At 35.3% G+C, this 57,671-nt stretch carries 56 protein-coding genes and 1 other RNA gene (1 of these 57 running past the window's edge); 28 read left to right on the top strand and 29 right to left on the bottom strand.

Annotation, left to right across the window (positions count from 1 at the left end; genetic code table 11):
• Positions 1-506 precede the first annotated feature (506 nt).
• From tnpC to GOQ16_RS04560, 9 genes are all read left to right on the top strand, one after another.
• Complete coding sequence (gene tnpC, locus GOQ16_RS04520) at positions 507-1,937, top strand: IS66 family transposase (protein WP_160068225.1); 1,431 nt, start codon at positions 507-509, stop codon at positions 1,935-1,937.
• A gap of 252 nt (positions 1,938-2,189) precedes the next feature.
• Positions 2,190-2,561, top strand: a complete 372-nt coding sequence (locus tag GOQ16_RS04525; RefSeq protein WP_160068226.1) for a hypothetical protein — start codon at positions 2,190-2,192, stop codon at positions 2,559-2,561.
• A gap of 61 nt (positions 2,562-2,622) precedes the next feature.
• Positions 2,623-5,265, top strand: a complete 2,643-nt coding sequence (locus tag GOQ16_RS04530; RefSeq protein ID WP_160068227.1) for a hypothetical protein — start codon at positions 2,623-2,625, stop codon at positions 5,263-5,265.
• An 89-nt stretch (positions 5,266-5,354) separates the two neighbouring features.
• On the top strand, positions 5,355-6,986 hold the full coding sequence (locus GOQ16_RS04535) for a glycoside hydrolase family 43 protein (protein WP_160068228.1): 1,632 nt from the start codon (positions 5,355-5,357) through the stop codon (positions 6,984-6,986).
• A 195-nt stretch (positions 6,987-7,181) separates the two neighbouring features.
• Positions 7,182-7,460: a pyrimidine/purine nucleoside phosphorylase gene (gene ppnP, locus GOQ16_RS04540; protein ID WP_160068229.1), complete on the top strand. Its 279-nt coding sequence runs from the start codon at positions 7,182-7,184 to the stop codon at positions 7,458-7,460.
• A gap of 127 nt (positions 7,461-7,587) precedes the next feature.
• Positions 7,588-8,283 carry a hypothetical protein gene (locus GOQ16_RS04545; protein ID WP_160068230.1) on the top strand — a complete coding sequence of 232 codons (696 nt, stop codon included), beginning with the start codon at positions 7,588-7,590 and terminating at the stop codon, positions 8,281-8,283.
• A gap of 118 nt (positions 8,284-8,401) precedes the next feature.
• The gene (locus GOQ16_RS04550; protein WP_160068231.1) at positions 8,402-8,584 is read left to right on the top strand and encodes a hypothetical protein; all 183 of its coding nucleotides are present in this window, start codon (positions 8,402-8,404) and stop codon (positions 8,582-8,584) included.
• Positions 8,585-8,912: 328 nt separating this feature from the next.
• Positions 8,913-9,131 (top strand): VF530 family protein, encoded by a 219-nt coding sequence (locus GOQ16_RS04555; RefSeq protein ID WP_160068232.1) that lies wholly within the window; start codon positions 8,913-8,915, stop codon positions 9,129-9,131.
• A 100-nt stretch (positions 9,132-9,231) separates the two neighbouring features.
• Entirely contained in the window at positions 9,232-10,662 is a 1,431-nt protein-coding gene (locus GOQ16_RS04560; protein ID WP_160068233.1) for an FAD-dependent oxidoreductase, read from the top strand.
• 6 nt (positions 10,663-10,668) lie between these two features.
• On the opposite strand, the gene GOQ16_RS04565 is transcribed toward GOQ16_RS04560, so the two are convergent.
• The 7 genes from GOQ16_RS04565 to GOQ16_RS04595 all read right to left on the bottom strand — a co-directional run bounded on the left by GOQ16_RS04565 (position 10,669) and on the right by GOQ16_RS04595 (position 15,152).
• Positions 10,669-10,941, bottom strand: a complete 273-nt coding sequence (locus GOQ16_RS04565) for a hypothetical protein (RefSeq protein ID WP_160068234.1) — start codon at positions 10,939-10,941, stop codon at positions 10,669-10,671.
• Positions 10,942-11,021: 80 nt separating this feature from the next.
• Complete coding sequence (locus tag GOQ16_RS04570) at positions 11,022-11,375, bottom strand: Rieske (2Fe-2S) protein (RefSeq protein WP_149914614.1); 354 nt, start codon at positions 11,373-11,375, stop codon at positions 11,022-11,024.
• A 101-nt stretch (positions 11,376-11,476) separates the two neighbouring features.
• Positions 11,477-11,844, bottom strand: a transfer-messenger RNA (tmRNA) gene (ssrA, locus tag GOQ16_RS04575).
• A 55-nt stretch (positions 11,845-11,899) separates the two neighbouring features.
• Positions 11,900-12,637 (bottom strand): class I SAM-dependent methyltransferase, encoded by a 738-nt coding sequence (locus tag GOQ16_RS04580; RefSeq protein ID WP_160068235.1) that lies wholly within the window; start codon positions 12,635-12,637, stop codon positions 11,900-11,902.
• 36 nt (positions 12,638-12,673) lie between these two features.
• Entirely contained in the window at positions 12,674-13,225 is a 552-nt protein-coding gene (locus GOQ16_RS04585) for a hypothetical protein (RefSeq protein ID WP_160068236.1), read from the bottom strand.
• A 118-nt stretch (positions 13,226-13,343) separates the two neighbouring features.
• The gene (gene ygiD, locus GOQ16_RS04590) at positions 13,344-14,228 is read right to left on the bottom strand and encodes a 4,5-DOPA-extradiol-dioxygenase (protein WP_160068237.1); all 885 of its coding nucleotides are present in this window, start codon (positions 14,226-14,228) and stop codon (positions 13,344-13,346) included.
• 93 nt (positions 14,229-14,321) lie between these two features.
• On the bottom strand, positions 14,322-15,152 hold the full coding sequence (locus GOQ16_RS04595) for a helix-turn-helix transcriptional regulator (protein ID WP_160068238.1): 831 nt from the start codon (positions 15,150-15,152) through the stop codon (positions 14,322-14,324).
• 234 nt (positions 15,153-15,386) lie between these two features.
• Between GOQ16_RS04595 and GOQ16_RS04600 the strand changes: the two genes are divergently transcribed.
• Positions 15,387-16,706, top strand: coding sequence for an ammonium transporter (locus tag GOQ16_RS04600; protein ID WP_149914609.1), 1,320 nt, complete (start codon positions 15,387-15,389; stop codon positions 16,704-16,706).
• Positions 16,707-16,880: 174 nt separating this feature from the next.
• Positions 16,881-18,791, top strand: a complete 1,911-nt coding sequence (locus GOQ16_RS04605; protein ID WP_160068239.1) for an amidophosphoribosyltransferase — start codon at positions 16,881-16,883, stop codon at positions 18,789-18,791.
• Between the two features lie 294 nt (positions 18,792-19,085).
• On the opposite strand, the gene GOQ16_RS04610 is transcribed toward GOQ16_RS04605, so the two are convergent.
• Positions 19,086-19,472, bottom strand: coding sequence for a YchJ family protein (locus tag GOQ16_RS04610; RefSeq protein ID WP_160068240.1), 387 nt, complete (start codon positions 19,470-19,472; stop codon positions 19,086-19,088).
• A gap of 129 nt (positions 19,473-19,601) precedes the next feature.
• On the opposite strand from GOQ16_RS04610, the gene GOQ16_RS04615 reads away from it, so the two are divergent.
• On the top strand, positions 19,602-20,096 hold the full coding sequence (locus tag GOQ16_RS04615) for a lipocalin-like domain-containing protein (RefSeq protein ID WP_149914676.1): 495 nt from the start codon (positions 19,602-19,604) through the stop codon (positions 20,094-20,096).
• Between the two features lie 39 nt (positions 20,097-20,135).
• On the opposite strand, the gene lysS is transcribed toward GOQ16_RS04615, so the two are convergent.
• The gene (gene lysS, locus GOQ16_RS04620; protein ID WP_204987422.1) at positions 20,136-21,842 is read right to left on the bottom strand and encodes a lysine--tRNA ligase; all 1,707 of its coding nucleotides are present in this window, start codon (positions 21,840-21,842) and stop codon (positions 20,136-20,138) included.
• A 225-nt stretch (positions 21,843-22,067) separates the two neighbouring features.
• Here lysS and GOQ16_RS04625 point away from each other — a divergent pair, with 225 nt between their 5' ends.
• The 6 genes from GOQ16_RS04625 (at position 22,068) to GOQ16_RS04650 (ending at position 27,005) form a co-directional block, all read left to right on the top strand.
• The gene (locus tag GOQ16_RS04625) at positions 22,068-22,316 is read left to right on the top strand and encodes a type B 50S ribosomal protein L31 (RefSeq protein WP_149914675.1); all 249 of its coding nucleotides are present in this window, start codon (positions 22,068-22,070) and stop codon (positions 22,314-22,316) included.
• A gap of 68 nt (positions 22,317-22,384) precedes the next feature.
• Positions 22,385-23,587: a putative sugar nucleotidyl transferase gene (locus GOQ16_RS04630; RefSeq protein ID WP_160068241.1), complete on the top strand. Its 1,203-nt coding sequence runs from the start codon at positions 22,385-22,387 to the stop codon at positions 23,585-23,587.
• A 21-nt stretch (positions 23,588-23,608) separates the two neighbouring features.
• Positions 23,609-24,376, top strand: coding sequence for a triose-phosphate isomerase (gene tpiA, locus GOQ16_RS04635; RefSeq protein WP_160068242.1), 768 nt, complete (start codon positions 23,609-23,611; stop codon positions 24,374-24,376).
• An 8-nt stretch (positions 24,377-24,384) separates the two neighbouring features.
• Positions 24,385-25,224, top strand: coding sequence for a 50S ribosomal protein L11 methyltransferase (prmA, locus tag GOQ16_RS04640; protein WP_160068243.1), 840 nt, complete (start codon positions 24,385-24,387; stop codon positions 25,222-25,224).
• A 3-nt stretch (positions 25,225-25,227) separates the two neighbouring features.
• A complete protein-coding gene (locus GOQ16_RS04645) occupies positions 25,228-26,613 on the top strand; it encodes a Mur ligase domain-containing protein (RefSeq protein ID WP_160068244.1) in 1,386 nt (461 codons plus the stop codon).
• A 62-nt stretch (positions 26,614-26,675) separates the two neighbouring features.
• Positions 26,676-27,005, top strand: a complete 330-nt coding sequence (locus GOQ16_RS04650; RefSeq protein WP_149914670.1) for a helix-turn-helix domain-containing protein — start codon at positions 26,676-26,678, stop codon at positions 27,003-27,005.
• 75 nt (positions 27,006-27,080) lie between these two features.
• On the opposite strand, the gene GOQ16_RS04655 is transcribed toward GOQ16_RS04650, so the two are convergent.
• The 6 genes from GOQ16_RS04655 to GOQ16_RS04680 form a co-directional block, all read right to left on the bottom strand.
• A complete protein-coding gene (locus GOQ16_RS04655) occupies positions 27,081-27,242 on the bottom strand; it encodes a hypothetical protein (protein WP_160068245.1) in 162 nt (53 codons plus the stop codon).
• Between the two features lie 133 nt (positions 27,243-27,375).
• Positions 27,376-27,936 carry an SMC-Scp complex subunit ScpB gene (gene scpB, locus GOQ16_RS04660; protein WP_149914669.1) on the bottom strand — a complete coding sequence of 187 codons (561 nt, stop codon included), beginning with the start codon at positions 27,934-27,936 and terminating at the stop codon, positions 27,376-27,378.
• Complete coding sequence (gene mqnC / locus GOQ16_RS04665) at positions 27,937-29,061, bottom strand: cyclic dehypoxanthinyl futalosine synthase (protein ID WP_160068246.1); 1,125 nt, start codon at positions 29,059-29,061, stop codon at positions 27,937-27,939. It lies immediately after the preceding gene.
• 379 nt (positions 29,062-29,440) lie between these two features.
• The gene (locus tag GOQ16_RS04670) at positions 29,441-30,640 is read right to left on the bottom strand and encodes a pyridoxal phosphate-dependent aminotransferase (RefSeq protein WP_160068247.1); all 1,200 of its coding nucleotides are present in this window, start codon (positions 30,638-30,640) and stop codon (positions 29,441-29,443) included.
• A 97-nt stretch (positions 30,641-30,737) separates the two neighbouring features.
• A complete protein-coding gene (locus tag GOQ16_RS04675; RefSeq protein ID WP_149914666.1) occupies positions 30,738-31,109 on the bottom strand; it encodes a DUF1573 domain-containing protein in 372 nt (123 codons plus the stop codon).
• Positions 31,110-31,246: 137 nt separating this feature from the next.
• The gene (locus tag GOQ16_RS04680; protein WP_160068248.1) at positions 31,247-32,212 is read right to left on the bottom strand and encodes a KpsF/GutQ family sugar-phosphate isomerase; all 966 of its coding nucleotides are present in this window, start codon (positions 32,210-32,212) and stop codon (positions 31,247-31,249) included.
• A gap of 95 nt (positions 32,213-32,307) precedes the next feature.
• Between GOQ16_RS04680 and recQ the strand changes: the two genes are divergently transcribed.
• The 4 genes from recQ (at position 32,308) to GOQ16_RS04700 (ending at position 38,551) form a co-directional block, all read left to right on the top strand.
• Positions 32,308-34,497, top strand: a complete 2,190-nt coding sequence (gene recQ, locus GOQ16_RS04685) for a DNA helicase RecQ (RefSeq protein WP_160068249.1) — start codon at positions 32,308-32,310, stop codon at positions 34,495-34,497.
• A gap of 6 nt (positions 34,498-34,503) precedes the next feature.
• A complete protein-coding gene (gene kdsA, locus GOQ16_RS04690) occupies positions 34,504-35,319 on the top strand; it encodes a 3-deoxy-8-phosphooctulonate synthase (RefSeq protein ID WP_160068250.1) in 816 nt (271 codons plus the stop codon).
• A 188-nt stretch (positions 35,320-35,507) separates the two neighbouring features.
• On the top strand, positions 35,508-36,992 hold the full coding sequence (locus GOQ16_RS04695) for an alanine/glycine:cation symporter family protein (protein ID WP_160068251.1): 1,485 nt from the start codon (positions 35,508-35,510) through the stop codon (positions 36,990-36,992).
• Positions 36,993-37,234: 242 nt separating this feature from the next.
• A complete protein-coding gene (locus GOQ16_RS04700) occupies positions 37,235-38,551 on the top strand; it encodes a Na+/H+ antiporter NhaC family protein (protein ID WP_160068252.1) in 1,317 nt (438 codons plus the stop codon).
• Between the two features lie 144 nt (positions 38,552-38,695).
• Here GOQ16_RS04700 and GOQ16_RS17565 read toward each other — a convergent pair whose 3' ends face one another.
• From GOQ16_RS17565 to GOQ16_RS04710, 3 genes are all read right to left on the bottom strand, one after another.
• Entirely contained in the window at positions 38,696-38,983 is a 288-nt protein-coding gene (locus GOQ16_RS17565; RefSeq protein ID WP_204987423.1) for a hypothetical protein, read from the bottom strand.
• A 33-nt stretch (positions 38,984-39,016) separates the two neighbouring features.
• Positions 39,017-39,802, bottom strand: coding sequence for a Gfo/Idh/MocA family protein (locus GOQ16_RS04705; protein WP_204987424.1), 786 nt, complete (start codon positions 39,800-39,802; stop codon positions 39,017-39,019).
• A gap of 98 nt (positions 39,803-39,900) precedes the next feature.
• On the bottom strand, positions 39,901-40,833 hold the full coding sequence (locus GOQ16_RS04710; RefSeq protein ID WP_160068253.1) for a DUF389 domain-containing protein: 933 nt from the start codon (positions 40,831-40,833) through the stop codon (positions 39,901-39,903).
• Between the two features lie 88 nt (positions 40,834-40,921).
• On the opposite strand from GOQ16_RS04710, the gene GOQ16_RS04715 reads away from it, so the two are divergent.
• On the top strand, positions 40,922-41,161 hold the full coding sequence (locus GOQ16_RS04715; protein WP_160068254.1) for a hypothetical protein: 240 nt from the start codon (positions 40,922-40,924) through the stop codon (positions 41,159-41,161).
• Between the two features lie 618 nt (positions 41,162-41,779).
• On the opposite strand, the gene GOQ16_RS04720 is transcribed toward GOQ16_RS04715, so the two are convergent.
• From GOQ16_RS04720 to GOQ16_RS04750, 7 genes are all read right to left on the bottom strand, one after another.
• The gene (locus GOQ16_RS04720; RefSeq protein WP_160068255.1) at positions 41,780-42,748 is read right to left on the bottom strand and encodes a hypothetical protein; all 969 of its coding nucleotides are present in this window, start codon (positions 42,746-42,748) and stop codon (positions 41,780-41,782) included.
• A gap of 118 nt (positions 42,749-42,866) precedes the next feature.
• Complete coding sequence (purH, locus tag GOQ16_RS04725; RefSeq protein WP_160068256.1) at positions 42,867-44,393, bottom strand: bifunctional phosphoribosylaminoimidazolecarboxamide formyltransferase/IMP cyclohydrolase; 1,527 nt, start codon at positions 44,391-44,393, stop codon at positions 42,867-42,869.
• Positions 44,394-44,957: 564 nt separating this feature from the next.
• Positions 44,958-45,533, bottom strand: coding sequence for a phosphoribosylglycinamide formyltransferase (purN, locus tag GOQ16_RS04730; protein WP_160068257.1), 576 nt, complete (start codon positions 45,531-45,533; stop codon positions 44,958-44,960).
• A gap of 79 nt (positions 45,534-45,612) precedes the next feature.
• Entirely contained in the window at positions 45,613-47,046 is a 1,434-nt protein-coding gene (locus tag GOQ16_RS04735) for a serine hydrolase domain-containing protein (protein WP_160068258.1), read from the bottom strand.
• A 24-nt stretch (positions 47,047-47,070) separates the two neighbouring features.
• Positions 47,071-47,808, bottom strand: a complete 738-nt coding sequence (locus tag GOQ16_RS04740) for a LytR/AlgR family response regulator transcription factor (RefSeq protein WP_149913736.1) — start codon at positions 47,806-47,808, stop codon at positions 47,071-47,073.
• Complete coding sequence (locus tag GOQ16_RS04745; protein ID WP_160068259.1) at positions 47,801-48,847, bottom strand: sensor histidine kinase; 1,047 nt, start codon at positions 48,845-48,847, stop codon at positions 47,801-47,803. The genes GOQ16_RS04740 and GOQ16_RS04745 overlap by 8 nt, the downstream gene beginning before the upstream one ends.
• Positions 48,848-48,852: 5 nt before the next feature.
• On the bottom strand, positions 48,853-49,716 hold the full coding sequence (locus GOQ16_RS04750) for a LiaF transmembrane domain-containing protein (protein ID WP_160068260.1): 864 nt from the start codon (positions 49,714-49,716) through the stop codon (positions 48,853-48,855).
• Positions 49,717-49,963: 247 nt separating this feature from the next.
• Between GOQ16_RS04750 and GOQ16_RS04755 the strand changes: the two genes are divergently transcribed.
• The 5 genes from GOQ16_RS04755 to rseP all read left to right on the top strand — a co-directional run bounded on the left by GOQ16_RS04755 (position 49,964) and on the right by rseP (position 56,030).
• Positions 49,964-50,302: a DUF3276 family protein gene (locus tag GOQ16_RS04755; protein ID WP_149913733.1), complete on the top strand. Its 339-nt coding sequence runs from the start codon at positions 49,964-49,966 to the stop codon at positions 50,300-50,302.
• A 128-nt stretch (positions 50,303-50,430) separates the two neighbouring features.
• Complete coding sequence (locus GOQ16_RS04760) at positions 50,431-52,575, top strand: S9 family peptidase (protein ID WP_160068261.1); 2,145 nt, start codon at positions 50,431-50,433, stop codon at positions 52,573-52,575.
• A 162-nt stretch (positions 52,576-52,737) separates the two neighbouring features.
• The gene (locus tag GOQ16_RS04765; protein ID WP_160068262.1) at positions 52,738-53,529 is read left to right on the top strand and encodes a hypothetical protein; all 792 of its coding nucleotides are present in this window, start codon (positions 52,738-52,740) and stop codon (positions 53,527-53,529) included.
• A 16-nt stretch (positions 53,530-53,545) separates the two neighbouring features.
• Complete coding sequence (locus GOQ16_RS04770; protein WP_160068263.1) at positions 53,546-54,715, top strand: 1-deoxy-D-xylulose-5-phosphate reductoisomerase; 1,170 nt, start codon at positions 53,546-53,548, stop codon at positions 54,713-54,715.
• A 10-nt stretch (positions 54,716-54,725) separates the two neighbouring features.
• Complete coding sequence (gene rseP, locus GOQ16_RS04775) at positions 54,726-56,030, top strand: RIP metalloprotease RseP (RefSeq protein ID WP_160068264.1); 1,305 nt, start codon at positions 54,726-54,728, stop codon at positions 56,028-56,030.
• 55 nt (positions 56,031-56,085) lie between these two features.
• On the opposite strand, the gene GOQ16_RS04780 is transcribed toward rseP, so the two are convergent.
• The 4 genes in view from GOQ16_RS04780 to GOQ16_RS04795 are tightly spaced (at most 59 nt apart) and all read right to left on the bottom strand, a layout consistent with a single transcriptional unit that may run on beyond the window.
• On the bottom strand, positions 56,086-56,433 hold the full coding sequence (locus GOQ16_RS04780; RefSeq protein WP_160068265.1) for a DUF4180 domain-containing protein: 348 nt from the start codon (positions 56,431-56,433) through the stop codon (positions 56,086-56,088).
• 18 nt (positions 56,434-56,451) lie between these two features.
• The gene (locus GOQ16_RS04785; protein ID WP_160068266.1) at positions 56,452-56,958 is read right to left on the bottom strand and encodes an SRPBCC family protein; all 507 of its coding nucleotides are present in this window, start codon (positions 56,956-56,958) and stop codon (positions 56,452-56,454) included.
• A 59-nt stretch (positions 56,959-57,017) separates the two neighbouring features.
• Entirely contained in the window at positions 57,018-57,566 is a 549-nt protein-coding gene (locus GOQ16_RS04790; RefSeq protein WP_160068267.1) for a dihydrofolate reductase family protein, read from the bottom strand.
• 1 nt (position 57,567) lies between these two features.
• Positions 57,568-57,671: the end of an MmcQ/YjbR family DNA-binding protein gene (locus GOQ16_RS04795; protein ID WP_160068268.1), read on the bottom strand. Its footprint extends 250 nt past the window's final position; only the last 104 of its 354 coding nucleotides appear in the window; its start codon lies beyond the right edge, outside the window; it ends in the stop codon at positions 57,568-57,570.

Below are 57,671 nucleotides of genomic sequence, written 5' to 3' on the forward strand. Positions count from 1 at the left end.
ATGGCGGTAGTTGAATTTTTGCAAATTAAATATAGCAATCCCTGCTATATAAATTACCGCCATTTTTTACCTTATTTGGGACGCTTCTGACTTGATTTAATTTATCGCCTTTCAAAATTCTATGTTTTTCACATTCGCGTTAGAAAGATATTTAACTTTCTATGATCTCGCGCAAGCCGCGAGAGGGTCATTCTTTTTTACATCAAAAAAGAATGCAAAAAAACTTGTCGCTAGAAACCTTCGCAACAATGTTTCTCCTTTCTACAGTTTTGCAAAAGTTTATCTGGTGACATTTTGATTAACTGTGAGGATATATTATAAGGAAATATTGTAACTACTCAGGTTCTTTTTTTTCTTTCTTGACTTGATCTCAAGGCGTATTTTTTTCATTTTTCATTTTCAGGAATTTAGGTCATTTTATCCACATTTCACTGTATAACTTTTACTCTTATTTTTAGGTTTTTAGGCTTTAAATGCGGTTTTTTGTAGTTATCAGAACGGCCATAATGGATAACAAGAACTTTACGAAATTAGTTGAATTGCTCGAACAGGAATCAGCGGCCCGTATCGCATCTGAAACATCCAGATTAGCCGAAAATGCAGCTTCTGAGCAAATCATTTCAGATCTGAATGCTACTATTAAACAACTTAATGAAACCATAGGTGGGCTTCTGGAAGAAATACGTTTGCTAAAGGGGCCTAAAAAAAATAGTAGAAACAGCTCTCTTCCTCCTTCAAAAGATGAAAACAGCCCTCCTCGAACCACTAGTTTACGAAAATCCAGCGGAAAGTCTTCCGGAGGTCAAAAGGGGCATGAAGGCAGTACTTTAAAGATGAGCGCTTGCCCTGAGGACATCGTAGAACACAGTCCGGGATTTTGTAACTGTTGTGGATTGGATCTGCAAGACTTTCAGGCAGAATTGACCAGTTGCCGGCAAATGGTTGATATTCCTCTCACCAAGCCTTTGTACACCGAACATCGCATCTTCAGCAAAACCTGTTTATGCGGACACCAGACTACAGCAAGTTTTCCTTCCGGGGTCAATGCTCCTATTAGTTATGGTCCAAAAACCACTGCTCTGATCGCTTATTTGCATACCCGGCAATATGTTCCTTTGGCAAGGATCAGCGAGTTCTTTAATTCGGTATATAGCATGCCTATCAGTCAGGGGACTGTTAGTGGTATTCTGGATCGCTTTGCCAAAAAATCACTACCCGCATTAGAGCTAATTAAGCAGACCATTTGTAAATCCACTGTGGTTGGGGCAGATGAAACAGGTATGAAACAAAATGGACAATTGAATTGGTTCTGGACGTGGCAAAACAAATTGGCTACCTATATTGCCTGTTCGGCAAACAGTGGGATAGCAACCATTAAAGAACATTTCCCAGCGGGATTTCCAAAGGCGATTCTTGTTCATGATTGCTGGCCTAGCCATCTTAATACCGAGGCTGCAGGTCATCAGATATGTACAGCACACTTGCTAAGAGAGCTGAAGTTCTTGGAACAGAAATATCAATCTAAATGGGCTACACAGTTTAGCCGGATGCTTATACTAGCCTTGGAATTGAAAAAGTCAATACCTCTTGACCAATATCTGGAACCGATGCGTGAAAGAGCTCAACTGGAAAACACGCTCCATAACTTAATCAACCACAAGATAGATCCACAGCAGATAGAAGTTATCACCTTCCAAAAAAGGATCACTAAATACAGAAAACACCTCTTTACATTTCTTTACAATAAGGATGTGCCCCCCGATAACAATACATCCGAGCAAGCAATTAGAAATATCAAGGTCAAACAGAAAGTATCTGGAATGTTCAAATCGAAAAATGGAGCACAAAACTATGCGACAATAAGATCTGTTGCCGACACTTGTATTAAGAACTCACAATCTGTCCTCGATGCTTTCTACAGCATTGCTATTCTATAGTACCTGAGTGGTTACGATTAATAAACAATTAAACTTTGTTTAAGTTTTGTTTTTGTTGTTTTAATTTAATTTATTAATCTCTATTTAGGATGTGAGTTCTTGTGATTTAATTTGCGTATAAGCCGCTTGTAAGATGTAAATGAATAATAACATGTTGGCGTCAGAAATCAAAAAAAATTAATATATTTAATTACAAAACCTTGATTAATAAAGGACGTAAGGTTTGTGTTAACCAATCTCAATATTCCAATTATGAATAAATTAATCCTTGTTGAAAGTATTGATGTGGGGAAGTTTACATTTCATGGTTATATTGTTGGAAGGGGGGACAATATTTTATCTTATTGTATATTCGTCAATGATATGGATGTTCCGTTGATAGAACTGCTTCCAGATTTAGAAAGAAATGTTAAAATTGCTGTTAATAAAGATATTTTAAACTTCATCAACAATAATAAAACTCCTGATAGAAAGTTGCGGATGGGTTATTTCAAGCAATTTTATAATTTTATTATTGCAAGTGAGAAGAAAGCTTCTTATATGGTATTCAAAAAGCAAAAGTTAAACTATATCAAAAATTCAACTGAAATTCTGCGTATTAAAAAAACTTATATCGATAGTTGATAAGCTTTTTATCTCCTTGACAACCTAACCCATTCTACCAACCAATACCTAAATAAATTTTATGAAATTCAGTTTAACATTTTTGATGTTTCTAATCTGTCTTAAAATTGTAATATGTCAAGAAATCAATTCGTTTATAAAATTATCTAATTCATACAATAACCTATATCCCAAGGAAAAAATCCACATACATACGGATAAATCAAGTTACTCTACTGGCGAAACTATTTGGTTTAAGGCCTATGTTAGCATTGGTGCGGAAAATTCCCTTTCTGCATTGAGCAAGATTTTACATGTAGATTTAATTGACATTCACGATAAGTTGATTGTACAGAAAAATGTTGTATTAGTAAATGGGCTCGGAGTAGCTGATATACAATTACAGGATTCTTTGCCCGAAGGGATATATAGATTACGAGCCTATACCCGTTGGATGCGTAATTTTGAAGATCAATACTTTTATGATCGACAAGTATTAATAGGAAATGTAAGAAATGATGCAATATTTTCAGAAACTAGTATTGATAAAAATCAAATTCGGGTAAATCTAAAATCTAGAGAAGGTTTTCCATTAAGGGAACGGAATATTATCAGTGAGTTGATTAGAAATGGCAAAGTTATTGAAAAATTACAAACAGTCTCAAATTCTTATGGTGTTGCAATTTTCGACTTCAAAAAGGAAATAGAGTCATACGATATTATTACTTACCGAATACAGCATTCCAATACAAGAGATGTTATTAAAAATATTTATGTCAATGAATTCAATAAAAATTCTTCTGTTAAAATTTTTCCTGAGGGAGGAAGTTTAATTAATGGAATTGAGACTGATATTGCAGTAAGAGTTTTAAATGACAATGGATTAGGTAATAAAGCAAAATTGTTTTTAATGAATGGGCAGGACACATTACTGTCAACAATTACAAATGAGCTTGGTTATGGTAAAATTCGATGGATCCCATTCATCAGTGATGAATTATTTTGCGTAGCAGAGTTTGAAGATGGAGCCATAACTAAAGTGCAAATGCCTAGCATATTAAATTCTGGTCTCGGTATAAAAATAAATCAACATGATAATTTTACTTTAAAAGCTTCCTTACGTAAAACCTTAGATTTTGAAATAGATAAAGGTTTGTTTTTCGTGGTTCATCATCAAGGAAAAATCTATTTTAATAAAGAAATTGAGGCCTTCACAGATGAAATTGAGCTTGAAATGAATACCAAGATATTGCCAAGTGGATTGCTATCATTAACAATTTTTGATAAAAATTTCAATCCAATGGCAGAACGATCATTTTTTAACATTTCTTCAAATCTGCTGAATCCAATACGTATTTATACAGACAAATCGATTTATAAAACAAGAGAAAAGGTTGGTGTTACTATACAATTAAAAGGCGATAGTTTACAACCACGTATTGGCGCTTTTTCAGCAAGTGTATTGAATCTAAATAGAATTGATGTATTCGATCATTATCAATCTCCCAATATTTTCACTTCATTTTTACTTCAATCAGGTTTAAATGGTTTTATTGAATCCCCAAACTATTACTTTACTAATGATACACTTAGATTGTATGACCTAGATTTAATTGCATTATCTCATAATGCTAGAAATTTACAATGGACTGCAATTGATACAAATCGAGTGTTGAAATATGAAGTCGCCCAAGGGATAGAAATAAATGGGAATTTAAAAAATATTGGTAAGAATAAGCCAGAAAAAGGAGCAAAAGTGAAATTGTTTCTCAAAAATAATAGGCAAAAATATAGTGAAAGAACTTCAGACGATAACGGGGATTTTAGTTATAGTAATTTGTTTTATCCAGAAGGAACAGAATTTCATATAAAGGCTGAGAGTGCTAATCGTAGAGCACGTATTGATATTGAAATCTATGATGAGGACAACCTTGCACCAATTAATAAAAGCAGAAACAGCCCATTGATTACCAATGATGTGAATAAAAAACTTCATAAGGAACTTCTTTTAGTAAAAGAGAATTTTAATGCTCTGGAGAAAGTTGGACTGATGGAAAAAATCCACCACATAGATGAAGTTGTGGTATCGGGAGTACGTAATAATGCATCTCCTCGTTCAAAAAATTTGAATGGACCTGGGAATGCGGATTATGTGCTAAATGCCAAGTATTTGGAAGATTTCAATACTATTGAAGAAGCTGTGTTGCCGTATTTACGTATTTATAATTCTTTCGAATGGCCAAGAAGTATTTCTATTTTTTTAGATGGTCGTTATTTGGATCATGAAACGGGACGCAATCTTCCTATTGAAGCTATGGAATCTGTGGAGATACTTAGTCACGATGTATATACCACTATATATTATGGGGCGGTTCCTAGAGGACATGTGGATACTGTTATAGTTCTCACTACCAAAATCGGGCATGATGGTTATAATTCGAATCAAAAAGAATACGGTCAAATTAATTATATCCCTAAAGGGATTCATATTAATTCTTCATTTTTCAAACCAATTTATTCTGTAGATACAGATAGAAGTAAATTTAATGATTTACGTTCTACGATTCATTGGGAGCCTAGTATTGTAGTTGGAAAATCGGGTTTTGCACAATTTGATTTCTTTACAGCAGACACACCTGGTATATATGAACTGACGCTAGAAGGTTTGGAATTAAATGGATTATTGGTAAATAAAAAAATATATATCAATGTTGTTGATAATTAGTTCAAGGGAAGAGCAGGACAGTGTAATGCAAGTGTTTTGTTAGTTTTATTTGAATAAACAACATAAATTAATTTACTAATTATTCCGTGATGAAAAATCTCTGGCTGCATATATTGATGTTAGTTATAGCTGTAGTTAATTTAAAGGCTCAATCTAATTATGTGTCTTCAGTTTGGCAGCCGGATCTAAATAATGGAAAGTATAAAAATCCTATAATTTATTCTGATTATTCAGATCCTGATGTTATCAGAGTAGGTGATGATTTCTATATGACTGCATCGAGTTTTAATGCTGTTCCGGGTTTACCAATTTTGCACTCGAAAGACATGATTCATTGGGAAATAATTAATCATGCCATACCAAAATTAGAGGGCGAAGGAATTCCGACTGATTTTTTTAATAAAACACAACATGGTAATGGTATTTGGGCGCCTGCTATACGATTTCATAAAGGTGAATTTTATATTTACTATGGTGATCCAGATTTTGGGATATATATGACCAAAACCACAGATCCCCGAAAAGAATGGGAACCATTGGTACTGGTTAAGGCAGGCAAAGGTTTGATTGATGCTTGTCCTTTTTGGGATGATGATGGAAATGCTTATTTAGTACATGCTTATGCGGGAAGTCGTGCAGGAATAAAAAGTTTAATTGCTATCACAAAACTTTCCGTTGATGGCCGTAAGGCAATCGGCACTAGCAAGACTTTATATGATGGACATGAAATCGATAAAACTATCGAAGGTCCGAAAATGCATAAACGTAATAATTATTATTATATATTTTGTCCGGCAGGTGGAGTGGCTACGGGTTGGCAGACGGTTTTGCGTTCAAAATCAATTTTTGGACCTTATGAACGTAAAATCGTGTTAGAACAGGGAAATACAGAGATTAATGGTCCTCATCAAGGCGCTTGGGTGGATTCACCTGACGGTAAAGATTGGTTCTACCACTTTCAAGATGTAGGTGCATTGGGACGAATAGTTCATTTGCAACCCATGACCTGGAGAAATAATTGGCCAGTAATTGGAGTAAATTCTAATCAAAAAGGAATTGGATTTCCAACATCTACATTTGAAAAACCTATAAAAATAATAGATGTGAAGCATCCACAAGAGTCTGATGAATTTAATTCTAACTCATTAGGGCTGCAATGGCAATGGCATGGAAATCCACAAGATTGGTGGCATTACTGTAATGCATCTAACGGTTTACTTTCTTTGTATTCTGTATCCAATGCACCTCATTATAAGAATTTATTTGATGTTCCAAATTTATTATTACAGAAAATACCTGCGCCAATATTTACAGCCACTACGAAAGTAAATTTTAAAGCTAACCCTCAAGCAAAACATGAACGAACAGGCTTACTCATTATGAGTATGGATTACTCACTCTTGTCAATCGATTATGATGAGCGTGGTTATACATTATCTCAAATCGACTGTTATGGAGCAGAGAAGGGTAGTCAAGAGCGCGTGAATGCTTCAGTAACTTTGAAGAATGGAAATGTGTATTTACAGATGAAGTTTCAAAATACAAACACGTCGCAATTTTATTACAGTCTTGACGGAAAAAACTTCCAGCCTATAGGGAAAATATTTAAAGCGAGAGAGGGAAAATGGATTGGTGCAAAGATTGGATTATTTTGTTCTCGTTTTAACCCGTTAAATGATGGGGGTCAAGCCGACTTCGATTGGTTTAGAATTACTAAATAACGCTAGTAAGGTTGAAGAATTATGTTGATAGTGTTTAGATGCCACTTTATACATGATTTATAATATACAGTTAAAATCGTTTGTATGAGCAGTGAGGTGTTGAAATATCTTTAAGATTTTAATTGTGTAGATTTAAAATTGTTAATAAAAAGTTCTTTGTGTTGTAATTTCAATACATATCATTAATTTAGTGTTATGATCAATTTAAACGAATATTTTGAGGGAGCCGTTAAATCTTTGGCTTATGATAACGGTGGGAAATCTACCGTAGGGGTAATTGAGGCAGGGGAATTTGAGTTTGGTACTTCGACACCTGAAACTATGTTGATTATCGAGGGTGAGATGAAAGTGTTGCTTCCTGGAAATACTGCATGGCAAATTTTCTCAGCCGGACAGCAGTTTGAGGTAGCGGCAAATGCATCATTCAAAGTGCGCGTAGATACACCGACGTCTTATTTATGTAAATACAAATAGGTATTACAGTAGAATTTAAAAAAGTGGAATCAATCTATTAATTGTAGATTGATTCCACTTTTTTTTGTAAAAGAGTTTTTGGCATTAATTGCTTGGGTATACCCTAGAAGATATATTTTATTTTTAAATGGAAAATCATCTCAATTTCACGAATGCCCAACTGCTCGAGGAGTGGTTGAAAGCTGACTCTTATCAAAAATTATTAGCAAGCCTAGATGTAATATCTGTAGGAATGGAGGGTTTAGATATTATTATACAGCTAAAATCTGTATATCCACATCTTCGTTTCGGATATATGTATCATACCCCATTGAATGAATTTTTAGATACTAAAGGTTGCCCTATTTTGTATAATTTCACTTATATACCGCTGGATATCCGAGTAAAAAGTCTGATTGGTGATGTGTATAGTGTTCAATATATTAATAGAAGCATAGTTCATCAAACATTAAAGCATTTTTCTGATCGAGTCCTCATCTTAGGTGGATTGACAGATGCTACATTGATTCGGCTTTTGGATTTTTATAATTTTAATCAGAAGAAACTCTTATTGCGAAGACCTATGTATTTTGAAACATCTTCCTTACGCGGTAGTATTAATAAGTTTTTGCGCTTCTCCAAATTACCATCACATATTCATGTGATGGATACAATCAAGATCAATCGCTGTTTACAGAGATTGGGACACACCACAACCATGAAGCAGTTACATGATGAAGTTTATGCCCATTGGTTTGCATTGATCTGTAAGTTGTTAAAGCTTCCTAATCTAGATATGTGGGACACTCCAAGAATTCGAATAGAAGCAGGATTGTATTATTAGGTTATTTTATGTGCCTTTGAGGTAATATAATATCAATTTATTATAATTTTTACGGTTTTCCGTATTGAAGTGTCAATTTTTTTGTAGTATTTTGTAGATACAACCAGTTATTATATACATGATTAAATTACCCAATGATATTGATTTAGATTTGTCTAAGGCAAAAGCTATTAAAGAGACTGAAAAGTATATCTGTTATGAATTCGATAATTTGATACTTAAGGTATACGATAAAAATGAAAGTCTGGAAGATAATAAAGATGATTGTACTAAATCTTTAGATGGGGATATGATTAAATAAATTACAAAACATCATCTAAAATAATGCAGTTGTATTATGTGGCAGTTTTTATGCAGTAGTATAGTTGAGGATAACCTGCGGTAATATTATTTAAACTGCTGCAGGTTATTTTGTTGATTTTTTTTGTACTATTTAACATCCCAAATTAGGAGAGTCTACTATGTGGTTATAGCCCCTTTCCCTCGTGGGATTGATCTTAGATGCTATTAAGTTTAGTGCCTTACAACCCAAGATAATCCATTTTCAATGATAGCGCGTATCTAAATACAAGTTTAGTTGATGGTATTTACTTTTTCAATTAGCAATTGAAGATTTGTACCTTTACGTTATGGAAAAACAGCAAAACAACCCATTGCATGGAAAGAGATTGGATACTATTATCGAAGAGTTAGTCGTTCATTATGGCTGGGAGGAAATGGGACGAAGGATAATGATTCGTTGTTTTAATGATACCCCCAGTCTTAAATCTTCATTAGTATTTTTGAGAAAAACTCCTTGGGCACGCGAAAAAGTCGAACAATTGTATATAAAAACCTTTGCTAAGTAATCGTTTATTTGTTAAAATTGTTTGATTTTGAATGTAGCTACTTGTAGAAGTAGCTAAGTATGGAGCAAAAATAAGTCGGTAAAAAGTTGTCCATTTTAATATGAATACCAGTCGTTGGAAAGTATGTGAAAAATGTGTTGGGCGTGGTAAAAAGAGTCGTCGTTTGACAAAAAAAGCACGTATACAATATCAGTTGGCTTATGAAAAATATCTCCAATCCAATGAAAAGTTAGCCGTTCCGGCTCGTCCCAAAGCGAGTATGTTTGATTGCCCAGATTGTATGGGGACAGGATTATTGTTGACAGCAGATTATCTTATTCCCAATAGAGATAAGTTTCCACATGTCGGCATTATTGGCGCGGGTATTGGTGGGGTGGCTCTTGCAGTAGCATGTCTTCATCGCGGTATTCCATACACACTATACGAACGTGATTGTGATTTCAATACTCGTTCTCAAGGTTATGGTTTGACTTTACAGCAAGCAAATCGTGCTCTCAAGAAATTGGGTATTACAGCGTTAGCTGAGGGGATTATTTCAACACGACACCTTGTGCATACCACTGAAGGAAAGGTGATCGGAGAGTGGGGAACCCGAAAATGGACGAAATGTGAATCTGTTAATAATCCAAAGAGATCTAATATGCATGTAGCCCGTCAAGCGCTTAGACAAAGTTTATTGACATTGTTGTCAGATTCTACAGGTTTAGAGTGGGGACATCAGTTTATGGATTTTGAAGAAGGGGGAGATGGGAGTCTAATGCTTCGTTTTCTGGTAGATGGTGAAGAAAAGTATATTAAAACTGATTTGTTAGTTGGAGCAGATGGAATTAGAAGTAGTGTACGGAGCATGTTATTGACAGATGATGTCAAGCCATTGCGTTATTTGCAATGTATTGTAATATTAGGTATTTGTTTTCTGAATGATTTATGTAATATAGACTCTGACTTGTTGGATGGTAGTACAGTGTTTCAAACCGCTAACGGTAAAGATCGTATCTATGTCATGCCGTATTCGTCTAATGCCGTGATGTGGCAATTGAGTTGTCCTATGGCAGAAAGCGAAGCTAAAGAATTGAGTGCAAAAGGAGCTTTTGCATTAAAAGAAGTGGCATTAAAACGTTTGCAATGGCATTCGCCTATTCCTCAAATTATTGCGGCTACAGATGCTAGTTATATATCAGGCTATCCAGTGTATGATCGTGAAATATTGGATTCTGAATTAGAGGAAAATGGTGCAAACGTTACTGTGATAGGAGATGCAGCACACCCTATGAGTCCTTTTAAAGGACAAGGCGCGAATCAAGCACTGTTAGACGCTCTTGCGTTAGCACAAATAATTTACAGCACTTTCCATTATACGGGTTGGAAGAAAGATGAGTTAAGAGCACAAGTGTTGACGCCTTTTGAAAAAGAAATGATGGAGAGAAGTAGTGTAAAAGTTAAAGATTCCGCGGCTGCGGTTGAGGTATTACATTCAATGAAAGTATTTGAGGGCGGTGATCAGCCTAGAGGATTTCGTGAGAAAAAATAGCTTTTATTATTCATCTTCTTCCGCAAGATAAATTTCATGAACCAAAAAGCGTGTATTTTTGCTAGGTATTAGCATATCTTCGAGATCTTCCGAATCAATAGGGTATAATGTTTCATTTGCTGAATCCAATAATTCAGAATCAGGAATGAGCTCAAAAAGGGTTGTGGTGTCAAACGTCGAAAGTTCTTCGACTTTAATGTATTCCACATTTTGTGCTTTCCAACTGTTCAAGATCGTTTTCGTAAATAATTGATAGGGATTTTTGTTTTGCACATTCATGTCTGCAAATATAAGCGTATTACCTCAATAATGATTTTTAGGTGATATAAATTTCATTAAAAAGTTATTATTGAAGGTAATTAATTAAATTTTTTAGACAAAACGTCGAATATTCTTTTGAAGAATGACTGCGGTAATTTAATGTACATACCATCTTCCCGTTCTTCGATGCGGTAAATTTTGATATTATTATTTTGGCCTACCGCACCTTTACCATCTACTAAATCAAAACTGTGCCGATGAAATGGACAGAAAAGCTTCCCTTCTTCACACCACCCATTTGCTAAATTGGCTCCAGCATGTGGACAAGTGTATGATGTAGCATGCCAGTTGCCTTCATGATAAATCAAACAAAACTTTCGTCCCTCAAGTTTAAGTAATTGTATTGGTGCTTTTATTTGTAGTGCACTAGAAGGAATTTTAATCCATTTCATTAGATTAAATATACGAAAAATAGGTTGATTTAAGAGTTCACATACTCGGATATGTACCTTTGTCTAATAAAAAAGCTCAATTAATAATTGAGCTTTTTTATTTGTGGAGTCGGAGGGATTCGAACCCTCGTCCAAACATAGTATGATTTACGCTTTCTACATGTTTAGCTTCTCTTTGATTGTCGAAAGAGGGAAGGTGAGTCGCTTACCTATACCGTTCTCCGTATTTGCTGAGTCTTATCACTACTTAGCAAAATCGCAGTGACCAGTTCTATTGTTCGATGCCCCTAATGTTAAACCAAAGAACAGGATCTAACGGGACAAATAGCTATGTTAAGTCTAACTTAAGCAGCTAAGGCGTAGTTTTCTTCGCCAGTTATAAGTGTGAAAGTTCAGATTAAAGTGCTCTACTAACAACGCACTACATGCTTACATAACCATCGCTATCCTGTCAATTCCGGTCGACCCCAATATGATTATGGACTACAAAAATAGTGAAAAAACATGAAATTATCAAGCTAAAGCTATTTAATACGTCCCGCCCGAAAAATAATTGGAAAGATTACACGGCGCACTTCTTGATTTCCCCATGCCTTACGTAAGTCGTTTTCGATTTCCGAGATAGGGTTATAATTGTTTTTATCACTGAAGTGATGAACTGCCGACCAGGTATTTAGGTAGCCAATCAAATGATCAAAACGCCATAGTTTAATATTATTGATTTCTGGAGTTTCCAATTCTCTGAAAGGAAAAGGTATTTGTTGATAGCGATTTTGGATATGCCTGCGTTCTGGATCCCAATATTCTCCAATGATAATGGAGTAAAAGTGGCGAATAATTTGGTCAATTTCAGGAGTTATAGTGTTGAGTTCATAACCTATTAAGGCAATAATACTATTCGGCTTGCCAACACGCTTAACTTCAGAATTGAATTTTTCAATGTCAAACCAATGTACTGCTTGCGCGACAGTAATTAAATCAAATGTATTGTCTTCAAAGTTTGTTTTTTCAGCAGGCTGAATAGAATAATGAATGTTATCACTTTGAAAAGCATGATTCAATTGTTGTTCACTTATGTCTGTTGCTTCTACGTGTTGAAAATCTTTAGATAATTCTAGTGCTACTTGTCCGTTGCCGGTTCCGCAATCCCATGCGTTTGCTTTTTCATTCAACAACGGATAAATAAAATCAAATATAGCTTGCGGATAGTCTGGTCTATATTTGGCATATTGCTCGGGTGAAACAGAAAAATTATCTTTCATGGCTTAAATGCTTAGTTCTAATAAAGTTAACTTTTTTTAATCGTATTCCCACACATCTGCGATTAGATATTGTTGCTCATTTTGAATAATTACAATATCTCTATTGTAACTAATTCTAAATTCATCATCACGAATTACGGTGCGAAAAATGATTGTTTTATTAGTCTTATCTACATTCTTAACAATAGATTCCTGTACGCTAATATTTCCCCAGTCTTGTCCTGAAATTAGAAATCCGATATGCAAAGGATGTACATTGGGTTTATAAATTTTCTGCCACTTTTTTTTAAATTCATCTTTTGTAAGGCTTTCTTCCGTGTCCAAATCTACATTCATAGCATCCATTTTAAATTCATAATATTCGGGAGTTGTAATCTCTTTCATATCTGAATTAGTACCATCGAAATGTTCAATAATGGCTTTTTCAAGCCAATCTTTTGCTGCTATTGTGTCGAATTCATCTTTTTGAAAATTTGTTTGTAGAGATTTATTGTCTGAATAATTCGAAATATTTTTTGAGTCAGCGGATTTTGTAGGTTGTTGGCAAGCGAAAAGGAAACATGCCGATATAATATAAAAGGTTCTCATATATGCACAATTTATAGCTTAAATATACAAAATATGATAGCGGCATTGTGAATAAAAATAGGAGTTAAAAATGAATTAAACTCCCGTTTCTGTTTAGATAGATAGATTCGAATATTTTTTAGCCAATTTTGAAAGAGGTCATCGTAAGCGACCCTGCAACGGCTTGATCGTTGAAAATGTCTATGTTTTCATTTTTCTCTTGGAGACCCAAAGCGTATAGCATAGGGATATAATGCTCAGGAGTCGGGATGGCCAATTCAAATTCCTTGCCTTGCTTGTGGTATTCAATCAGAGGAAGGTGATTGCCATCACGAATGTAGGTTTTCATAGTTTCGTCCGCGTATTTTGCCCAATCGTAAGCATATCCTGTACTGTTTAAATGTTGCCAAGACACCATTCTCAAGTTATGGACATTATTTCCACTTCCAACAATCAAAACACCTTTATTGCGCAAAGCAGCAAGTTCTTTTGCTAACTTGTAATGATACGCTGGCGGTTGTGTGTAGTCAATGCTCATTTGTATCACTGGAATATTTGCATCAGGGTAAAGGTGCTTGATGACGGACCATGAGCCATGATCGAGCCCCCATTTATCGTCTAAATGTACGTCTGTACTTGTAACTATTTCCTTTGTCAATTTCGCTAATTCAGGGCTACCAGGAGCGGGGTATTGCACTTCGAATAATTCTTTTGGAAATCCACCAAAATCATGGATGGTTTGCGGCATATCCATAGCCGTAACAAAAGTTCCCCTTGTTTCCCAATGTGCTGAAACAACTAGTATAGCTTTCGGCTTTTCAATCTTTTTACTGATATCGCGAAAGCCTTGTACAAATTCGTTTTCTTCAATGGCATTCATAGGGCTTCCGTGACCTAAGAAAAGAACGGGCATTTTACTTGTATTTTCTAACTGTGTAGAAAAGGTGTGTAATTTACTGAGTTTATAAGCAGCTCCAGATAAAGGGAGTGCAGCGGCTGCGGCTAAAAATTGTTTTCTATTCATTTCTTCTTGCATAGTATCATTCTCAATTACTATACAAAGGTCAGAAATATTGGATAGGGGTAGGTATGAGTTTTTGGAAAAAATGTTGTGATTTTAGGAAAGAAGATTTTTCATATCTTCTCTAAATTCGGTTGGCGTTTGTCCAGATTTCTTTTTAAATACACTTGTGAAATAGGCTTTGTCGTGATATCCTAGTTCAAAACCAATTTCTGCAACGCTTTTATCTGTGGTGAATAAGAGTTTTTTAGCTTCAATTAATTTTCGGGTCTCAATAATTTCTGATACAGGAAGATGTAATATATGTTGTGTTATTGTATTTAAGGATTTGCTGCTCATAAAAAGTTTTTCTGCATAGAAGTTAACTCCTTCAGGCCTTCTGAAATTTTCTTCCAATATCTGCAAAAAGTTACGAAATGTGATATTCTGGTTATTTGTAATATTTTGATTGTCATTATATGCTTTTTTACGTTCACTCTCGACGATTGTGAATAGGGCAGATAATAATTCTCTAATGATGGACAATTCAGGTGTCTCACTGCTGTACTCTTCGTATATGAGTTTGCAAATCGTATCAAGTCGGATCGCATTTTTGTGATCTGAAAGCGTAAAATTAGCTTTGTCGTGGTAATAATTATAGAGTTGAAAAGTAATTTCTGGAATAAATTCACTTTTGAATCGTATGGACCATCCATCAAATTGCTTATCGTTTAATTCAGGAGATAGGCGATGAACCTTACCTTTGGTTACGAATGAGATGCACGGCGCAACTATGTTTTGTGTTTTATAATCTATGAAATGTGTTAATTTTCCCTTTAACACTATAATTAACTCCTCATGATCGTGTTGATGCGGATCATTTGGGTTATTCGCGATGGATTCCACTAATGATTCGTCTATTTTGAAGATATTAAATAGCTCGTGCATACCTAAAGATACTTTTTTTGATGATGAGTTTTATGAAATTAATGAAAATTGATTTTTTGTGTAAATAATTCTATAAATTTTGGATTTATGAGTGATTTTTTGTTTTTCACATAATTTGAAAACATTTTTAGTATTTTTATTAACAAAAAAATGATAAAAAAGTAATTTATGTCTTGTTTTTATAAAAATTTTGCACTTACTTTGGTTTAGAATTGAAAATTAACCAAAAATAATATGCAAACTAATCAAAAAAAATCCTTCGTTCCACTAATTGTGATTGCAATTTTAGTGATTTTGTGTTTATTCTTTCCCGGTGTGCCCGATGTAAGCAAAACTTACGAGTATAATGGTGCTGATGTAGCATGGATGTTGGCATCCACAGGGCTAGTTTTGATCATGACTCCAGGTTTAGCTTATTTCTATGGTGGTATGGTAAAGAAAAAGAATGTAATCTCTACCATGTTGCAGAGTTTTATCTGTATGGCTGTAGTAGCAGTTCTTTGGGTAGTCTTTGGCTTCTCACTAGTGTTTGGAGAATCTCTTGGTGGAGTAATCGGAAATCCTTCCACATTCTTCATGTTTAATGGTGTGGTAGATGGACCTCCTTGGCCAGGTGCGCCGACGATTCCTTTTACGTTGTTCGCTATGTACCAATTGAAATTCGCAATTATTACTCCAGCTCTTATTACTGGTGCAGTAGCAGAACGTATTAAATTTACTTCTTACGTATTGTTTATTTGTCTGTTCTTCGTATTCATATATGCTCCTCTTGCGCATTCTACATGGCATCCAGATGGGTTGTTGTTTAAGTTAGGTGTGTTAGATTTTGCTGGTGGTACAGTAGTACATATGTCTGCTGGTTTGACTGCATTGGCTGCTGCTATTTATATGAAAAATGGTAAACAATTTAAAGAACATACTCCTGCACGTATTACATATGTATTATTAGGTACAGGTTTACTATGGTTTGGATGGTACGGTTTTAATGCTGGATCAGCTTTTGGTGCTTCTCAACTAGCAGCTACAGCTTTAGCAACTACATCCACAGCATCTGGAGCTGCAGCTTTAACATATATCTTCTTTGATGCAGCGAAAGGTATCAAGCCTTCTGCAATGGGGGTATGTATAGGTGTGGTCGTAGGTCTTGTAGCTATTACGCCGGCAGCAGGTTTCGTAACTGTTCCGCACTCATTAATAATTGGTGCTGTAGCTGCTATTGTAAGTAGATTGTGTATCGCTTGGAGAACTAAATCAAACTTGGATGATACTTTAGATGTATTCCCTAGCCACGGTGTTGGTGGTATGGTTGGTATGTTGTTAACTGGTGTATTTGCACATAGTTCTATTAACAGTGTTGTTGAAACTAATGGTTTATTCTATGGAGAGACAGGTCTTTTTACCGCGCACTTAATTGGTTTAGTCGGAGCAATTGTGTTTACTCTAGTTGTAGCATTTGTGTTATTGAAAGTTGTTGATACGATTACGCCGATCCGAGTGAAAGAAGAAGAGGAAGAAGAAGGTCTTGATCTTTCGCAACATGGTGAAAAATTATAAGTAGAAATTTTTAATTAAGTGATTAATACAAAATAAAGAATCCCTCCTTAATATTATCTAAATTGTGTATTACTCGGCCTTTGGTAATGGCCGAGTAATTTTTTTGCGATAAAAATAATTCCATTAGTAGTTGTGGCTTGTAATTTTTGTACCTTTGCGTCATCAATTCAAACTATGAGTGACGCTATAAAACACGAGTGTGGTATCGCACTGATCAGATTACTAAAACCCCTCTCATATTATCAAGAAAAATATGGTACGCCTTACTACGGGATAAACAAGTTGTATCTTCTTATGGAGAAACAGCATAACCGTGGTCAAGATGGTGCGGGTATCGCTACAATCAAATTTGATGTAAAGCCTGGAAATAGATACATTAGTCGCTATCGCGCAATGGGGTCTACAGCTGTAGCGGACATCTTTGAATATGTTCAAAAGAAATTTGCTGCGGTTCAGAAAGCTTATCCAGCTGAATCAAAAGACACACAATGGTTAAAGGACAATGTTAGCTTTACTGGTGAAGTATTATTAGGGCATTTGCGCTACGGTACACATGGTAAAAATAGTATTGAAAGCTGCCATCCTTTCTTGAGACAAAACAACTGGATGACGAGAAATCTTGTAGTTGCTGGTAATTTCAACATGACTAATGTTGATGAGTTATTGCAGCAATTGTATGATTTAGGTCAACATCCTAAAGAACAGGCTGATACTGTCACTGTTTTGGAGAAAATCGGTCATTTCTTAGATGATGAAAACCAGGAACTTTTTGATCAATTCAAAAAAGAAGGGTATTCAAATATTGAAATTTCAGCTCAAATTGGTAAAAACTTAGATGTAGCAAAAATCTTAACGCGTTCAGCTAAAACTTGGGATGGAGGGTATACGATTGCTGGAATTATGGGGCATGGAGATGCTTTTGTAATGCGCGATCCATCAGGTATTCGTCCAGCATTTTATTACCAAGATGATGAGGTGTTAGTCGTTGCTTCTGAGCGTCCTGTTATTCAAACTGCATTTAATATTCCATTGCACGCGGTTAAGGAGATTAAACCTGGTCATGCCCTGATAGCCAAAAAAGATGGTACTGTTACCGAAGAAATGTTTAGACAGCCTTTGGAACAAAAATCTTGTTCTTTCGAACGCATCTATTTTTCACGTGGATCGGACGCAGATATTTACAAAGAACGTAAGCAGTTGGGTAAACTTTTGTGTCCTCAAGTGCTAAAGACTTTAAATAACGATATTAAAAATACGGTTTTTTCATTTATTCCTAATACTGCGGAGGTTTCATATTACGGTATGATGGAAGGAATGAATACCTATGTTCGTGATTATCAAAAGGAAGTTTTGTTAAATCGTGATGAGAAAATTTCGGATGAGGAGTTAAATGATATTTTGAGTTTACATCCTCGCTTCGAGAAGTTAAACATCAAAGACGCAAAATTGCGTACATTCATTACGCAAGATGCTGATCGTCAAGATATGGTGCAACATGTGTACGATACGACATATGGAATCGTTCGCGATCACCAAGATACGATTGTAGCAATTGATGATTCTATCGTACGTGGTACAACATTGAAACAATCAATTTTGACTATTCTTGATCGTCTTCATCCAAAGAAAATAATCATCGTTTCATCTGCTCCACAGATCAGATATCCCGATTGTTATGGTATTGATATGTCTCGTATGGGAGAATTTGTAGCTTTTGAGGCAGCAATAAATTTGTTAAAAAAGAACGGATTATCTCATATTATTGATGAAGTGTACCAAAAATGTCTTGCATCAATAGCAATGCCGAAGGATGAAGTTGAAAATTATGTAAAAGCAATTTATGAGCCTTTTACTGACGAGGAAATTTCACAAGAAATTGCTCGTATTGTTAAACCTCATAATTTGAATGCAGAATTGGAAATTATCTTCCAAACTTTGGATAATTTACATAAAGCTTGTCCGAACCATAAAGGTGATTGGTATTTCTCTGGAGATTACCCTACGCCAGGCGGTAATAAAACTGTGAATAGAGCGTATATGAATTGGGTGGAAGGAAAGAACGTAAGAGCTTATTTCAGTAATTAATAAATCCTATATATTAAAACTAAAGCTAATCGAGAAATCGATTAGCTTTTCTTATATAATATTGATACACTATTTTTCAAGGTAGACTCAAACAGTATATGTTTGAGGTTTTGTTGGTTAATCCTCGATCTGAACAAGATCGTCTCCATCATGAAGCCACTCTGTAGCATCTATGAAGTTTTCCAAATTTGTGATTTCTAAATCTTTAATCATATTCTTAATTTTTGTTATTCAAATATAGAACCTGATTATTAGTGTAGTGTGTTTTTAATATTAAATTTAAGTTAAGCTGATTCAGCTTAATATAACACCATCTACATAATACCACTTATCCTGAACTTGTTTGAATGTTGATTTTTCATGATGTACATTTGTATTCATTGTACCATCTACATAGTGAGCTTTGAATTCCACAGTATTTAATTTCGATTTTACGATTTCCAAAAACATCCACTTACATTCCTTTGCCCAATTTTCTATTTCCTTTTTGTTTTGATATCCTCTTGTGCTAGTATGATAAGTATTGTAGATGAAGTCTATATTGTATGTGACATAAGCAGTATATCTTGCGCGCATTAGCTCTTCTGCGGTGGTTGCTTTTTGTAAATCTTGGTGAATGATGTTGCAACAATCGTTATATGTATTTTCACTGCCGCAAGGACAAATTTCGAGTTGAGACATTGTTAATAATTTTTTTACAAACTTACATTTTCTTGCTAAAACATGCGTAAAACGCTTTGTCGGATTTATGTTAAAAATGTGACAAACTATTTAGTTCAAAAATGCGTTCTAGTATAAAAATCATACAGTATGGGATCATTGAAAAATGAAATTATTGGGACGTGGAAGTTATTATCTTATATCGAAGTTCCGGTGGGTGGTGAGGAATATCTATTTCCTTTAGGAAAGAATCCAAAAGGGATTTTGATATTTAGTCCAGATGGCTATATGTCTGTACAGATATCAGTCAAAAATCCTTTAAAATATGATTCTGAAGATCGATTCTCTGCTACAGATGATAGAATTGCTGCTCGATCAAAAGAATATATCGCTTTTACAGGTAAATACAAAACTGATAATGTCTTATCACATGTAATTTATAATATTGAAACAGCATTAAATCCAAATTGGGAAGGCGTTAAGCAGGTTAGAAAGTTGGATTTTGAAGGCGATATTTTATATCAAAAATCTGTAGAACCGATTTCTTCCAATGGACAAATGGTGCATGCGTATATGACGTGGCAGAGGAGTCCAAAATTAATGGATATCGAAAGTTTAGATAAAGAACTCGAAGAGTTATATTAAAGAAAAATGGGTTGGTTTATTAAAACCAACCCATTTTGTTTATTTGATAGTGATAAACTTATTATCACCTTCCACCACAATATTGATTAAATCTTTTTGACGTAAGCTTTTCGTAGCTGTGTCCCATTTTTTACCAGACAGGCCAGATTTATCCTTAGCTTCTGCTAAAGTTTGTTTCTCTTCGGATAAAATGCCTATAACTATTTTTTCATCTTCAGATAGCTCTACAACAGGTTCTGTTTTCTCTGGACGCATTTGTGGGAAGAATAATACTTCTTGAATAGATGCATTATTCGTTAAGAACATAATTAATCTATCCATACCGATGCCCAGGCCCGATGTAGGAGGCATACCGTATTCCAAAGCTCTCAAGAAATCTTGATCAATAAACATCGCTTCATCGTCACCTTTTTCAGAAAGCTTCATTTGCTCTTCAAATCTTTCGCGTTGATCGATAGGGTCGTTTAATTCTGAATATGCATTTGCAATTTCTTTACCACAAACCATCAATTCAAAACGTTCAGTCAATTCAGGATTGTCTCTGTGCTTTTTGGTTAATGGAGACATTTCAATTGGGTAGTCAGTAATGAACGTGGGTTGAATGAAGTTTCCTTCACATTTTTCACCAAAGATTTCGTCGATCAATTTGCCTTTACCCATGGTATCATTTACATCAATGCCCATGCCTTTTGCAGCTTCACGTAGTTCGGATTCTGATTTTCCAGCAATATCAAAACCAGTGAATTGTTTGATAGCATCAGCCATTGTAACTCTTGGATATGGAGCTTTGAAATCAATTTGGTGTTCACCAAACGTAGCTTTACTTATGCCATTAACAGCAATCGCGCAGTGCTCCAATAGACGCTCTGTAAAATCCATCATCCAATTGTAGTCTTTGTAGGCTACGTAAATTTCCATTGCTGTGAATTCCGGATTGTGTGTACGATCCATACCTTCATTGCGGAAATTTTTAGAGAATTCATAAACACCTTCAAAACCACCAACGATTAGACGTTTTAAGTATAATTCATTCGCAATACGTAAATACAAAGGAATATCCAACGCATTGTGGTGTGTGATGAATGGGCGTGCAGCTGCACCTCCAGGGATTGCTTGCAATACTGGCGTTTCTACTTCCATATAACCTGCGTCATTAAAGAATTGACGCATAGCATTGAATAGTTTTGTACGTTTTACAAAGATATCTCTGTTTTGTGCGTTTACAATCAAATCCACATAGCGCATTCTATAACGTTGCTCTGGATCGGTAAAAGCATCAAAAGTCTTTCCGTCAGCTTCTTTTACAATTGGAAGTGGACGCAATGATTTCGTAAGTACAGTTAGTTTTTCGGTATGAATTGATGTTTCACCTGTTTGAGTCGTGAACACATATCCTTCTATTCCAACAATATCACCAATGTCCAATAACTTTTTAAATACCGTATTGTAGAACGTCTTATCCTCACCAGGACACAAGTCATCGCGTTTGACGTAAACTTGGATACGACCTGTAGAATCTTGTAGCTCAATGAAAGATGCATTACCCATGATTCTACGGCTCATGATACGACCCGCAATACGAATACTCTTATAATTGATTTTATCTCTTTCGTAGTTTTCTAGTATATCTGCCGCTGTGACATTTACCTTGTATTCATCAGCAGGATAAGGGTTTATTCCTAGGTCGATGATACCTTGTAGGTTTTGTCTACGTTGTAGTTCCTGTTCGGATAGTGAAATACTCATGTTTTATCTATTTTCAAATAATGAGCAAAAGTAAGAAAAAGAGTAGATAAAAGTGATTTTTATATGTATTATATACGAAAATAATGTAGCTTTGTGCTTTATTCAAATCCATCGAATTTCGTGGAAAAATAATTAGTGTGTTGATAAATATTATTTTGGAATTAATTTTAAAATAAGTTATCTTTGCACCTCAAATGTTAGCATATATAGTAATCATAAGATAAAATGAAAAAAGATTTACATCCATCAAACTACAGATTAGTTGTATTCAAAGATATGTCAAATGACTATGCTTTCTTAACTAAATCTTGTGTAGACACAAAAGAGACAATTACTTGGGAAGATGGTAACGAATATCCAGTAGTGAAATTAGAGATCTCTCATACTTCACACCCTTTCTATACAGGTAAAATGAAATTGGTTGATACAGCAGGTCGTATCGATAAATTCCGTACACGTTACAACAAGAAATAATTATAATTTAACGATTATATATAGAAAATCCCGATATGTATTTATCGGGATTTTTGTATTTTTAGCGAATGAGTATTTCCCTTGTCTTATTTGATCGATTTGAAGCTAGAGAAGAATTATTGCCACTTGTAGCTACTCGTCCAATTGGAAATCTTCGGGTTGGAGCTTTTACTTTAGATAAAAAGTGGTCTGAGATTTTGCGAATACCGAATGTTTCATATCTGACAGAGGATTTTCTTTCAATCAAATTTCCGCTAAATATCCCAACCGAGGAAGTATTAGTAATTAAAGCGAATATACTTCCAAATGAAATTCTTCTTGAAGCACTAAAAAATCTACGATTAAATCAACGATTAGTTGATCCGGATGGTGAATGGATCGCTTTTAGAACCAAATCAAAGATTAAATCTGATATAATAGAAGATTTGAATTCAGAAGAATTTACTTTAGTGGAGTTTATACAGGAATATCAATCCTTAAAATTTCTTGAAGATATTTTTACATATAATGCGGCGCAGATAGCATTTGATTATTCTTTTATCGAAATAGAGTCACTATATCATTCGAACATTGGCATTACAATTATAGGAGATAAGTATAAAATTACATCTTCGGCAAAGCTTTCTGCATGTACATTAAATACATCCTCAGGAGCTATTTTAATTTTGGATGGAGCGATTATAGAATCCGATTGTGTGATACATGGTCCAGCTGTGATCGGAAAAAACGCGCGACTAAAATCGGGTACGGTTATATATCCTAATGTGACTATAGGAGATAATTCCGTTGTGTGTGGTGAGTTGAATAATGCAGTTATTTGGGGTAATTCAGCCAAAGGACATTATGGTTATTTAGGGTGTGCAGTGGTAGGTGAGGGGTGTAATTTGGGGGCTGGTACAACGAATTCTAATTTGAAAAATGATTGGAATACCGTAAAAGTATATTCGTATAAGGACAATAATTTCCGTAATACGGGGTTATTAAAATGTGGTGTTTTCATAGGCGATCACAGCATGTTGGCAATATCTTCCAAAATAAATACAGGTACAGTAATTGGAGTAGGGGTTCAGGTCGCAATCTCGAATTTTATTCCCAAATTTGTGCCGGATTTTTCATGGCTTTCTGATGGAAAGTCTGAAAGTTATATTTTAACAAAATTTTTAGAAATGCTTTCTCGTAAGGCAGAAGTAAAGCGGGAAGACTTTACAAAAATGGATAAGGAAATATTAGAGTATATTTACAAACAAACATTGAGATTAAGAAATTATTAATCAACCTTAATATATAAAACTATGCGTAAAAAAATTGTTGCAGGAAACTGGAAAATGAATTTGAATTTTGAAGAAGGTGTAAGTCTTTTTTCTGAAATTGTAAATATGGTAAAAGACGAAGTTGTAGGTAACCAAGAGGTTATTGTATGTTCACCTTTTATTCATTTATCAACTGTAGCTAAATTGTCGGAGAATGTAAAAAACGTAAATATAGGTTCTCAAAATATTCATCAAGCTGAATCAGGTGCGTACACAGGTGAAGTATCTGCTTCTCAGGTGAAATCTGTAGGTGTAGAATATGTGATTTTAGGTCATTCGGAGCGTAGAGCATATTTCGGTGAAACAGATTCTTTGTTGGCTGAAAAAACTAATGCTGCGTTGAAACATAACTTGAAACCGATTTTCTGTATTGGTGAAACAAAAGAAGAGCGCGAATCAGGTAAATTTTTTGATGTAATCAAAACGCAATTGGTGGATGGTGTATTTCACCTTAGTAAAGATGAATTCGCGAAAGTCGTATTAGCATATGAGCCAGTATGGGCGATTGGAACAGGTTTGACGGCTAGTCCAGAGCAAGCGCAAGAAGTGCATGCATTTATTCGTGAGACTGTAGCAAACCACTACGATGCAGAAACTGCTGAAAACACAACTATTCTTTATGGCGGTAGTTGTAATCCATCAAATGCACCAACATTATTCTCACAAAAAGATATTGATGGTGGTTTGATCGGCGGTGCTTCTTTGAAGTCACGTGACTTCTTAGATATTGTTAAAGTATTTAATGCATAATCATAAGAATGAAATATACTGCGGTTAACTTTGTGAGTACGGATATTCAAGATTGGCAGAAGGATTTGTTAATAGCTGAATTGGCGGAAATTGGATTTGATACATTTGAGGATACCGATGAAGGATTTGCGGGATATATTCCTAGCGCAAATTTGGATATCCAAGCTCTTGAAACATTATTGCTGGCTCAAACCGGTGAATTCAATGTAGATTATCAAATCAATGATGTGAAAGAGGAAAACTGGAATGCACTTTGGGAATCAAACTTTAATCCAATTGTGGTGGATGATGCTTGTTATGTGCGTGCAACTTTTCATGATGCTAAGCCGGAGTATACTTATGAAATCGTTATAGATCCTAAGATGTCGTTTGGAACTGGACATCACCAGACGACATCTATGATGTTATCCTATATTTTGGAAAATAATTTTCAAAATAAGAAAGTGCTTGATATGGGATGTGGGACGGGAATTTTGGCTATTTTGGCAGCAAAAAAAGGTGCAAAACACATATTAGCAGTAGATTATGATAATATTTGTGTTGATAGTGTCAAAGAAAATTCCGAACTTAATGGTATCACTAACATTGAATCTCAATTAGGATCAAAAGAAGTTATTGTAGGAAATAAGTTTGACACCATATTAGCTAATATAAATAGAAATATTTTGTTAGATCAGATGTCTACATATGCTGATAATTTAGATTCAAAGGGCGAGTTGTATATCAGCGGTTTTTATGAAGAAGAGGATCTGCCGATTCTAAGAAAATGTTGCGAGGAACTTTCTTTTACTTTTGTTAGTCATAAAGTTTTAGATAAATGGTGTGCAGCAAAATTTATTAAAATATAAGCTATGCGCATTCACTTTATAGCTATAGGAGGTAGTGTGATGCATAATCTAGCCATTAGTTTAGCTAGATTAGGTCATCAGGTTACAGGATCTGATGATCAGATTGTAGAACCTTCTAAATCAAATCTTCGTGAAGCTGGACTCTATCCTACTGAAATAGGCTGGAATGCTGATGTAATTACAGAAGATTTAGATGCTATAATTCTGGGGAAGCATGCAGACGCGGATAATCCAGAATTAATAAAAGCTCAAGAGCTTGGAATTAAGATTTATTCTTTTCCAGAGTTTATTTACGAACAATCTAAGAACAAGATACGAGTCGTAATAGCAGGTACATTTGGTAAAACTACTATAGTAAGTATGATTATGCATGTACTTAAAAAACTTGGTAAAGATTTCGATTATGTGGTTGGCGCACAACTAGAAGGGTTTAATTCATTAATTAAATTGACCTCTTCAGCACCAATTATATTGATTGAAGGTGATGAATATTATGCTTCATCAATCGATGATCATTCAAAATTTCATTACTATTATCCTAATATTGCATTAATAAGTAATGTACATTGGGATGCGAATAAAACAGAAGTAAGTGAAGAGGTATATCTTCAGCAGTTTGAAGATTTCATTGACACTATAGTTGCAAAAGGTACCTTAGTATATAATAAAGAAGATACGAATGTACTGAAAGTTGTCGGAGATACTAAAGATTGTAAAATAAATAGGCATGGATACAAAATGCCAAATTATACTATTAATAAAGGAATTACTTATATAAATATAGGAGATGAGCAAATTCCTTTACAGATTATAGGAAAGCAAAACCTTTCAAACATTGCAGGTGCATATACTGTGTGTGAATGGTTGGGGATAAAGCGTGGAGAGTTTTATGAAAGTATTAGCGATTTTAAAAGTTCAATCCGTTATCTAGAATTTGTTAAAAGTGAGGATGGATCCGTTGTTTATCAAGATTTTGCACATACACCATCTAAGCTTTATACAAGTATTCATGCAGTAAAAGAACAGTTTTCGAATAAAAAATTGTTGACACTAATAGAATTAACTCCTTATGATATATTGAAAGACGATAAGTTAGAAATGTATCGTCACAGTATGATTGAATCAGATTATGCTGTGGTTTTTTTAAATAAAAATAGTATAAAAGAAAAAAATATAGTTTTAGGAAATGTTGTTGATAAAATATTTTCAACATTTGATCACACTAATATGATTGTAATAACTGATTTTGATGAGTTAAATTTTCACTTGGAACAATTTGAAAGTCAGGGAGTTAATTTGTTGGTTATGAGTTCGGATAGTAACATTGGAGTTAATGTATTAAGTTTTGCGGATAAATTTTTGGCTAAAAAAGTCAAAAATTTTAAATAGTTAGTTTTTAATTTAATAATTTTTTTTTAACTTGCACGTTAAATAATAAAAACATTTACCAAATGAATACTTTAGGGAAAAAAATTAGATTATTAAGACACCAAAAGGGATGGAGTCAAGAAGATGTAGCAAAGCGATTGGATATTTCTATTCCAGCGTTTTCAAAAATTGAAACTGGCATTACTGATGTAAATCTTTCGAGATTAAATCAAATTGCTAAATTATTCAATTTATCATTAGTTCAATTGTTGTCTACTTCAGATGCCAATGAAGAGAAAGAGAAATTTGAAGAGATCAATGAATTGAACCAAAGATTGCAAACTCGTGAGGCGGAGGTTATTGACTTGCAAAAGAAAGTAATCGATTTGTACGAGCAACTGCACAAAAAATAATTAAATAAGGGCAATTTTTAAATATTTAAAAATTGCCCTTATTTTTTGGCTTAGACTATTACTCGTTTTCTATTCCTAGAAATCTTCATCGTCGTCATCAAGGTCATCGAATCCTCCGATAGTATCAATGTCGATGTTAAAATCATCATCATCGAAATCATCTTCATCATCTTCAGGACCGTTGAAATTGATTAAATTCTCATCAAGTTCCAACTTTTCGATAGTTTCGTTCATCATAGCAATACTTACTTTCTATTGATTATTATATCGTAAAATTATACAAGAAAACCTAAACTAAAAATTTTTTTTAAAAAATATGTTATTGATAATCAACCCTTTAATTTTAAAAAAAATGTTAATTAATGAAAAATTATTCTATGATTTCACCAATGCTATTTTCTTCATTGATGATATCTTTCAATTGTGGTAAGTCCTTTACCGAATTAATACCAAAGTGATTCATAAATGTATCACTTGTCGCATACAAAAGAGGCTTACCTATACTCTCAGCTTTACCAATAATTTTAATCAGATCTTTTTCTAATAAGCGTTGTATAGAATAATCACAATTTACGCCGCGTATTTGCTCAACTTCTAATTTTGTGATAGGTTGTCGGTAAGCAATAATTGCAAGGGTTTCCAATCCCGACTGACTCAATTTCTTGCGATCACGATGTGCCTGCATTTGATTTATTACATCGTGATAACTTTCTTTTGTCAAGAAATGATATTTGTTATTAAATGTCTTAAGAGAGAATACTTGATCCTCTGCTTCGTATTTTAGTTTGATCTGGTCTATAAATGATAGAACTTCATCTTTATTGATGGTAATCATCAAACCATCTTGTAGGATATGCTTTATCTCAGTTGCGGAGAGACCTTCTTCAGATGCAAAAATTAATGCTTCGATATTTAATAGTATATCTTTCACTTAGTAATTAATTACTTGTTCGACCATAGATTCTGGCAACTCTCTAAATTTATAAGTCTGCGTGCGAAGTTGCGGCTCAAATCCTGCTTCAGTAATTGCGTCCTGAATGGATTTTGAAGTGAATCGGTGAGGCGCACCTGCGGCAGAGACTACGTTTTCCTCTATCATAATAGACCCAAAATCATTTGCTCCACTATGCAAGCACAATTGTGCTACGGCTTTTCCTACAGTCAGCCATGAAGCTTGAATATTTTTGATATTAGGAAGCATGATGCGACTCAAGGCAATCATACGTATATATTCATCTCCCGTAACATTGTTTGAGATTCCGCGTAAGCGTTTTAGCAATGTACCATCATCTTGAAAAGGCCACGGAATAAAGGCAACAAAACCATAATGATTCGCTGGTTTTTCAGACTGCACTTCACGAATCCACACCAAATGCTCGAAGCGTTCTTCGATTGTTTCGATATGTCCAAACATCATTGTAGCCGATGTCGGCAAATTGATTTTGTGCGCAGCACGCATCACATCTAACCATTCTTGACCTCCACATTTGCCTTTTGAGATAAGACGTCTTACACGATCATTTAATATTTCGGCACCAGCACCTGGCAGTGAATCTAGACCAGCTTCTTTTAATTTTGTCAGCACATCAATATGTGACATACCCTCCAATTTAGCAACGTGTGCTATTTCGGGGGGACCTAATGAATGTAGTTTAAGGGTAGGGTAGAGTTCCTTAAGCTGACGAAACAGGTTTGCGTAGAATTCCAAACCTAAATCAGGATGGTGACCTCCTTGTAATAACAGTTGATCTCCACCATATTTAAAAGTCTCTTCAATCTTTTGTTTGTATGTTTCTATATCTGTAATATAGCTATCCTCGTGACCTGGTCGACGGAAGAAGTTGCAAAACTTACAATTGGCAATACACACATTGGTTGTATTGACATTTCTGTCAATTTGCCAAGTAACTTTTCCATGTGGAACTTGAATTTTTCTTAACTCATTGGCGATATACGCCAAATCCGCTGTAGATGCATTATGGTATAAAAAAATACCTTCTTCTTTGGTCAAAAACTCAAAGTTTAATGCGCGTTCTAGTAAATTCTCTACATTCATTATAAACAAAGATACTGATGATTTTTTAGTATAAGAAAGGATTATTCGCGTAGAATATAAAATCTATTTAACGTTTTGAAAAAGTATAATCATTATAAAATATGGGTAAGCTCTTATTGGATATTCTTCTTTTTAGCATCTGAATCTTTTGCGAATTTGAGTAGAATAAAACCAGCTAAGCCCACAAGCCACCAGGTCATAAAACAGTATTTAGTAAGTTCAGCAATAAAGTGGGAAGATATGCGAGTCGTGAAACCATAAACCCCCGCAAAAAACAAGAGAATACTAATAAGAAGAAGTGAAATTCCAAAATATCGCATAAATACAAATAGGGGCTGATAGAACCCCTATTTGTAAATTTAAGAAACTAATGTCTAATTTATATTGTTCTGCCTGGGTAAATTTCCAAGGCTTTTTCTAAACAAACTAAAGCTTTTTTCAAATCATCTTGGTTTAATACATATGCTAGACGAACTTGATCTGTTCCAACACCTGTAGTGCTGTAAAATCCGGTAGCTGGAGCCATCATAACAGTTTCATTTTCATACGAAAATGATTCAAGAATCCATTGACAAAATTTATCCGCATTATCAATAGGTAATTTTGCGACTACATAAAAAGCACCTCCTGGATTAGGACAGAATACGCCTTCGATAGCATTAAGACCAGCTACTAAGGTGTCTCGTCTAGTAGTATACTCTTTTGATACAGCTTGAAAATATGAATCTGGTGTGTCAACAGCAGCTTCACCTGCAATTTGTCCCTCTAAAGACGGAGACAAACGTGCCTGTGCAAATTTTAATGCAGTAAGGTATAATTCTTTGTTTTTAGTGATTAAACAACCAATACGTGCCCCACAAGCCGAATAACGCTTCGATACGGTGTCTAAAACTACAACATGATTTTCCAAGCCCTCCATGTGCATTGGTGAAATAAAATCTTTGTCGTCGTAACAGAATTCACGGTAAGCCTCATCCGAGAATAAGAATAAATCATATTTCAGACATAGCTCTTTAAGAGCTTCCATTTCTTCACGAGAATAAAGGTAGCCAGTTGGGTTATTTGGATTACAAATAGCAATGGCTCTAGTTTTATCTGTGATCACTTTTTCGAATTCTGCGATAGAAGGTAAAGCAAAACCATTGTCAATATAAGACATGATTGGTTTTACAACTATATCTGAAGAACAAGCGAAACCATTGTAATTTGCATAAAATGGTTCTGGGATAATAATCTCCTCACCAGGATTCAAGCAAGCTTGCATCGCAATGGTAATCGCTTCTGATCCACCATTTGTAACCAAAATATCGGTTGGTGTGATGTTGTAATTTAATTTGTTGTAATATTCCGCTAATTTCTGACGGTACGAAGCAGTACCTTCGGAAGGAGTATATGCCCAAACCTTGAAGTCAATGTTTTTTAATGCATTAAGCATGACTTCAGGTGTTTCGATATCGGGTTGGCCAATGTTAAGATGATAGATTTTTTTGCCATCTTTCTTAGCTTGGTCAGCATAAGGAGTTAATTTTCTGATAGGCGATGCAGGCATGTCCATGCCCTTTTGCGAAATTTTTGGCATATTATTGAGTTATTATTTCGGCACAAATATAGTTTAAATAAAAAGCCCTATCAAATGAATTTTGATAGGGCTTGAATATTGGTTGTAATGCGAATTATTATTCCACGTTACCTTTAATTGTTAATGTCTTTACTGGTGTTTTTGTGTTTGATTTTACAATAAATGATTTTGTAAATGGTCCTTTTGCAGCAGCATTATACGTCACTTTGATTTTACCAGTATCACCTGGTTTTACCGGTGTTTTAGAAAAATCAGCTACTGAGCAACCACATGAAGGTGCCACTTCTGATATAATTATTGGCGCTTTACCAGCATTTGTAAATGTAAACTCATATGAAGCTGGTTTGTTGTAAGCAATGTTTCCGAAATCATGAGATTCGGTTTCAAATTTAAATTCCCCAACTTGCATCATCGCTGTTAAGGTAATAAATGCAATGACTGTAGTAGCTATAGTTAATATCTTTTTCATATTTCTCTCTTTACCTGTTCTTGTCTGTTTTTGTTTAATAATCAATTTTAATCAATTATTTTGCCAAAATAAAACTTTGGCAGACTAAAAATCAATAACCACAATAATTTTACACGGATTAAAATCTGTTTTTACGTTTAGATAATTCCTTCCTTTAGTAAATCTTGGATATGAATAATGCCAGCGTAATCTCCATTTTCGGTTACTACCAGTTGAGATATATTATTGTCTTTCATGTAATGAAAAGCATTAATTGCCAGCTCAGTTTGTTCGATTTGCTTAGGGTTAGCGCTCATAATGTCTTTTGCTGTTAATTTCGATGTATCTGCATAATTTTCGAGCATACGGCGAATATCACCATCCGTAATAATGCCAATAATCTTATCGTTCTCAGTAACCACAGTTGCACCTAATCTGAATTTTGTGATTGTAATAATTGTACTTCGGATATTATCTGAAGATAGGACGGATGGTTTTCCATTGTTATTGGATAAATCGGCAACTTTCAGGTATAGTTGCTTCCCAAGTGCACCGCCTGGATGATATTTTGCAAAATCTCTGTCTGTAAACTGTCTAACTGTCTGCAAACAGACCGCCAATGCATCACCCATAGCCAATTGCGCTGTAGTACTCGTCGTAGGCGCTAAGTTGTTTGGACAAGCTTCTTTTTCTACGGTGGTATCCAATATGTAATCTGCTTGTTGTGCCAAGAATGAGTTCAAATTTCCAACTATACCTACAAGTTTGTTTTTCGCTTGTTTTAAAAATGGAATCAATACTTTAATCTCAGGAGTATTTCCGCTTTTGGAGATAACAATCACTAAATCATGTTCTTGAATTATTCCTAAATCACCATGAATAGCATCAGCGGCATGCATAAAGATGGAAGGAGTTCCGGTAGAATTCAATGTTGCTACAATTTTTTGCGCAATAATTGCACTCTTCCCTATACCCGATACAATAACGCGCCCATTTAAGTTCAAGATTATATTGACAACTTCTGCAAAGTCATCTGTAACTTTTTTCGTCAAGGCTTCTAGTGCTTTAGCTTCTAAGAGTAGTACTTCGATAGCCTCTTTTTTTATTTCTGAATTGCTTTTCACGGAAAATCTCCTTATTTTTATTCTATAATTGACAAAAATAAAGTATTTAATTTTTAGATGGTCAATAGTCTACTTATATTTTTGTAATGGCGCTGATGGAAATAGAAAAATCATTGTACGATAATCTCCAGGAATTCTTTGGTTTTGATGCATTTAAGGGGGATCAGGAAGCAATAATCACTAACATACTTAATAAAAAAGACACTTTTGTTATTATGCCTACGGGAGGTGGAAAGTCGATATGTTATCAACTTCCTGCTTTGATGAGTGGTGGTACCGCTATTGTTATCTCACCTTTGATCGCTTTGATGAAAAATCAAGTGGATCAATTGCGTGCGTTTGGAGGAAGAGACAGTATTGCTCATTTCTTAAATTCATCACTCACAAAAGGTGAAATCACACGTGTGAAAGCGGATGTGACTTCCGGACAAACAAAACTTCTTTATGTGGCTCCAGAGTCGTTGACTAAAGAAGATAATATTGCTTTTTTGCAATCGATTAAAGTATCTTTTGTCGCTGTGGATGAAGCGCACTGTATATCGGAGTGGGGACATGATTTTCGTCCTGAATATCGTAAGATCAGAACGATTTTAAATGAAATTGGAGATAATATTCCAATTATTGCGCTTACAGCTACGGCTACTCCAAAAGTTCAGTCTGATATTCGTAAGAATTTGCAGATGACGGATGCAACATTGTTCAAGTCATCGTTCAACCGATCTAATCTGTACTATGAGGTAAGACCTAAGAAAAATATTGCAAAGGAAATTGTAAAATTCATTCGAAATAATGCGGGAAAAACAGGGATTATCTATTGTTTAAGTCGTAAAAAAGTAGAGGAAATAGCAGAAATCCTTAATATAAATGGCATCAAGGCATTGCCTTACCATGCTGGCTTGGATGCGAAAACCCGCGCTGATACACAAGATAAATTCTTGATGGAAGATGTGCAAGTCATTGTGGCAACTATCGCTTTCGGAATGGGGATAGATAAGCCAGATGTGCGATATGTGATTCACCATGATATTCCAAAATCGATGGAAGGCTATTATCAGGAAACTGGTCGTGCTGGTCGTGATGGAGGTGAAGGCTATTGTTTGTCATTCTATTCGAAAAAGGATGTCGATAAGCTTATCAAATTCATGAAAGATAAGCCTGTTTCGGAACGTGAAATAGGTACACAAATATTAAAAGAAGTTATTGATTATTCTGAATCTTCAGTATGTCGTCGTAAACAAATTTTACATTATTTCGGTGAAAAATTTGATGAGACGGGATGTAATAGTATGTGTGACAATTGTCGCTCGACTAAGACTTATTTTGAGGCGGAAGAAGATTTAGTAAAAGTATTGAATTTCATCAAAGAAGAAGGAAATCGTTTTGATGATCAGCATATAATCAATGTGTTCATCGGTCAGAATAATCAACCTGTATCGGCTTATAAGCATGATGAACATAAACTTTTTGGCTATGGTAAGGATAAAGGAATCAACTATTGGAATTCTTTAATCAGACAGGCTGAACTTGCTGATTTTGTCAAAAAAGATATCGACCATTATGGACTTTTAGTCTTGACTGATGAGGGTAAAAAGTATCTTAGTAACCCTTATAATTTAAAGTTCATTTTGAACAAAGAGATAGAAGCGGCAGATGATGAGGACGGCGATGATGGTCCACAAGGTTCGGGTGCGTTGGATGCGGAACTGTTGAAAATGCTGAAAGACCTGCGCAAGAAAATAGCTAAGCAGAAATCTTTACCACCGTTTGTAATCTTCCAAGACCCTTCTTTGGATGAAATGTGTACACATTATCCTGTGAGCATTGAGGAATTAAAGCAAATTCATGGGGTTGGTGCAGGAAAAGCATTAAAATTTGGTGGTCCGTTTGTTGAGCTTATCAAAAAATATGTTGAGGATAATGGTATTGAGCGAGCGCAAGATCTTGTTGTCAAGAGTACAGCGAATAAATCTGCGTTGAAAGTAAGTATTATTCAAAATATAGACCGTAAGCTTGCGCTTGATGATATCGCTGGTTCAAAAGGCATCAGCTATGAAGATCTTTTGAAAGAGGTTGAATCTATTGTGTACTCAGGAACAAAACTGAATATTGGCTATTTTGTGGACGAAATGATTGACCAAGATAGGCAAGATGAAGTGTACGATTACTTCAAATCTGCGGAAGAGGATTCAATTAAAACGGCATTGAATGAATTGGGTGAGGAGGATTACTCGTATGAAGATATTCAATTGATGCGCATTAAATTTATTTCGGAATTAGGAAATTAACAAAAAATGATAAACAACTATTTACCTGGTATTAAGAATGGATCATCTGATCAATTCTTTTTGATGGCGGGTCCATGTGCTATAGAAGGTGAGGAGATAGCATTACGTATTGCAGAGAAAATCGTAACGATTACGGATAAATTAAATATTCCTTATATTTTCAAAGGTTCTTACCGCAAAGCTAACCGTTCGCGTGTGGATTCATTCACGGGAATTGGTGATGAAAAAGCACTTAAGATTTTAGAAAAAGTAGGCAAAGAGTTTGGTGTGCCTACGGTGACAGATATTCACGAAAGTCATGAAGCTGCAATGGCAGCGGCGTACGTGGATGTGTTGCAAATTCCTGCTTTCTTATGCCGTCAGACAGAGTTGTTGGTAGCTGCTGCAAATACAGGTAAGGTAGTCAACGTAAAGAAAGGACAATTTTTGTCGGCTGAATCTATGAAATTTGCAGTGGATAAAATAAAAGATTCAGGCAATGATAAAGTTTTCTTGACGGATAGAGGTAATTCTTTTGGGTATCAAGATTTAATCGTGGACTTTAGAGGTTTACCTGCCATGCGTTCTTTTGATGTTCCTACGGTTATGGATTGTACGCATTCTTTGCAACAGCCGAATCAAATTTCGGGTGTAACGGGTGGTAAGCCAGAATTAATTGAGACAATCGCTAAGGCAGCTATAGCTGTAGGAGCTGATGGTTTGTTCATTGAAACACATCCTGATCCTGCGAATGCAAAGTCAGATGGTGCGAATATGTTGCACTTAGATTTGCTAGAAGATTTATTAACAAAATTGACGCGAGTGCGTCAGGCTATTTTGTAATAGCTCAATATAAAAAGGAGTTGCTAATATAAATTTGCAACTCCTTTGTTTTTACGGTCTTATTTAAGATTAATTAAGACATATATTGATTACCCTGGGTTTTTCATTTATTTTTTGTAGATATACTTCATGTTTTATAGAAAAATTACGTTATTTATAGCCTAATACGAATTATTAACACCTTTTTGATGGAAAATATTATATCGACAATATCTGGATATGTTTGGAGTGAAATTTTTATTTATTTATGTCTAGGAACGGGGCTCTATTTCTCCGTTAGAACTGGCTTTCTTCAAATAAGATATCTAAAAGACATGGTCAGATTGCTATTTGCTAAAAATCAATCTAATCATGGTATTTCATCGTTTCAAGCATTTGCTTTAGCTATCTCAGGACGTGTAGGAACAGGGAATATTGTTGGCGTAGCTACAGCAATCTATATGGGTGGACCAGGTGCTGTATTTTGGATGTGGGTAATAGCTTTCCTAGGTTCTGCATCCGCATTTATTGAGTCATCTTTAGCACAGGTATATAAGCAAAAGGAGGGAGATATCTTTAGAGGTGGTCCTGCATATTATATTGAGAAAGGTTTAGGTGTCAAATGGTATGCCTTGCTTTTTGCAGTTATCACCATTTTGAGTACGGGTTTTCTATTGCCAGGTGTCCAAAGTAATGCGATCAATGGAACTATAACTAATGCTTTTAGCTATTCCAATGAGGTAATCCATTTTGCGGGAACAGATTGGACTGTAAGTTATGTCGGTTTAGTTGTAGTGGCATTATTAGCTGTTATTATAATTGGTGGCGTAAAACGTTTGGGACAAGTTTCAGAATTTGTTGTTCCATTTATGGCTGGAGCGTATATTCTTATGGCAATTATTATCATTGCTTTGAATTTCACGCAACTTCCTGCAGTTTTTTCGATGATATTTTCATCCGCATTTAGTATGCATGCAACTTTTGGTGGAATAGTAGGGACAGCAATCGCTTGGGGAGTGAAAAGAGGAATTTATTCTAATGAAGCGGGACAGGGTACAGGGCCACACGCAGCGGCTGCAGCTCAAGTGAATCACCCAGCGCAACAAGGACTTGTACAGGCTTTCTCTGTTTATGTGGATACTTTATTTGTGTGTACTGCTACGGCATTAATGATTTTGTTCACCAATCAATTTAATGTGGTAGGCGAATTTAATGCAAAAGGGGAGGCTACTAGTTTCTTGGTAAATCATGTTCCAGGGATGGGAGTTGAAGGCTTTACACAAGCAGCAGTAGCGCATCATTTTCCGACTATTGGCAATCAATTTGTAGCTATTGCATTATTCTTTTTTGCGTTCACGACGATTATGGCCTATTACTATTTTGCGGAAACTAATGTTGCCTATATTTTCAAAGGCAAGAAGAATCAATTGGTTATTTGGGTATTGCGCATCGTATTTTTGTTTTCGGTTTATTATGGAACGATCAAAACAGCAAAACAAGCTTGGGATTTAGGTGATATTGGTGTGGGCTTGATGGCTTGGGTAAATATTATTGCGATCTTGTTGCTAAGCAAAATAGGTATGAAGGTGTGGAAGGATTATGTTGCACAGCGTAAACAAGGAGTTGAAGACCCTACATTTGATCCGAAGAAATTGGGAATCAAAAACGCAGATTTTTGGGAAGAGAATAAATAAAGTAAGTTCGATTTAAGGAATTTGTTTAAGATCCCTCTATGCCGGGGAGGCAATTACTTTTTCCGAAAAAAGTAATCAAAAACTCGTCGCTGTACCGAGTTGCCACAATGATTCAGCATTCCTGCAAATGGCAACTCACTAAGGCGACATTTGCTGTGAAATAAAGGGAATTACAACTATTTGAATTTTCTTATTTCGAACAGAGATTAGGTAAATTAAAATAAAAGAATAAAATAGTAAGTATGGGTCAGGAAAATAAAGCAGGTAACTTTTGGGCATTATTGCCGTTAATTATTTTTATCATCATTTATTTTGCAGGCTCTCTTTATTTAGGTGATTTTTATGCACTGCCTGTTTTGGTGGTGTTTGTCATTTCACTTTTTGTTGCGTTTTTTCAATATCCGAACAAAAGCTTTGACGAGAAATTAAAAAGTTTTGCGAATGGGTCTGGTGATCAGAATATTCTGATTATGATTCTCATATTTCTGTTGGCAGGCGCATTTAGTGAGTTGTCGAAGTCAATAGGTGCATTGTCGTCAACCGTGAACTTTGCAATGACTTATATTTCGCCTCAATTTATCCTTTCGGGTATTTTTCTAATTGCTTGTTTTGTGTCTATTTCCATGGGAACTTCTGTGGGAACTATTGTAGCCCTAGCACCTTTTGCCGTGGGGTTCGAAACCTATATTCCTGGAATAACAGTTATAGCTTTGGCTGCGGTCGTAGGAGGAGCCATGTTTGGGGATAATTTGTCCTTTATTTCTGATACCACCATTGCTGCGACAAGAACTCAAAATGTAAGCATGCGTGACAAGTTTAAAATCAATTTTAGAATCGTTTTGCCTGTCGCTATTTTGGTGGTTATAATTTATTATTTCCAAGGAGCTGCCTTTGCAGAAAATGTTGGAAATATAGAGGTTGGAGAATTTGAATTCATCAAAGTATTGCCGTATATACTCGTCTTTACACTTGCCTTATTGGGTGTTCAAGTGATTTGGACATTAGGAATTGGCATTGTCGCTACCTTATTAATCGGATTATATACCAATTCTATTACTATGTTGGATTCGATCCAAAGTATAAATTCAGGCTTCGCTGGAATGTTTGAATTGAGTTTGCTGTGTTTGATTATCGGGGGAGTAGTAGGTATTATCCGTCATAATGGAGGAATTGATTTCTTGCTCAATTCGGTTTTGAAAAGAATAAAAACGAAACGCGGAGCGGAATTGGGTATTGTTTCTTTGACCGCTCTGGTTAATTTTGCGTTGGCAAATAATACGATTACGATTGTAATTGTTGGGCCTTTAGCAAAAGAAATATCCGACAAATTTGATTTAGTTCCTAAGCGAGTTGCAAGTATTTTGGATACGGTATCTTGTTTTGTCCAAGGTATATTGCCTTACGGCGCACAAATATTGGCAGCACTTGCAGCATCGTCTATTGTCTTGGCAGGAACATCACAACAAACAGTATCGCCAATTGAATTGATTTCTTATTTGTATTATCCGTTCTTAACGGGAATTGCCACATTGGGATTTATTCTGTTCAGTAAAAGGTAGAGCTTCTTTTATCGTCATTTCGAACGAAACGTAGTGCAGTGAGAAATCTCTTTGAATTGCTAATTACTGCAAGGATGTTCAACATTATTTAGAGATTTCTCCTTACGTCGAAAAGACACTTTCTAAATATTCTTGTTAACTCAATTATTTCTTCAAAGTCACCGTCTTTCCAGACTTCGCACTACGAATAGCCGCATCTAATATTTCCATGACGACCATATTATTCTCCAAAGAAGACAAGTCGTAAGGCTTTAACTTAATCTCCGAATTTATTACTGCGGCGAAAAAGTTAAATGGATCATTGAAAGGCTTTTCTAAAGTCTTCAAATCAAATTTTTCTTCTTTGAACCCATCATAACCTTCGGACTTTTTGATGCGTAGGTGATGACTATTATCCGCATAGATCACACCATCTAGACCATAAATCTCCAAATCCTTGCGTCCTATGGTACAATTCCAAGAGGGTTAAAGAACGGCATTGCTATTTTCATAAGTCAGAATTATGATCGCATCGTCATCAACTTTGGGATTGTTTTCCTTTTGCAACTGTTGGGTAACTGCTGTGACTGTAAGTGGTTTTTTGCCATCCATAAACCAAGTCATTAGGTTGGCACCATAACAGCCAAAATCGGTAATTGCGCCACCACCATTTTGTACAGGATCAGTCTGCCAAGTCAGAAATTCGGGATCAAGATTAATTTTCGCTGGACCTTTATGCCCATCGCGAATTACTGCTTTTCGCATAGTTCCAATTGCATTGCTTTGCAATAATTCGTACGTTTTCTGCATGGTTGGATACCACTTCGTTTCGTAGTTTGTTATCAAATGGATGTTGTGTTTTTTCGCGAGGGATTCCATTTTTTTGGCGTGTGCGAGACTAACAGCTAATGGTTTTTCGACCATCACATGAATACCCTTGGGTGCACATTTCTCTACGACTTCCAAATGTTCGTATACCGTGCCAAAAGCCAATACGGCTTGTGGAGATTTTGCCCTAATCATTTCGTCTATCGTGTCGTAGACCATTGCCAAAGGAAACTTATATTGCTTTGAAAATCTTTCAGCCAAAGCTTTATTGGGTTCTACAATAGCGACAACTTCGTAAGTTTCTGTTTTTAAATTTCCCAGTATCCAGTGTACGTGCGAATGTGTTAATCCTACGATAGCGTATTTAACAGGCTTATTTTGCGCTTTAAGTGTGGATAATGCAGATAAGAGGATCAAGCAAACAACAGAAATTCTTGAGATCATAAAACTAAGTTTAGAAGTGGGTAATACGAATTAACCTAAAATATGAAAATTATCTTACATAATAATATCATACGCTAATGATGGTTCACTCTTACATTCTAAATCTTCATATTACGGTTCATTACGGTATGCTTTTTAATAAGAAAAACCACAGCAGAGATACCAGCAATGATGAAAAATTCTAAGAACCACCTGCCAACAGCTTGAAGTCCCATTGCATAATCGCCTTGTACAAACGCCATTGTAGCGATACTTGCAGAAGTGACCAAAGCCAAGAGCAACATTACCCCGGCAGTAAGTAAGGTGCGGTTCGTAAGGATAAGGATAGTACCAATAATGGCGGCTAATACAGATACCAAAACACTTTCGGCTGTTATTGTCGTGAAGTAATCCACTAATTTATCTTGCGGAAGGTAAGACGAAGAACCGATTAATACGTTTGTTCCTGTAATCTTTAGACCGACAGCGGTAATTGTAGCTCCGATTAGCAAAGCAGCATAACCTGCAAATACATCTTTAAGTCCTTGTTTCCAAGTGGTATGTTTGTTTACTAAGCCTAATGAAATGCGAACAACGGCACCAAAACCGGGGGCGAGTAGGGAAGCACCGATGACGACATGAATGGCATTAGTCGCTAATCCCAATACAGCAATCATTCCGGATAGCAGCATCGTCAACAAATTGTTGTACGTCATCTGACTTTGTTCATTTATTGTGCTGAGCGTTTCTTCCCAAATGGTTTGGCTGCCGTCAGTGTTAATCTCCTCAGAATGCGTGTTGCTGAGCATACTCGAAGACGTTGATGTAGACAAGGCATACTGCGGATTATCCAGTATGCCTTCATCTTCTAGCACGACCATTATATTTCGGATTTCGTTACTCAAGACATCGACTGATATGACATCACCTACTGGCGTCAGAGATACACCTCTTTGTAGGCGAATACTCAATATGCCTTTTTCAGAAGCTATTTTTTCTATTATTCTCTCTGATGAATGAGGTGGTGCGGTTATTTGGATAGTTCTCGGCATAATTATTTTTTAAAGAGTAAAACAATTTGGAGACCTTTTCCGTTTAAAATATTTGACATTAGTACTTATTGAAACATTAGAACACAACATGAACCAGCATTTTTACAGACAATTTTCAAAAGAAATAAACGGAGAAACAACCTTATTTGAAGTGCAGTATGACCCAACAACACATCATTTCACGGTGACGGAAAATACCCTAGTGCAATACAAATTACAATTTGACCCCACATCCAGAACTTGGACGACAACAGATGGTCCAGAACCATCTATTCCTGTTGAGGAATTAGCTAATTCTGTACAACAAGCTTTTGGCGTTTTTGTGTAGAAATTTTAAATCCATATGCCAGCTGGGCAATTAATTTTATTCATTTATATTGTCTTTAGTAGGAAGGAGCATTTCTTGGCTTTCCTAAAATATTAATTAGGTTTGGCGTTTAAGCTTTGAGGTAGGATGTTCAACCTTTGAGGTTCAACTTTCTACCATCTAGGTTGGATTTTCTACACTTTAGGTTCTGCGTTCTACCTTTTATGTTCAATGTTGAGTATTTTAGATTGAATGCAGAGTCTTTAGATTGAATGTCTAATGTTTTAGATTGAATGTCGAGTGTTTTAGATTCAACGTTGAGTGTTTTATGTTCAAAGTTCCCTTATTAGCTTATTTCTTTATTTTATCGTAAGTATTTTGATTATGTTTTCTTGATAACAAAGCGTTCAAAAGTATAACTCTAATTACAATCAGATCCTACGTCCAAAACATGGACAACAACGCACTGTGAAGAACCTGCTATACCTGTAGAGTAGTTCGCTGCTGCAGTGCAACAAAGTTTTGGTGTGTATGTGTAGGTTTATTCCTAGTTTTATATATGTAAAGAAAAATTTTGATGTATCTAAACTATGTTTTATTATTAGATAATGGTATTTTTATTTTCTTATAAATAGTATTTTATGCTCTATTATTTAAAATGCTATATATCTTGTTACTTTTTCTCAATTCCCAATAGTCTAAGCCTACTATAATAATTCCCATTATTAACCACAGAACTAATACATACCAACCTTCAACAACTTTCTGCCAAATTGATTTTGTTGGAATAAATGGAGTATACTTGCTTTTGTCTTGAAAGTCATTAATTGAAATGCTTTTTTCTTCTCCTGTCAATGTATTTTTTAGCTTAACGGTATTATCTCTTTTAGGTGTTGCTTTATATTCTATCCTAACGTTATTAGTTCCTGTCTCAAAATAGTGTAATTCTGCAGATTTTAAGAATGCAAAAATAAGAATTGAAATAATTGTAGGAATTAATAATTGAATACATGTAACCCATAGATTTTTCTTAATTCTTCCTTTTTTTCTTTTAATTTCATTTTCTGAAAGTAAGTTTGTTACTATGATTTTTTGAGTCTGAGAAATTCTATGTGTGAAATTCAGTTCATCAAATATGTTATCGTTTTTATCAATATCTTTAGTCGCTTCGATTATTGCTTCTATTTGATAAAATTCATTTTTTCTAAATAATCCAAAATCAAATTGTAAGTTTTTTGAATCTTTAATTTCATAACTGCATTTTAAGTCTGGTGATGTGCCGGTAATTTTGCAATTAATCCAATTATAATTTTCAGGTATTGATATATTAATTGGTCTTTCAATTTTTTCGCCTTCAATATCAATTTCTCCATCATTAATAAAACATCCTTTAATATAAATCAAATTATCTTTAATTGGTTTGTTTTCAAACAAAATGGCAATCTCATTGAAATTTTTAACAATACTATTAAATAAACTAATACTTGATTGTTTGAGAAATGTTATTCTGCCAGGGTATCGCTTTTTTTTAAATAAATTTATGCTTAGAAAACCAAAAACAAATGTTGCAACTAATCCGATTATGGTTAAAAGTAAGGATGTATCCATATGTTTATTATATAAGTATGATAATTGGTTTCAAAATCCAAAATATCTTGCTAATCCCTAAAACCAAAACAAGCCCAATCTTTCGATTGAGCTTTTCTATATCCTAATAAAAATAAGATTAGTGTTTGAAGTGACGAACACCTGTAGTTACCATCGCAAGACCTTTTTCGTCAGCCATTTCGATAGACAATTTGTCTTTGATCGAACCACCTGGTTGCAATACTGCAGCGATGCCATTATCACCAGCGATTTCTACACAGTCAGGGAAAGGGAAGAAAGCATCTGATGCCATAGATGAACCTACTAAATCAAAACCGAAAGCTTTTGCTTTTTCGATAGCTTGTTTCAATGCGTCTACACGTGAAGTTTGACCTACACCCGAAGCGATTAATGTACCGTTTTTCGCAAATACGATTGTGTTAGATTTTGTATGTTTCACGATTTTGTTCGCAAAGTACAAGTCTTCTAATTGTGCCGCAGTAGGCGCAACTTTCGTTACGGTAGTCATTTGTTCAGGACCTTCTACTGTGTTGTCTTTATCTTGTAAGATGACACCGTTTAATAAAGTTTTGAATTGCTCTGTAGGCAATTGCACTTCTTTACGACGTAAAATAATTCTGTTTTTCTTTTCTGTCAAGATAGCTATAGCTTCTTCAGAATAGGAAGGGGCGATCAATACCTCGAAGAATAATTTGTTGATCTCAGCAGCTGTTTCGCCGTCTACTTCGCCGTTTGTAATTAATACACCACCGAAAGCAGAAACTGGGTCACATGCTAAAGCGTCAATCCAAGCTTGTTTTACCGTCTCGCGCGAAGCAACACCACAAGCGTTTGTATGTTTTAAGATTGCAAAAGTAGGCTCTTGGAATTCGTCAACGATAGCTACTGCTGCATCTACGTCCACCAAATTGTTGTATGATAATTCTTTACCATTCAATTTGTCAAACATTGCGTCCAAATCACCGAAGAAAACACCTTTTTGGTGTGGGTTTTCACCGTAACGCAATACTTGTGCTTTTTGCTCTGATTGTTTGAATACTTCGATTGGTTCTTCTTGGTTGAAGTAATTGAAAATTGCTGTATCGTAGTGTGAAGATGTATTGAAAGCACGTTTTGCGAATGACTTACGTTGCTCCAATGAAGTAGCACCTTCTTGCGCCGCTAAGATTTCTTCTAATTCTGTATAGTCATTTTTCGAAGAGATGATAACTACATCGTTGAAGTTTTTAGCTGCTGCACGGATTAATGAAATACCACCGATGTCGATTTTCTCAATAATATCCTGCTCTGAAGCACCAGAAGCAACAGTTTCTTCGAATGGATATAAATCCACGATTACTAAGTCGATTTCTGGAATGTTATATTCGTCAATTTGTTGTTTGTCTTCTGCCAAAGGACGACGCGAAAGGATACCGCCAAATACATTTGGATGTAATGTTTTTACGCGACCACCTAAGATTGAAGGGTAGCCCGTCAAATCTTCAACGCGCTCAACGCCAATTCCTAAGTCACGGATAAAAGCTTCCGTACCGCCTGTAGAGTAGAAAGTAACTCCGTACTTGTTTAGTAATTGAATAAGTGGGGCTAGATTGTCTTTGTAGTAGACAGAAACTAATGCATTTTTAATCTTAACAGGATGATTCATTGTTTTTTATTTGGAGCAGCAAAGGTAAAAATTAATGTGTGTATTTCATAGTGATAGAGGCTATTTATTTGCTGAAATGAATAAGTTCAATTTTATGAACTAGACATATAGCTCGTCATTTCGACGCAAGGAGAAATCTGTTTTGAATTTCTTACTTTAAGCCCACTATGCCGGGCGGGCATCCTACTTTTGACCGCAAAAGTAGGCAAAACTCATCGCTGTACCGTATCGGCACAATGGCTCACTTTTCCTGCTGTTGCCGATCCGCTAAGGCGATATTTAAGAATTTGTAAGGATAGTGATTTATTTAGTAGTTGCCAGAAGAATCGGCCTAGGGTATTTTTGCGTTAAGAAATCAGTGAAGTGAAAGCGTTAAAAACAGATTTAGGAAGTGAAACGGCTCAAATCTGTTTAGCGATAACGAGGTTATTTTAGCCAAAATATCCAAGCCTTGATTGCTTTGCATACTTTCGTCATCAAGGAAGAAAGTATGAGCCCCTCGCGGCTTGAACGAGACTATAGAAGTTAATAAACATAAAAATCGCACCTTTTGGGTGCGATTTTTTAATGATATTTCTTTAATAGATTTTCTACGACTTTTGGGTAGTGTAGATGTTCTAATTGTTGTCCTTTGAATTTAATTGTTTCCAATGTGTCGTCTTTTTCGACTTTGAATCGACCTTGATAGATTACTTCGCCTTCGTCAAAGTTTTCATTTACAAAGTGAATGGTAATACCGTGCTCTTCGTCACCTGCTGCTAATACCGCTTTGTGTACGCGGTCTCCGTACATACCTTTACCGCCATGTTTTGGCAATAGGGACGGATGGATGTTGATGATTTTGTTTGGATATGCTTTCAAAAGATTTTCGGGTACTAACCACAAGAAACCTGCTAACACAACTAAGTCAATGTCTAATCGTTTTAATATGTCGACTACATTATCCGTTTGATAGAATTCATGTCTATCGAAGATATGCGATGGAATTTCAAAATTGTCGGCTCTTTGTAATACGTAAGCGTCAGGATTGTTGCTTAGTACTAATGATACTTCGGCTTCGTCAGCGTATTTGAAATGCTCCATAATTTTTTGAGCATTTGAACCTGACCCCGAAGCAAAAATAGCAATGCGTTTTTTCACGTTGTTATTAGTTAATATTTTCTCAAATATAAGCATTCTGTGCATCATTTGACGGAATGCTTGTATTTATTGAATGTCATTATTTAAGATTAGCAATCTTACTCAAGATTTTACTGCTTATTTCATCCACCGAAAGGGCAGAATTCGAAAGAACAACAATAGCGGATTTCTTGTCGGGCACCAAACCAATAAACGAAGAGCTTCCGGCCGTTCGACCGTTGTGCCAAAGTTGAATGACATCGTCGACCATATTCATGTGCCAAGCTAGACCGATATCCGTATTTGGAGGCAGAAAGTACGTGAATTGTCTTGTCATCGCCATCGCATTTTCCAATGTTGTCTCTGGTAATTTGAATTGGTATTGCGCGAAGCGTAATAAATCGTGCACTGTAGATTTCAAAGCACCTGTTCCCGCAAAAGCTTGAAAATCCCAAATAGGTGTTTCTTGTCCGTGCGCATTGTATACTTTCGTTAGCTTTTGTGTCTTAGGGTTTGCTTTCTCAACAGTGTTTGGCAATTTTAGAGTATCCGAAATGATTTCTTTGATATTTTGGCTGTAGGTTTTTTGGGTAATAATTGAAATCAATTCTCCTAATAAACCATAACCTAAATTGCTGTATTCGAAATTTTCGCCAGGCTCATTATCACTTTTTACATCTTTCAAATAGTGAAATAGGTCTTTACGACTGTAGTTTGCGTACGGATTTTTAGGATTGTACTTAGCCACTTTATCCAAATTTTCGGGCAATCTTGGCAATCCAGATGTATGATTCGCCAAATGCTTGAAAGTGATTTTTTGCAAATAGGGATTTTGTGCTAACGTGTCAGGCAAGTATTTTGTGATACTATCATCTAATGAAATTGTTCCTTTTTCGACCAAATCAGCAAGCAGCGTAGCCGTAAACACTTTGGAAATAGAACCGATTTCGTACAACGTATTTCCGTCAGGTAATGAAGCTGTGTTAGCCGCGTCAGTCTGTCCGTAGAAGAAGGTATTGATGCTATTTTTATTGATCACACCGATAGCCAAAGACTTGGTGTTGGGATTTGAAAGATAGGCTCTAGCGATGGAATCCACATAAAAATCCAAGGGATTTTGGTTGTTCACATTTGATTTTACCTCTTCTTTTCTTACGGTCTGAATGTGATCAGGTTTTACCAAAAAGTAGTTGAATTTGTAATTCGAGTCTACACCAAGATGAATAGATGTCTTCGAACTTCCCAATAGTACATTATATCCAGCGATATTATTAGCGAATGTGACAGGTTCGGTATTCGAAATCTTTCCGTAATTCGCCATATTGCTGATCATATCAATAAATCCTTGTTTATCAACAGATCGTTTAAATTCTTCTGATGCTAATGTATAAACCGAATCTGGCTGTTTGGTATTAATGAAATATTCAATTCTATTGAAAACAGTTCGGTTTCTACGCTCTACAGGAGATTGAGCGATTAAGGTCGAACTGAAGAGTAAGATATTGCAAACAAATAGTAGTGCTTTATGTATCATGTCGCAAAATTAACAAACAATCGGTTATAAGCCAATTGTTTGTTTTAATCTTGCATATCCTGATTTACTGATGTTTACTTTGTCGCCGTTGATAAGAATGCCTTTATAGCTTTCTTTTTCCATCGGCTCAATCTTCGCGAGTTGGTCTACTTTGATAATAAATGATCGGTGCACGCGTACAAATTGTTTTGGATCCAATTGTTTTTCAAAAGAAGACATAGTTTTGTTTTTCAAAAACATACCATCTTTAGTGTGAATCTTTACATAATCATCATAAGCCTCCAAAAAGATGATTTGTTGAACCGGAATTAATTTGATTTGCGTACCATTTTTTACGACAATACGCTCTAATGTTTCCTCTTCTAAATCTTCTTTCAAAGCCTTTACGCCTTGCTGTTTTTGTTTCGTAACATGTAACGATCTAAACTTTTCGAGAGCCTGATCAAATCGATCTTGCGAAATAGGCTTCAACAGATAATCCACCGCATTCTTTTCAAATGCTTTCAATGCATATTCCTCAAATGCTGTAGTGAAAATAATATGTGGCATTTCATCCAAAATTTCCAACATCTCAAAACCTGTCAACTTTGGCATTTGAATATCCAAAAAAACAATGTCTGGTTTGTACTGTTGAATTGCTTTTGCGCCTTGAAAACCATCGCCACATTCGGCTACGATTTCAAAATCATTTTCCTTTTGAAGATATTCATGTATAATCATACGAGCCAAAGGCTCATCATCTATAATTATTGCTTTAATCATGTTGAGGTATTTTTATGATGGCTGTGAATTGATTCTCTGTTTTGCGAATGTGTAATAAATCGGTACGGCTATATATTAAGAACAAACGTCTTTGTATGCTTGAAAGCCCAAATCCAGTTCCTTTTTTGTTGTAAAATTGATCGGTATCGTATGGATTTGTTATTTCAATATTCAGCATATTATGTTCTAGTGTGATTTGTGTATTGATGTCCACATCACCAATAATATTGTACAGGCCATGCTTAATCGCGTTTTCCATCAGCGGCTGTATAATCATACACGGTACTTTGCTGTGAAGCACTTCGTCCTCGTAATGGAAATTAGTTTGTAATCGATGTCCAAATCTTACTTTTTCTATTTCCAGATACAATTCCAAATGTTTGATTTCGTCAGCCAAAGGAATCAATTGTTTGTCATCTTTACGCATCGTTCCTCTCAAAAAGTCCGATAGCTGAAAAGTCATTTTCTTCGCTAAATCGGGTTTTAACCCTATTAGAGCTATAATAGAATTCAAGCTATTAAACAGGAAGTGCGGTTGAAGTTGTTGTCTAAGGTTGTACAATTCTGCATCGCGTACCAAACGCTCGGATTCTAATTTACGACGATCATTTTCAATAGCTTCTTCCTGTACATTCCAAAATATATTGATGATCATAATACATGAAAGCACTAAAAAGTTGATGATAAACTTATAGGGTAATTTGTGGTAATAATGAACAAGCGACGGATTGTCAAAAAATTGGTAAATACAAAATATGGAAATTCCCAAACTCATTACCGTTAAAGTCAAGCAAAAAGCAATTATTTTGAAATACTGCTTTTTAGTCGGATTATAAAATTTCATCGAACTAAATACCAAATAACAGCAAAGCGCCATAGTCAAAGCACTAATTAGAGGTTCTACAAATGAAACGCGAACTGGTTTGAATTCCCACCAAAGCAAGAAATAAGAAACAGCAAAGTATAAAACAAAGATAATCCATACACTGAAGTGGATTAACGCTGTTTTTGAGTTTAGTTTGAAGGTAGATGCAAACATTTACTTTAGCTATTTTTTATAGTTACAGTTCCAAATAATGATGTTCCTGTAAGGAACAATTTTTTAGATTCATCATACGGATGATTGATGATTATTCTACGGTCATCCACATCCCCAAATATGGAAGAGATCGAAGGTGTCACCACCCAATGTGCTGGAACTATTATTTTTGTACTTCCAAATAATTGAAAAGTATCAATTACGACTGGCTGTGATAGATCCGCTTGTAAAAGGTTGATCACGGAAGATCCAAAAATATTTGTAATCGTACCACCTAAGAAATTTTTGGACAATATAATTTTATTTGAATTGCCAAAAATAGCATCGACCTTTAAATAGTTTTCGGCATACTGGAACTGATTATACGCCCCATAATGCCCTGTATTTTGGTGTGAAGAATTTTGATTATTTGCTCCAGTATCATCAGTTAAATCTACTACACGACGATCCCAATCAAACTCGTCCGTAGGATGTGGAGGAGGCGTGTTCTCTGGTGGAGTAGGAATTGTTGGAGCTTTTCTATTTCTGTTTATGATGTAGATACCAATCACAATAGCGATTGCAGGCAAAAGCACTTGAAAAGGATTGAAGTTATCAAAAATCTTGCGCAGTAGAAATATACCTCCGATTGTAAGTAATATAAATGATGATTTTTTTTCAAATTTTGAATTTATACCGATGACAAGTCCGATTATAATCAAAATCATAGGGATGCTAAACAGCCAACTAGGAAATAAAAATCCCAAGTCCAAATTGTTTAGGAGTAGAAACACACCAAAAAGAATAATAATAGCTCCAACTGTAGTGGACGACTTATTATTGCTTGGTGGCAATTGTGGGTTTTGATTTGTATGCGTTGACTTTTCCATTACTCTATATTTAATAGCTCAAAAGTAAATACCCGATTGCACTGGACACACTGTAATTAGGTATTTGTAGTAGCTTACTCGGTAAAGTATCTGATTTTATCGGTAAAAATACATTCTAAAAAATGATTTCAAATCTTTATTAACAAAAAATAATTATTTTTTGCAAAAAATTTGGTTCTTTAATAAGATATATTATATATTTATGACATTAAAATATAAGATTTAAACTTAAATACTTACTAGACTAATGGGAGATTTTGAAAACAAAGAACGTGAAGAAGTATTTTCAAAAAAGGTGAGAGCTGGAAAACGTACTTATTTTTTTGATGTAAAAGCAACACGATCGAATGATTATTACGTGACTATTACAGAGAGTAAAAAACGTTTTGAAGATGGTCAGTTTATCAAACATAAAATTTTCTTATACAAAGAGGATTTTGAAAAGTTCGCAGAGGGATTAACAGAGGTGGTGGAATACATAAAATCTAACCAAGATGTCGTAGAGAAAAGATACGAACCTAGTCAAGAAGAATCTGCTTATGAAAATAGTGGTGAGTATGTAGCGAAGGATAATTTTTCTTTCTAAATACTAAACCCTAACAAGATATTCGAGCCACTCTAGCAAAGTGGCTTTTTTAATTTTAAAGTTGTTACAATAAATATATCGTTTGTTGTAAGGGAATCGATTATTTTCGTGGTTTTATAAAATTGAATATGATAAAACATTGGACTAATTTTGCAGTCATCGGGCTTTTGTTTGTTGGCTCGCAGTCTGTAGCGCAACAAAAATTAACCTTTGATGAAGCTTGGGGAAGAGTAAGTACTGTTACAAAACCAATTAATGGATTCACGGGGTGGGCTGATAATGACCACTATTTGGAACTTAATCGTGAAGATAATCGTACGTATAAAGTAAATGTGTCGAATGGACATCGTGAAATCTATGTTCCTACAGAAATCAAAAGCACAAAAGTAGTAGCAAAGAATAATGATATTTATATTCAGTTTGCGAATGGACAGGAGAAAAAGTTAACCAATTCACCAGACATTCCTGAACAAAATCCTACATTATCTCCCGATGGTAAGTATGTAGCGTTTACAAGAGAAAGCAATTTGTACAGTGTTACCGTTGATAATGGAGCAGAAACGCAATACACAACAGATGGTACCGATGTTATTTACAACGGTTGGTCTTCTTGGGTGTATTATGAAGAAATTTTAGGACGTGCTACCAATTATAAGGCATTTTGGTGGTCACCGGATAGCAAGCAAATTGCATTTATGCGATTCGACGACACTAAAGTTCCGATGTTTCCAATTTACGGATCAAAAGGTCAAAATGGTTACTTGGAACAAACGCGTTATCCTAAAGCAGGGCAAAGCAATCCAGAAGTAAAAGTTGGTTTTGTGAAAGTTGAGGAGAAAAATGTGCAGTGGGCAGATTTCGATGAGAAAGATGACCAATACTTTGGAGAACCATATTGGAGTTACGACAGCAAATCTATTATGGTGCAATGGATGAACCGTGATCAGACGAACTTGAAATTTTATAGTGTAAACCCTTTATCTGGAACGAAAAAAGAAATATACAATGAAGAGCAATCAACTTGGATCAATCTAGATCACGATGAGCGCATTACATATTTGACAGATAATAAACATTATATTTTAAAGTCTGATAAAACAGGTTGGGCACATTATTATTTGTATACATTGGATGGAAAATTGGTTAATGCGATTACATCTGGCGATTGGCAAGTTTCCAAGTTGCAGCACATAGATGAGAAATCTAAAGTTATATATTTCACCGCACGTAAAGAAAATTCTGCGACTTCGGATCTTTACCGCGTTGATTATTCGGGTAAAAATTTAAAACGCCTAACCTTTGGAAATTATACACATCAAGTTTCCGTATCACCAAATGGGAAATATTTTTTGACAACTTATTCCAATGTAAGTACACCAGCTAAAGTTTCTTTGGTAGATAATAAGGGTAAAGTGTTGAAAGAATTAGCAGATGCTAAATCTCCTGATTTTGAAAAGTACAAAATTGGAAAAACAGAATATTTAACGGTAAAGTCGGAAGACGGAAAGTTTGATTTGCCCGTAATCATTACCTATCCTGTAGATTTCGATGAGTCCAAGCAATATCCTGTGGTCATGAATATCTATGGTGGTCCTGATGCAGGTTCTGTAAGAAATACATGGAAAAACACATCAACGAGTCCATATGGTGGTATGTCGCAACATTGGGCTAATGAAGGTATTATTCAAATCGAATGTGATCACAGAGCTTCAGGACATTATGGCAAGCAAGGGGTCGCATGGATGCACCGTAACTTAGGAAACTGGGAATTGGTGGATTATATCACGATTGCAAAATGGTTGAAAGCAAAACCTTTTGTTAAGAAGGATAAGTTATTGATTACTGGTCACAGTTATGGAGGTTATATGACTTGTTTAGCGTTGACCAAAGGTTCGGAATATTTTGATTATGGTATTGCTGGAGCTCCTGTTACGAGCTGGGAATTGTATGATACGCATTATACGGAGCGTTGGATGGATACACCTCAAGATAATCCTGAAGGGTATAAAAATGGCTCCATCTTAACGTATGTAGACAAATACAAAGGTGGTCTGCGTATCTTGCACGGGGATATGGATGATAACGTGCATATGCAAAATACTATACAATTAGTGGATGCCTTGACAGATCGTGATGTTCCATTTGAATTTATGATTTATCCTGGAAGTAGACACGGTTGGAATCGTTCGAAAACTAAATATGATTTTAAAGAGCGAGTACGTTTTTACTATCAAAATTTATTAGAAAGACCTGTTCCAGCAGATTTTAAATAAATTATAAATACCGAAAAGCTTCGTGAAAACGAAGCTTTTTTTGTGCTATAGAGTAACATGTTAGTAAGTAGTCATTACGTTGATAAAAAAAGAATGAAACCCCAAAGATTTTCATTGTTGTAGTGCGAAAAATATATCATCTTTGCAGTATTATTAATCAACATGTTAGAATTTTTAAAAGAAAGTACTTTTCGTGCTAATGATGTGTTTCTCCAAGCATTAAGTATTTTGAGGAAACACTATATATCGGTTGCGGGGTTGTGTTTTTTGTTGTTTGTCACTAACAATTTATCTACGTATTTAGCAATTTATCTGAGTGATCTCACAGGTAGTGGTATTCGATTCGTATTGTTGTTAATTTTTGTGATTTTGTTTTTTGGTCTGCAGTTAGTGCTAATTAAGCGCGCCATACTTTTGGCTAAAGATGTCAAAAAAGCCGAATTAATGAGTTATGTACCTTCCACTAAACAATTTATACATTTTATTTTAGGTTTGTTGTCGTATTCTCTTATCACGGGGTTAGCATATTTAGTGTGTGCGATACTTTGTATGCCCTTATTATATATGGGTGTTGAGATGGATAGGATTGCATATGAAATTAATCCATTGATTACAGGTGTAATTATGATGTTCGTACTCATCCGTATATCATTTTTTCCTTTTTTTATCTTGGAAAATAATTTCGGATTTATAAGATCTATTAAGTTAAGTATTGCTTTTACTCGCGGAAATACAACCAATTTACTTATCTTGATGGCATTATTGGCGTCTACATATATGGGACAACTGTTTTTTGAATATATGGATTACACTATCTTCGCCAAAATCATGAGTGCAATTAATACATTCGTAATCATTCCTTCAGTGAGTCTGGTTCTTGCGGTTGCCTATGTAGGCATGATTAAGGAGTACAAGGGGAGTGATGATCCAGAGTTATTGAAAAACATTATTTAGGAATATAAGGGAAGTTTTGGAGAAAAAAAATATAGCCATATTAGGTTCTACAGGAAGTATCGGTACGCAGGCTTTGGATGTTGCACGTGAATTTCCAGACAAATTTGAAATATCAGTTCTGACAGCGAGCAATAATGCAGATGACCTAATTAAACAAGCTTTAGAGTTTAATCCCAAGATTGTGGTTATGGTGTCTGAAGTTGTATATGCAAAAGTGAAAGACGCTTTAGCTGGCACAGGTATAAAGGTGCTTTACGGAGAAGAGGGTTTAGTAGAAGCTGTTCAGTTGGATGAAATCGATGTGGTACTTAACGCAATTGTCGGTTCCGCTGGATTGAGACCTACGGTCAAAGCAATTCAATGTGGTAAAGACATTGCGCTAGCGAATAAAGAAACTTTGGTCGTAAGTGGAGAGTTGATCATGGGGCTAGTAAAGCAACATAATGTAAAAATGTTGCCTGTAGATTCCGAGCACTCTGCTATCTTTCAATGTTTGGTGGGCGAACCAAGTCCAATAGAGAAAATATATTTGACAGCATCTGGAGGGCCATTCAGAGGTAGGACAAGAGAACAGCTGGCCTCTGTTGGTAAAGCACAAGCATTGAAACATCCGAATTGGTCAATGGGTGCCAAAATTACGATAGATTCAGCTTCTTTGATGAACAAAGGGCTTGAAGTAATCGAGGCTAAGTGGTTGTTTGATTTGAATATAGATCAAATCGATGTCATTGTGCACCCGCAATCTATTATACATTCGATCGTACAGTTTGAAGATGGTTCGATGAAGGCACAAATGGGTTTGCCAGATATGAAGTTGCCTATTCAATATGCGTTGACTTATCCGCAACGTTATAAAAATTCATTCAAAAGATTTGATTTCATGGATTATGGCAATTTAACTTTTGAAAAGCCAGATTTAGCAACATTCAGAAATCTTCAATTGGCTTATGATGCGTTAGCGGAGGGTGGAAATCGTTGCTGCGTATTGAATGCTGCGAACGAAATTGCTGTTGCAGCTTTCTTGGAAGATAAAGTGTCATTCTTAGGGATGTCGGATATACTTGAGGAGACATTATGTCATATAAAAAATACGAATAACTTAAGTTTGGATGATTATATTGCGTTCGACACCGAAAGCAGAATCGTGGCACGAGATTTAATCAATAAAGTAAAATATAAAAATTAGAAAGAGTTAAATGGGAACATTGGTGATGGTAGGTCAGGTTATTCTGGCTTTATCTATTTTAATTATACTACACGAATTAGGACACTTCTTAGCCGCAAGAGCTTTTGGAATCAAGGTTGAGAAGTTTTATTTATTTTTTGATGCTTGGGGCGTAAAGTTATTCAAATTCAAATATAAAGATTGTGAATACGGTATCGGATGGTTGCCGTTAGGCGGTTATGTAAAAATCGCTGGTATGGTAGACGAATCTATGGATACGGAACAGCTTAAAGAAGAACCAAAACCTTGGGAATTCCGTTCAAAACCAGCTTGGCAACGTCTTATCGTGATGCTTGGTGGTATTATTGTCAATGTGATTGTCGGTATTTTGGTATTCTGGATGCTTGTGTTCAAATACGGAGATTCAGATTTTGATAATACAAAACTTTGGGGTTTAAAGCCTGGAATCATCGGGGAGAAGATTGGTCTTGTAGAAGGCGATAAAATCTTAGCCGTAAATGGTAATCCTGCAAATCTTTTCATGAAAGATTTGATGACTTCAGAAGTATTGATGGGTGATGCGGTATTGAAAGTAGAGCGTCAAGGTCAAACGCTTGATATTACACTTCCTGCCACGATGTTGAATGACGTAGCTGATCACAAGAAAAATGAATTTGTAACGCCAATATTTAAGATGTTGCCTGTGGATACGGTGGTGAAAGATACCCGTGCGGACAAAATGGGACTTAAAAAAGGTGATCAAATTATTGCTATCAATGGAGTACAAGTCGACCGATTGGATATATTCCAAGATGAGGTGGCTAAGAATAAAGGAAAAGAAATTCAATTGAATGTCTTACGTGGTACTGATTCTGTGCAATTGGTAGCAGCGGCAGATACGTCTAGTAAATTGGGATTTTCTAACTTACCTGTGGTGATGCGCAGCTATTCTTTTGGTGAGTCTTTACCGATAGGTGTTAATAAAGCCTTCTCTGTGATTACAGACAACATTAAAGGTTTTGGAAAGATATTTAAAGGAGAGGTGAGAGCAGATAAAGCACTTTCTGGACCTGTTGGTATTGCTAAGATGTTTGGTGACGAAGTGGATTGGTCGCGTTTCTGGAATTTGGTGGGTATGTTGTCTATGGCATTAGCCTTTATGAACTTATTGCCTATTCCTGCGTTGGATGGTGGCCATGTCGTGTTCTTGTTGATTGAAATGATTCAAGGAAAACCTTTAAGTGATAAGTTCTTAGAAACAGCACAAATGATCGGGTTCTTTATACTAATCGCATTGATGTTATTTACCTTCGGAAATGATATTATAAAGTGGTAAAAAGTATAAATATATAATAGAGAGCCGAAACATCAACTGTTTCGGCTCTCTTGTTTTAGGAGCTTAAATTATCTAAGGTCTTGACGAAATTGACTTGCTTGCCCTGATTACTCTCGTAAATAAAGTCATTTAAGCTTTTACTTTGATATTTTTCAAAATCACCAATTATAATCAATGCCAATTGGTATTGGGTGAATTTTTGTAAGACGTCTCCAGCCAGTTTAGTTTTTAAGTCAAAGAATTTAGGCGTTATATTTTTCTCATGAAGAATCAATGTATCAAACCCTTGATAATACACATTACCAATTAAATCCAGAGCGTCCTCCAAATTGTTTATTATTACTTCATCAGCTATGATTTCCGCTACTTGTTTGTTGTTGATTATCCGTGTTTTAATTTCCATTAAAGAGTGATTGAATTATTAAGTGGAAGTTTTCTGTTCTAACAAATTGTCAAGTTGTTTCAAACAAATTGTTATTCCTTCTTGGAAACCCATTTGCAAAAATACACCTAAATCTTCTGCCGTATCATATGTAAGCTTGCAATCTACAAGCGTATGCTCATCCACCGGAGTGAATGTAACTTCCCAAGTGCTTTGAGGTAAATCAGGATTCATAATTCCCTCTTCATTACAAAATCCGCCTTTTTGAATAAATGCATTTGGTACATCAATGCTGATGAATTGTGATAGACTCCAATGTTTTTCGCCTTCTGGACCTACCATCGCATAATGCCATATTCCATTAGGAATGAAATCCAAAGTCTTTGTTTCTACATGCCAAGGTTGAGGTCCCCACCATTTATCCAGCCATTCTTGTGTAGTCCAAGCTTCCCAAACTAGTTTTTGATCTGCTGCATATTCCTTTTTTATTTCGATGGTATTGCTTTCTCTGTCAATAGAAAAGTCAAAAGCTAAATTCTTTTTCATAATGCTCTGATATTGTTCTGTTATTTGAACAAATGGAAATAAAGCTTGTTTTTGATAATTTAATAAATTGGACGTAACGATAGGATGATATGTCCACCAGGCAGCGTTTTGATTAATTTTTGTTTGAAAACAATCTGACCTTCCAGACCTTCAAATAATAACCGTCTAGTAGAAGTGACCATTGGATGAATACAAAGTTGTACTTCGTCTAACAGTTTCAGCGATAACAACTGTAGCATCAAACTTCGACTACCGATATACACTATTGCATCTCTTTCTTCTTTTAGGTTTTTTAAGGTTTCTAAGAGTGTGTTATTGGCCAATTCTGCTGTCGACCAATTGGTTCTATGTAATGTGTTTGAAAATACAATTTTTCGGATAGCATGTATAGTTTTTGCAAACGCATAACTTTCGAAATCGGAGTTTTTATTCTTTAATGTATCTTTCCAATACAACATTAGTTCATAGGTTTTGCGACCGTACAAAATCGTAGTTCCTTTTTTCAGCAGGTCGGTATAGTGCGCATGAACATGTGCATCAGGTAACGATTGGTTGTGATCAAAATTACCATCTATCGTCATATTTATTGCGCAAATAATATTTCCCATATCACGTGATATTTTCTTGATCAAGATATGTATTGGCAAGTTTTGCTGGAGCGACTTGACAATATGCACTTCGTACAATAGCTGTAATTATCTCTTCATTAATTG

The organism is Sphingobacterium bovisgrunnientis (assembly GCF_009829085.1).
Classification (GTDB): Bacteria; Bacteroidota; Bacteroidia; order Sphingobacteriales; family Sphingobacteriaceae; genus Sphingobacterium; species Sphingobacterium bovisgrunnientis.

Excerpts from the sequence above, each read along its gene's own strand:
- tnpC (WP_160068225.1), top strand. The coding sequence starts at position 507 with ATGGATAACAAGAACTTTACGAAATTAGTTGAATTGCTCGAACAGGAA.
- GOQ16_RS04525 (WP_160068226.1), top strand. The coding sequence starts at position 2,190 with ATGAATAAATTAATCCTTGTTGAAAGTATTGATGTGGGGAAGTTTACA.
- GOQ16_RS04530 (WP_160068227.1), top strand. The coding sequence starts at position 2,623 with ATGAAATTCAGTTTAACATTTTTGATGTTTCTAATCTGTCTTAAAATT.
- GOQ16_RS04535 (WP_160068228.1), top strand. The coding sequence starts at position 5,355 with ATGAAAAATCTCTGGCTGCATATATTGATGTTAGTTATAGCTGTAGTT.
- ppnP (WP_160068229.1), top strand. The coding sequence starts at position 7,182 with ATGATCAATTTAAACGAATATTTTGAGGGAGCCGTTAAATCTTTGGCT.
- GOQ16_RS04545 (WP_160068230.1), top strand. The coding sequence starts at position 7,588 with ATGGAAAATCATCTCAATTTCACGAATGCCCAACTGCTCGAGGAGTGG.
- GOQ16_RS04550 (WP_160068231.1), top strand. The coding sequence starts at position 8,402 with ATGATTAAATTACCCAATGATATTGATTTAGATTTGTCTAAGGCAAAA.
- GOQ16_RS04555 (WP_160068232.1), top strand. The coding sequence starts at position 8,913 with ATGGAAAAACAGCAAAACAACCCATTGCATGGAAAGAGATTGGATACT.
- GOQ16_RS04560 (WP_160068233.1), top strand. The coding sequence starts at position 9,232 with ATGAATACCAGTCGTTGGAAAGTATGTGAAAAATGTGTTGGGCGTGGT.
- GOQ16_RS04565 (WP_160068234.1), bottom strand. The coding sequence starts at position 10,941 with ATGAATGTGCAAAACAAAAATCCCTATCAATTATTTACGAAAACGATC.
- GOQ16_RS04570 (WP_149914614.1), bottom strand. The coding sequence starts at position 11,375 with ATGAAATGGATTAAAATTCCTTCTAGTGCACTACAAATAAAAGCACCA.
- GOQ16_RS04580 (WP_160068235.1), bottom strand. The coding sequence starts at position 12,637 with ATGAAAGATAATTTTTCTGTTTCACCCGAGCAATATGCCAAATATAGA.
- GOQ16_RS04585 (WP_160068236.1), bottom strand. The coding sequence starts at position 13,225 with ATGAGAACCTTTTATATTATATCGGCATGTTTCCTTTTCGCTTGCCAA.
- ygiD (WP_160068237.1), bottom strand. The coding sequence starts at position 14,228 with ATGAATAGAAAACAATTTTTAGCCGCAGCCGCTGCACTCCCTTTATCT.
- GOQ16_RS04595 (WP_160068238.1), bottom strand. The coding sequence starts at position 15,152 with ATGCACGAGCTATTTAATATCTTCAAAATAGACGAATCATTAGTGGAA.
- GOQ16_RS04600 (WP_149914609.1), top strand. The coding sequence starts at position 15,387 with ATGCAAACTAATCAAAAAAAATCCTTCGTTCCACTAATTGTGATTGCA.
- GOQ16_RS04605 (WP_160068239.1), top strand. The coding sequence starts at position 16,881 with ATGAGTGACGCTATAAAACACGAGTGTGGTATCGCACTGATCAGATTA.
- GOQ16_RS04610 (WP_160068240.1), bottom strand. The coding sequence starts at position 19,472 with ATGTCTCAACTCGAAATTTGTCCTTGCGGCAGTGAAAATACATATAAC.
- GOQ16_RS04615 (WP_149914676.1), top strand. The coding sequence starts at position 19,602 with ATGGGATCATTGAAAAATGAAATTATTGGGACGTGGAAGTTATTATCT.
- lysS (WP_204987422.1), bottom strand. The coding sequence starts at position 21,842 with ATGAGTATTTCACTATCCGAACAGGAACTACAACGTAGACAAAACCTA.
- GOQ16_RS04625 (WP_149914675.1), top strand. The coding sequence starts at position 22,068 with ATGAAAAAAGATTTACATCCATCAAACTACAGATTAGTTGTATTCAAA.
- GOQ16_RS04630 (WP_160068241.1), top strand. The coding sequence starts at position 22,385 with ATGAGTATTTCCCTTGTCTTATTTGATCGATTTGAAGCTAGAGAAGAA.
- tpiA (WP_160068242.1), top strand. The coding sequence starts at position 23,609 with ATGCGTAAAAAAATTGTTGCAGGAAACTGGAAAATGAATTTGAATTTT.
- prmA (WP_160068243.1), top strand. The coding sequence starts at position 24,385 with ATGAAATATACTGCGGTTAACTTTGTGAGTACGGATATTCAAGATTGG.
- GOQ16_RS04645 (WP_160068244.1), top strand. The coding sequence starts at position 25,228 with ATGCGCATTCACTTTATAGCTATAGGAGGTAGTGTGATGCATAATCTA.
- GOQ16_RS04650 (WP_149914670.1), top strand. The coding sequence starts at position 26,676 with ATGAATACTTTAGGGAAAAAAATTAGATTATTAAGACACCAAAAGGGA.
- GOQ16_RS04655 (WP_160068245.1), bottom strand. The coding sequence starts at position 27,242 with ATGATGAACGAAACTATCGAAAAGTTGGAACTTGATGAGAATTTAATC.
- mqnC (WP_160068246.1), bottom strand. The coding sequence starts at position 29,061 with ATGAATGTAGAGAATTTACTAGAACGCGCATTAAACTTTGAGTTTTTG.
- GOQ16_RS04670 (WP_160068247.1), bottom strand. The coding sequence starts at position 30,640 with ATGCCAAAAATTTCGCAAAAGGGCATGGACATGCCTGCATCGCCTATC.
- GOQ16_RS04675 (WP_149914666.1), bottom strand. The coding sequence starts at position 31,109 with ATGAAAAAGATATTAACTATAGCTACTACAGTCATTGCATTTATTACC.
- recQ (WP_160068249.1), top strand. The coding sequence starts at position 32,308 with ATGGAAATAGAAAAATCATTGTACGATAATCTCCAGGAATTCTTTGGT.
- kdsA (WP_160068250.1), top strand. The coding sequence starts at position 34,504 with ATGATAAACAACTATTTACCTGGTATTAAGAATGGATCATCTGATCAA.
- GOQ16_RS04695 (WP_160068251.1), top strand. The coding sequence starts at position 35,508 with ATGGAAAATATTATATCGACAATATCTGGATATGTTTGGAGTGAAATT.
- GOQ16_RS04700 (WP_160068252.1), top strand. The coding sequence starts at position 37,235 with ATGGGTCAGGAAAATAAAGCAGGTAACTTTTGGGCATTATTGCCGTTA.
- GOQ16_RS04705 (WP_204987424.1), bottom strand. The coding sequence starts at position 39,802 with ATGATCTCAAGAATTTCTGTTGTTTGCTTGATCCTCTTATCTGCATTA.
- GOQ16_RS04710 (WP_160068253.1), bottom strand. The coding sequence starts at position 40,833 with ATGCCGAGAACTATCCAAATAACCGCACCACCTCATTCATCAGAGAGA.
- GOQ16_RS04715 (WP_160068254.1), top strand. The coding sequence starts at position 40,922 with ATGAACCAGCATTTTTACAGACAATTTTCAAAAGAAATAAACGGAGAA.
- GOQ16_RS04720 (WP_160068255.1), bottom strand. The coding sequence starts at position 42,748 with ATGGATACATCCTTACTTTTAACCATAATCGGATTAGTTGCAACATTT.
- purH (WP_160068256.1), bottom strand. The coding sequence starts at position 44,393 with ATGAATCATCCTGTTAAGATTAAAAATGCATTAGTTTCTGTCTACTAC.
- GOQ16_RS04735 (WP_160068258.1), bottom strand. The coding sequence starts at position 47,046 with ATGATACATAAAGCACTACTATTTGTTTGCAATATCTTACTCTTCAGT.
- GOQ16_RS04740 (WP_149913736.1), bottom strand. The coding sequence starts at position 47,808 with ATGATTAAAGCAATAATTATAGATGATGAGCCTTTGGCTCGTATGATT.
- GOQ16_RS04745 (WP_160068259.1), bottom strand. The coding sequence starts at position 48,847 with ATGTTTGCATCTACCTTCAAACTAAACTCAAAAACAGCGTTAATCCAC.
- GOQ16_RS04750 (WP_160068260.1), bottom strand. The coding sequence starts at position 49,716 with ATGGAAAAGTCAACGCATACAAATCAAAACCCACAATTGCCACCAAGC.
- GOQ16_RS04755 (WP_149913733.1), top strand. The coding sequence starts at position 49,964 with ATGGGAGATTTTGAAAACAAAGAACGTGAAGAAGTATTTTCAAAAAAG.
- GOQ16_RS04760 (WP_160068261.1), top strand. The coding sequence starts at position 50,431 with ATGATAAAACATTGGACTAATTTTGCAGTCATCGGGCTTTTGTTTGTT.
- GOQ16_RS04765 (WP_160068262.1), top strand. The coding sequence starts at position 52,738 with ATGTTAGAATTTTTAAAAGAAAGTACTTTTCGTGCTAATGATGTGTTT.
- rseP (WP_160068264.1), top strand. The coding sequence starts at position 54,726 with ATGGGAACATTGGTGATGGTAGGTCAGGTTATTCTGGCTTTATCTATT.
- GOQ16_RS04780 (WP_160068265.1), bottom strand. The coding sequence starts at position 56,433 with ATGGAAATTAAAACACGGATAATCAACAACAAACAAGTAGCGGAAATC.
- GOQ16_RS04785 (WP_160068266.1), bottom strand. The coding sequence starts at position 56,958 with ATGAAAAAGAATTTAGCTTTTGACTTTTCTATTGACAGAGAAAGCAAT.
- GOQ16_RS04790 (WP_160068267.1), bottom strand. The coding sequence starts at position 57,566 with ATGGGAAATATTATTTGCGCAATAAATATGACGATAGATGGTAATTTT.